This is a genomic window from Rathayibacter sp. AY1C4 (assembly GCF_002932195.1).
Lineage (GTDB): Bacteria > Actinomycetota > Actinomycetes > Actinomycetales > Microbacteriaceae > Rathayibacter.
This window is the reverse complement of record NZ_PSWE01000005.1, coordinates 1-44,255: the sequence shown is the minus strand read 5'-3', so window position 1 is coordinate 44,255 and position 44,255 is coordinate 1. Positions and strand designations below refer to the sequence as shown.

Here is a 44,255-nt window from a genome sequence, read left to right as displayed (position 1 = left end):
GGGACCGCCGCGCCCTCGTGGAGCCCGCCGACAGCGATCCGCGTGCCAGCGGATCGATGCCGGGCGACGCACCTCGCTCCGCGGAACGCACCACGTCGTGAAGCCGACCGCGCCGCGGCGGGCGGGGACCGCCGCGCCCTCGTGGAGCCCGCCGACAGCGATCCGCGTGCCAGCGGATCGATGCCGGGCGACGCACCTCGCTCCGCGGAACGCACCACGTCGTGAAGCCGACCGCGCCGTGGCGGGCAGGGACCGCCACGGAAGAGGACTCAGTCCGTCTCGATGAGGATCCCGTCGTGGATGGCGCGCTTGCGGAGCGCCACCTTCGTGCCGACGTCGATGCCGACGACGCGGTACTTCTCGCGGATCCGCTTGAGGTACGACTTCGCCGTCTCCTCCGAGATGCCCAGCTCGAACGCGACCGACTTCACCGGCTCGCCGCCGCCGTAGAGGGCCATCACTCGGCGCTCCTGCGCGCTGAGCTTCGGCGCTCCGTCGGAGTCGCCGGTGGAGAGCGCCATGTCGAGCTCGTGCGAGATGTAGGAGTGGCCGTCCTTGGCCGCGCGGATCGCCTCGACGATCATGTCCGCGTCCTCGGTCTTCACCAGGTAGCCGAGGGCTCCGGAGGCGAGCGCCTCGCGGACCACGGCGGGCTCGGAGTAGGTGCTCATCAGCACGGTCTTCACCCCGGTGGTCTTGAGGGTCGAGAGCTTCACCGAGATCGGGATGTTGTCCTTGAGGTCGAGGTCGAGGAGGACGACGTCGACGGGGAACTCGGGGTGCGTGAGCAGCTCGGGCCAGGAGGCGACCGCGGCCACCAGCTGGATGTCGGAGGCGGCTCCGCGGATCCACTCCGTGAGCGCTCCGAGGAGCATCTTGTGGTCGTCCACGACCGCGAGAGTGATCTTCGCGTCAGCGGTGGGTGTCATCGGTGTCCTTAGGTCGGCGGTCGTCGGCGGTCTCTCGGCGGCTGCTCACCGGTCGGCGGGATTCTCGACCAGGCAGTCGATCTCGATCCGGAGCTCCCCGTCGCGCGAGGTGTCGCGGAAGACGCCGACCTGAGCGATAGCCTCCCACGTCGCAGGATCGACGCCGCGCAAGGGCGCGCCTGAGGAGCGGAGCGTGATCGGCACGAGCAGTCCTCGGGCGGCCGTCCCGGCTCCGGGATCGCGGGGGCTGCCCGACTCGACGTGGAGGACCACGGCGAGCCCGGTCGCGCTGTCGGCCATCAGCCAGATCGCCGAGAGGAGCCCGTCGCGCTGCTGGTGCCCGAGGAGTCCGGCGGTGCCGTCCGGGTCGTCGAGCTCGACGAGCGGCGCGAGCAGCTCGGACTCGAGCACGGCGTGGTGCAGCCAGGTCTCGCGCCGCCCCTCGATGAGGTGGAGGCGGAGCTGGGTGGCGAGCGAGGTCGCGTGGGCGGCGCGCTGGGCGTCGAGGGGCAGGCGGACCGAGCCGTCGCCCACCTCGGCGAGGAGGCGCTCGGCGGCGAGGTCGAGCCGTGCGAGCTCTTCCGAGGCGAGCATCCCGACCGCGTAGCGCGGGCCGAGCGTGGTGCTCTGCACGAGGGCGCGGTCGATCTCGAGCTGGACCATCCGGCGGAATCCGCGCATCATCACGACCACGACGACGGCCGGCGCGATCGTCACCACGAGGGCGCTGATGCGCACCGAGAGCGCGCCCGCGCCGCCCGACTCCATCGAGAGGAACGCGATCACCTCGGCGATCGCGACGAGGGCGCTCACCGCGAGGATCTCGATCCCGCGCCGGTGGACGATCAGCGCGGCGTGCGCGACGGCGCCCGCGACCGCGGCGGTGGGGACGGTGCGGGCCGCGCCGGAGTCGGTCACGGCCACAAGGTCGAGCACGACGGCGGCTCCGAGGGCGACGAGGAAGCAGAGGTAGACCGGGAGCGGCAGGCGGCGTCCGCCGAGGTGGATCGCGAGGACGGTGGATCCGAAGGCCAGGACGACGAGGACCCAGGCGATCGCCGCGGGTGCGAGGTCGCTGTAGCGGGCGGAGGTCGAGAGGAAGATCAGCAGCTCGTAGGCGAGGATCGCGGCGGCGATGCCGTTGAGGCCGCTGCCGAGGTAGTTGGTGCCGAGCCCCTCCTGCTGTCGGCGGACCGAGCGGGCGGACCGGGAGGAGCGGCCGTGCGTCGCGGGCACGCGTCCCAGCAGCGGGGCCCGCGACTCCGGCGCGGGGCTCACTTGGGGACCTCCAGCACCACGGTCGTCCCCGATCCGGGGGCGCTGAACAGTCTGGTGCGGCCGCCGACGTCGCCGAGCCGGGCGATCACCGACTCCTTGAAGCCGAGCTTCGTGTCGGGGACGGTCGCGATGTCGAAGCCCGCGCCCGCGTCCGTGACCATCGCGCGGACGGTCGTCTCGTCCTCGGTGATCGTCACGTCGGCCGAGGCGACGCCGGAGTGGCGGCGCACGTTCTCGAGGCACTCCGCCAGGGCGAGCACGAAGGAGTCGAGGGCCGCGCCGGTGAGCGCCACCTGGCCGGAGCCGTGCCAGATCACGTCGAGCCCCATCCGGCCGAAGCGGTTGCGGACGGTCTCGAGGGTGTTGGCCGCGGGGGCGGAGGTGACGCTGGTCAGCTGGTAGGAGCCGGACGCGCTCGGGGTGGGGGTCCCGCCGAGCCGGAGCTGGCGCAGGAGCTGCGCGTCCTGCGCCGCCTGCTGCCGGAGCGCGTCGACCGACACTCCGCGGCCCGAGTGCGCGAGGAGCGTGAGGGTGGCCAGCACCGTGTCGTGCAGGAGCCGCGCACCCTGCCGGCGCTGCGCCTCCGTCTCGCTGGCGAGGCGCTCCACACGGTGCGCGTTGCCGATGCTGTCGATCCGCCGCACCACCCGTGGGACCGCTGTGCCGATCCAGAGGGCGAAGCCGCAGAGCGTGCCCCAGGGCAGCAGGCTCTGGACGACCACGGTGGGGATCATGGTGCCGCTCGAGACGAGCACCGACGGGATCAGGCTCGGGAGGAGCACCGGCAGCAGCAGGAGCAGGCGGCGCGCGGACGTCGTCACGACCACGGCGATGCTCGCGGTCACGGCGTTCGCGGTGTTGACCAGGACGAACCCGGCGAAGTCGGCGCCCGGAGCGAGCCCCAGGGCGAGGCCCCAGCCCAGCAGCAGGCCGCCGACGGCGACGGTGATCACGCGGCTGCGGCGCCCCGTCCGGGCGAGCTCGACGTGGGCGGCCATCATGCCCAGGAGCAGCGCGACGGCGAACGGCACGGCGGCGGGCTGGAGCGTTCCGGGGATGAGGGCCATGCCGAGCGCCCCCGCTTCCGTGAGCAGGCCGATCCCGCAGGCGGAGTGGCGCAGCAGCCGGTCGCGCTCGCGGGCGCTGCGGATCATCGGCACGCGCTGGCCCCCTCCGGTCGTGGCGCGGGGCTGGCCCCCGACTCACGATAGCCACTGCCCGGGCCGGTCGGAGCGGTTCGGGGCGTCGAACCGCGCCGGAGTCGACCCGGTCAGGCCGTCGCGGGATGCGCCAGCAGCCGGGCGAGGTGCGCGCCGACCGCGTCGTCCTCGATGAGGAACCCGTCGTGGCCGAACGTCGAGGTGATCACCGCGACCTCTCCGCCGTCGAGGGCGCCGGGAGCGTGCGCCGCGATGATCCGCTGGCCCTCGACCGGGAAGAGCCGGTCGCTGTCGATGCCGAGGACGAGGGTCGGGCTGGTGATCCGGGAGAGGGCGGCCGCCTCGCCGCCCCGGCCGCGGCCGACGTCGTGCGAGTTCATCGCCTCGACGAGCGTGATGTAGCTGTTCGCGTCGAAGCGGCGCGTGAACTTGTTGCCGTGGAAGTCGAGGTACGACTCCACGGCGAAGCGGCCGCCGCCGCCGAGCGGGCTCAGCCCCGACTGCCAGCTGCGCTCGAAGCGGTCGTTGAGCTCGGAGGGGCTGCGGTAGTTGAGCAGTGCCATCCGGCGGGCGAGCGCGAGGCCGTGGTACGGGCCCTGGCCGTCGCCCGCGTCGTAGTAGGAGCCGCCCGCGAAGGCCGCGTCGTTGCGGATCGCCTCGAGCTGCACGAAGTTGAGGGCGATCTGGTCGGCCGTGGCCCGCGGGGGAGCTGCGAGGACCGCGAGGCGCGCGACCCGCTCCGCGTGGTCGATCCCCCACTCCAGCGCCTGCATCCCGCCCATCGAGCCGCCGATGACGGTGTGCCAGCGCTCGACGCCGAGCAGGTCGCTGAACTGCACCTGCGCCCGCACCTGGTCGCGGATGCTCGTGTACGGGAACCGTGCGCCCCACTCGTGGCCGTCGGGGGCGAGGGACGCGGGACCGCTGGAGCCCTGGCAGCCGCCGAGCATGTTCGGGGCGACCACGAAGAAGCGGTCGGTGTCGATCACGAGGCCGGGGCCGACGAGTCCCGACCACCAGCCGTCCGTCGCGTGGCCGGGATCGCCGCGGCCGAGCAGGTGGGAGTCGCCGGTCAGCGCGTGCAGGACGAGGACGGCGTTGTCGCGGCGCTCGTTCAGCGCGCCCCAGCTCTCGAAGGCGATCCGGGCGTGGGGGAGTCGGCCGCCCGCCTCGAAGTCGAACGGGCCGAGGTCGACGAAGCGGCGTCCGCCCGGGTGGTCGCCGTCGCGCCAGGCTCCGGTGGCGGGCGGCTTGCCGATGACCGAGAGGAGCTGGCGCTCGGTGACGAACGCCGACGGGACCGTGTCCTCGAGTGTCTGCTGCCAGTCCATAGCGCTGTCCATCGTGTCAGAGCGCCGCGGGGCGGAGCCGTTTGTTACGCCCTGCTCCCGCGCTCCTCCGCCCGCGCGCGGAGCGCCCTGACGCGATCCCCGCGGACGGGGACCCCGTCAGGGCGCCGAGGGGCCTCAGGCGTTCGCGCGGGAGGCCTCGACGACGGCGCGCGCGGCGCGGAGGGCCTGGTCGAGGTCGGCGCGGAGGTCGTCGACGTTCTCGAGTCCCACCGACAGGCGCACCAGGCCCGGAGTGACGCCGGCGGTCAGCTGCTGCTCGGGCGAGAGCTGCGAGTGCGTGGTCGACGCGGGGTGGATGACGAGCGAGCGGACGTCGCCGATGTTGGCCAGGTGCGAGAACAGCTCCAGCGAGTCGACGAAGGCCCGGCCGGCGTCCACTCCGCCCTTGAGCTCGAACGAGAGCACCGCGCCCACGCCCTTCGGCGCGTAGCGGTTGGCCGCGGCGTACCAGGGCGAGGTCGGCAGGCCCGAGTAGTTCACCGAGGCGATGTCGGAGTGGTTCTCGAGGTACTCCGCGATCTCCTGCGCGTTCTGCACGTGGCGCTCGATCCGGAGCGAGAGGGTCTCGATGCCCTGGATGAGCTGCCAGGCGCTCGCCGGGGCGATCGAGGCGCCGAGGTCGCGCAGCAGCTGCACGCGGGCCTTGATGATGTAGGCGAGGGAGTCGCCGACCGCGGCGGTGTAGACGGCGCCGTGGTACGACTCGTCCGGCGTGGTGAGGCCGGGGAAGCGCTCGGCGTTCGCAGTCCACGAGAAGCGGCCGCCGTCGACGATCGCTCCGCCGATGACCGTGCCGTGGCCGCCGAGGAACTTCGTCGCCGAGTGCACGATGATGTCCGCGCCGTGCTCGAAGGGGCGGATCAGGTAGGGCGTCGCGATGGTGTTGTCCACGATCAGGGGCACGCCGGCGTCGTGCGCGACATCGGCCACGGTGCGGATGTCGAGGATGTTGATCTTGGGGTTGCCGACGGTCTCGGCGAAGAACAGCTTCGTGTTCGGACGGACGGCGCGGCGCCACTCCTCGCGGTCGTCCTGGTTCTCGACGAAGGTCGTCTCGATGCCGAGCTTGGCGAGGGTGTACTTGAAGAGGTTGTAGGTGCCGCCGTAGATCGAGGACGACGAGACGATGTGGTCGCCGGCCTGGGCGATGTTCAGCACGGCCGCGGTCTCGGCGGCCTGGCCCGAGGCGAGCAGCAGGGCGCCGGAGCCGCCCTCGAGGGCGGTGAGCCGCTCCTCCACGACCGCCTGGGTCGGGTTCTGGATGCGGGTGTAGATGTTCCCGAACTCGGCCAGCGCGAACAGGTTCTGGGCGTGCTCCGCGTTGTCGAAGACGTAGGACGTGGTCTGGTAGATCGGCGTCGCGCGGGCCTTGGTCACCGGGTCCGGCGCGGCGCCCGAGTGGATCTGCTTGGTCTCGAACTGCCACTTCTCGGAGTCGGTCATGGTGCTTCCCATCGGATCGTCGGGGTCGGGGACGGGGCCGTTCTCCGTCGCGACGAGCGTACGCGGGGGCCCGCCGGGCGGCCAGAACCGCCGACACACGGGGTAACGGCCGTCAGCGCCGCTCGGGCTGCCGGTCGCGCTTGGCGCCCGTGGGGTCGGCGCGGTCCGGGCGCCGGGGCCTCTCGTCGGCCACCGGGGCGAAGAGCCAGGCCGCGCGGGGCTCGACCAGCCGGTGGAAGACGGTGCGAGTCCAGCCCAGTGAGAGCGCGACCGAGACCGCGATGCAGAACACGATCATCAGCACGAGGGCGAGCGTGCTCTCCGTCCGCGAGAGGATCCCGGACTCCCGCAGCGGATAGAGGACGAAGCTGTGGAGGAGGTAGACGTACATCGTCGACTGCCCCCAGGCGGTGAGCGGGGTGCGGCGGCGCGGAACCAGCGCGAAGAGCGCGAGCGAGAGCACGACCGCTCCGGCCATCAGGGCCAGCCGCACCAGCCCGGCCCACCACTGGGTCTCGCCGAGGGCGTCGTAGGGGCGGTCGTAGAAGAACCAGTAGCGCAGGTCCGCCGCTCGGAACGCCTCGATGTTGACGGTCATGACGACCGCCGTGACCGCGAAGAGGACGACGGCGAGGATCCGGGCGAGGAGCACCCGCGACGGCGGCTGATCGAGCCAGCGCTCGACGGCGGAGCGGCCGCCGGGGGAGAAGCCGCGCAGCCGCCAGCCGAACACGAAGAACGGCAGGATCCCGATCGCGCGTGCGAGCGAGAAGGTCGAGTCGATGTTGTCGTAGTAGCTGACCCCGACCGCGAGCACCACGCTGATCAGAAGCGGCCAGCGCAGCAGCGCCAGGTAGGGGAGGACGAGGCGGAAGATGCCCAGCGCGAGCAGGAACCACAGCGTCCAGCTCGGCTTCGTCGGGTTGAACTCCTGCTTGCCCTCGACCAGGAACTGCACCAGGGTCCAGATCGTCTCCATGATCAGGTAGGGCAGGAGGATGTCGGTCAGCACCCGCCGCATCGCGCGCCCGCTCGGGGCGCCGCTCTTGGAGAAGTAGCCCGAGATGATCGCGAACGCCGGCATGTGGAAGGCGTAGATCGTCAGGTAGACGATGAGCGAGGTGTCGGAGTTGGCCGTCAGCCTCTGGACGCCGTGCCCGATCACGACGAGGGTCACGCAGACGAAGCGCGCGTTGTCCCAGAGGGGAACGCGGCGCTTCGGGGTGACGGCTGTTCCGGCGGTCGCGGGGACCGGGTCGGCGGGCGGCACGCGGCCAGACTAGCGTTGGGCTGCGACGACGGAGTCGAGGGTGTCCGAGGCTTGACGGAAGGGGACGGGCGTGGATCGACGCGTTGTCGTGACAGGAGCGAGTTCAGGGATCGGGGCGGCCACGGTCCGCCTGTTCTGCGAGCACGGCTGGGAGGTCGTCGCCGTCGCGCGCCGGCGCGACCGGCTGGAGGCGCTCGCCGCCGAGACCGGCGCCGGGTACTTCGCCGCCGACCTCACCGACGCCGCCCAGGTCGACGCTCTGCGCGACCACCTCGCCTCCTCCGGGCCCGTGCACGCCCTCGTGAACAACGCGGGCGGCGCGCTCGGACTCGACTCGGTCGAGAGGTCCGACCCCGAGGACTGGCGCCGCATGTTCGAGATCAACGTGCTCTCGGTGAAGCTCGTGACCAGCGCGCTGCTCCCGCTGCTGCGCGCCGGGATCCGGGGGAGCGGCACCTCCGCGGACATCGTGACGGTCACCTCGATCGCCGGCCACGTCGCCTACGAGGGCGGAGGCGGGTACAACGCCGCCAAGCACGCCGCGCACGCGCTGGTCGCCGTGCTGCGGCTCGAGCTGGCCGGCGAGCCGATCCGCGTGATCGAGATCGCGCCGGGGATGGTGCACACGGACGAGTTCTCGCTGGTCCGCTTCGGCGGCGACCGGGAGCGCGCCGACGCGGTCTACGCCGAGGTCCCCGACCCGCTCGTCGCGGAGGACGTCGCCGCTGCGATCGTCTCCTCGGTGGAGCTCCCCGCCCACGTCAACCTCGACCTGGTGACCATCAAGCCGGTCGCGCAGGCGGCCCCGCACAAGGTCGCGAAGGGACCCCTGGCCCCGCGCGCCTGACCGATGTGACGCGGAGGCCCGCGACGGCCTAGCCTGTCCCTCATGGTTTCCGACGCCGACGACTCCGCCGCCCTCCTCGCCGCCACGGAGAAGGAGGTGCTCGGCTGGCTCGAGTTCGGCGACGCCGCTCGGCACCTGGCCGACGACGTGGTCGCGTCGGGCTACCGGCCGGAGCTGGTCGTCGCCATCGCGCGCGGCGGTCTGCTCCTCGCGGGCGCCGTGGCCTACGCGCTCGGCATCAAGAGCTGCGGCGCGCTGAACGTCGAGTTCTACACCGGCGTCGAGGCGCGCCTGGCGGAGCCCGTGGTGCTGCCGCCGCTGCTCGACGAGGCGTCCGTGCGCGGCAAGCGCATCCTCCTGGTCGACGACGTCTCCGACTCCGGCCACACCCTCGCCCTCTCGGTGAAGCTCATCCGCGCGATGGGTGCCGAGGTGCGCACCGTGACCCTCTACACGAAGCCGCGCACGGTGCTCGAGCCCGATTTCTTCTGGCGCCGCACCCCGCGCTGGATCGTCTTCCCCTGGTCGGCTCTGCCCCCGGTGGACGGAGCCCTCGCCGAGGACGACGAGTGAGCGTCCACCTCATCGGCGGCGGAGGCGGCGTCGAGCACGACCAGCAGCTGTACGGGGCGTTCCTCGCGGAGGCGCGCGCCCACGCGGTCGACGCCGGCCGGATCGAGGGCCCGCGCATCGCGATCGTCGTCGTCCACGACGGGCTGGGCCCCGAGGCCTACGCCGGCTACGCGGCACTGCTCGCGACGGTCGGCCCACTCGACGTGTTCGCCGTGATGAAGCCGGAGGGCGGCCGGATCGATCCCGCGGTCTTCGACGACGTCGACGGGATCTTCGTCGGCGGAGGCCTGACCCCGGCCTACCGCGACGCGCTCGAGGCCTGCTTCCCGCGGCTGCGCGATCTCGTCTCCTCCGGGGTGCCGTACGCCGGCTACTCGGCGGGAGCCGCCGTCGCGGCCGATCGCGCCCTCGTCGGCGGCCACCGGATCGGCGGCGTCGCCGTCGTCCCTGAGGGTGCGGCGGAGGAGCTCGACGAGGTCACGGTGCTCGAGGGCATCGGCCTCATCGACGTGACGGTCGACGTGCATGCGGCGCAGTGGGGGACCCTCGGCCGCCTGGTCGCGGCCGTCGAGGCGGGCCTGGTCGACGGCGGCGTCGCGCTCGACGAGTCCACCTTGCTGATCGTCGGGACCGGCGCGCTCCGCGTCGGCGGCGCCGGCTCGGTGTGGCGCGTGAGCGGCAGCGACGCCGGAGTCGTCGTCGCGACGCTCGCGGCGGGCTGACCGGGTGGACCTCGCGGAGCTCGCGGCCTCGGGACTGATCGACAGGGGCTGGGCGGAGGCGCTCACCCCCGTCGCCGGGGACATCGCCGCGATGGGCGACTTCCTCCGCGGCGAGGTCGCGGCCGGTCGGCCTTACCTCCCCGCGGGCCGCGACGTGCTCCGCGCCTTCGCCGCCCCGCTCGCGGACGTGCGCGTCCTCATCGTCGGACAGGACCCGTACCCGACGCCCGGGCACCCGATCGGGCTGTCCTTCGCGGTCGAGCGCCACGTGCGCCCGCTGCCGAGGAGCCTGCAGAACATCCACCGCGAGCTCCGGGACGATCTCGGCGTCGAGCCGCCCGAGCACGGCGACCTCAGCGGCTGGACCTCGAGCGGCGTGATGCTGCTCAACCGGGTCCTCACCGTCGCCCCCGGCGCTCCCGCCTCGCACCGCGGGAAGGGCTGGGAGGTGGTCACCGAGCACGCGATCCGCACGCTGGCCGCCCGGGACGCGCCTCTCGTCGCGATCCTCTGGGGCCGCGACGCCGCGTCGCTCCGCCCGATGCTGGGGGAGGCCGGAGTGATCGAGAGCGCGCACCCCAGCCCGCTGTCGGCCTCGCGCGGCTTCTTCGGCTCCCGGCCGTTCAGCCGCGCCAACGCCCTCCTGGAGGAGCGCGGCGCGGAGCCGGTCGACTGGAGCGCTCTTGCGTGACCGGGCGCTCGCCCGCGGGGCGGCTACGCTGGCCCGGATCGATGGGCGGAGCCGAAGGGGAGCCGGATGCTTGAGGAAGAGTACGAGAGCCGGCGCGTCCTGCCGCCGCACCTGCGGAAGGCGCCGCCTCCCGAGCCCGGCTTCTCGTTCGAGATCCGCGACGCCCGCGACGCCGACCTCCCGGACATCCGCGAGATCTACAACCACTACGTGCGCAACACGGTGGTGACCTTCGACGAGGACGACTCGACGCTGAAGGAGTGGCGCACGAAGTTCTCCCGCAACCAGAAGCTCGGGCTGCCCTTCATCGTGGCCGTCTCGCCGTCGGGCCAGATCCTCGGCTACGCGATGGTGTCGCCGTGGTCCTCCAAGCGGGCGTACCGCTTCACCGTGGAGAACTCGATCTACCTGCGGGCGGCCTCCACCGGCAAGGGCCTCGGCCGGGCGCTGATGGCCGAGCTCCTCGAGCGCGCGAAGGCCGTGGGGATCCGTCAGATCATGGCCGTGATCGCCGACAAGGGCGCGGAGGCGTCGCTGGCGATGCACGCGCAGTTCGGATTCGTCGAGGTCGGCCGGATGGGCCGCGTCGGCTTCAAGTTCGAGCGCTGGCTCAGCACCGTCCTGCTGCAGAAGACCCTCAAGTAGGGCCGACCCGCCCCTGCGAATGCGCCTCATCGACAGGTGCCGGGGAGTGCACCGTCCCTACACTGGACGGCATGGAATGGCTCGTCCCGCTCATCGTCGTCGTCGCGCTCGTCGTCATCCTCGGGGTCTACCTCTGGGCGACGTACAACTCGCTGGTCACCCTCAACGTCCGCGTGGACGAGGCGTGGAGCGACATCACCGTTCAGCTGAAGCGCCGCGCGGATCTGATCCCCAACGTGATCGACTCCGTGAAGGGCTACGCCTCGCACGAGCGCCAGGTCTTCGAGTCGGTGACGCAGGCTCGCGCCGAGACGCTCCAGGCCCAGGGCCCGGCGGAGGCGTCGGTCGCCGAGGACCACATGCAGAACGCGCTGAAGTCGATCTTCGCGGTCGCGGAGGCGTACCCCCAGCTGCAGGCGAGCCAGAACTTCCTCCAGCTGCAGGGCGAGCTGGTCGACACCGAGGACAAGATCCAGTCGGCCCGGCGCTTCTACAACGGCGGTGTGCGCGAGATGAACACCAAGGTGAAGGTCTTCCCGAACACGCTCTTCTCGCGCCGGCTCGGCTTCTCGGAGCGCGAGTTCTTCGAGGTCGGCGATCTCGCCGCGATCTCGGAGCCCCCGCGCGTCCAGTTCTAGGCAGCCGCCGTGTACAGCGCGATCGCCCGCAACAAGCGCAACACGGTCCTGATCCTCGTCCTGTTCCTGGCGATCATCGGCGGCCTGGGCGCCCTGGCTGCAGCGGTCTACCGCAGCACGACGATCGTCGTGGTGGTGCTCGTGATCGCCGCCGGGTACGCGTTCGTCCAGTACTTCTTCGCCGCTCGCCAGGCGGTCGCGCTCAGCGGCGGCGTGGCGGTGGAGAAGGCGGACGAGCCGAGGCTGTACCGAATCGTCGAGAACCTCTCGATCGCGACGGGCACGCCGATGCCGAAGGTGTACCTGATCGACGACCCGGCGCCGAACGCGTTCGCGACCGGCCGTGATCCCGAGCACGCCGTCGTGGCTGCGACGACGGGCCTGCTCGCGATCATGGACGACGCCGAGCTGGAGGGCGTGATGGCCCACGAGCTGGGCCACGTCCGCAACTACGACATCCGCGTCTCGATGATCGTCTTCGGTCTCGTCGTCGCGGTGGGCTTCCTCTCGGACGCCTTCCTCCGCCTGGCCTTCTTCGGGCGGGGCGGCAACGGCAACGGCGGGGGCAACCCGGCGCTCCTGGTCGTCGGGCTGGTGTCGATGGTCCTCGCGCCGATCGTCGCCTCGGTCGTGCAGCTCTCGATCTCCCGCCAGCGCGAGTACCTCGCCGACGCCACCGGTGCGCTGACGACCCGCCACCCCGACGCCCTCGCCCGCGCCCTGCTGAAGCTCGAGTCCGCGGGCCGGCCGATGCAGCGGCAGAACAGCTCGATGGCGCACCTCTGGATCGCCGACCCGTCGAAGCCGGGAGTGGTCGCGCGCCTCTTCGCGACCCACCCGCCGATCGCGGACCGCGTCGCCCGCCTCTCCGAGATGGGCTCGCGCTTCTAGCAGGCCGATCCGGCCGACGCCCCGTCGACGATCGCCGCCCGCCCGGATCCCGCCCCTGGCAGCGGGGCACGCGCCACCGCGCCGGACGGGACGTCATCCGGTCGGAGCCGCCAGCGGACCGCCGTCGACGGTCGTCAGGTACTCGGCGAAGACCGGCGCCGGGTCGATGCCGCTCGCCGCCGCGTCGACCAGCGCCCGCCGGACCAGGGCGAGGACGACGGTGGCCAGGACGGCCGCCCGGTGCGGGGACGTGCGGCCGAGCCCCATCCGCTCCGCGAGGAACGGCGTCAGCGCCTCCTCGCCGTCGTGCAGCGACTGCGCCCAGACGGCGCGCATCGCCGAGGTCTCGGTGAGCAGGGGGATCAGCCGGAGGGTGCGGTCGAGCTGGGGACCGGAGGCCGCCGCGGCGAAGGCGTGGCCGAGCGCCGCGTTCAGCGGCTCGGCGGCCGGGCGCTCGAGGAGGGCGCGTCCCATCGCGGCGATCGCGGCGGCGAGCACCGGGCGCACGCAGTCCTCCTTCCCGCCGAGGTACCGGTGGAAGGTCCGGAGGGAGACGCCGGCCGCGTGGGCGAGCTCGCCCGTGCCGACCCCGACGACGCTCCCGCGCTCGAGCAGACGGGCGACGCAGCGCTCCGAGAGCGCCAGCGCCAGGACGCCGCCGGGCGCGCTCACGCGATCCTCCTCAGTGCTGCGGCGAGGGCGGCCGCGAGGTCGCCGCGACCGACGACCTCGACGGCGTCGAGGCCCTGCCAGGCCGCCGCCTCGACCAGCAGTGCGGCGAGCCGCTCCGGCGTGTCGGCCGGGGCCCCCGGCTCGAGCCAGGCGGCCTGCACGAGGAGGACCCGGCGCTTGCGCTCGCTCTTGAGGTCGACCCGGGCAGCGATCACGTCGTCGAGGAGCACGGGGAGGACGTAGTAGCCGTGGACCCGCTGCTCGGCCGGGGTGTAGATCTCGATCCGGTAGTGGAAGCCGAAGAACAGCTCGGCCCTCGGCCGGTGCCAGACCACGGGGTCGAACGGCGAGAGGAGCGCGTCCGCCCGGAGCGTGCGGGGGCGTCGGGCGTCGACGTGCCGCCAGAGCGGCACGGATCGCCCGCCCCGCTCCCAGCCGCGCACCTCGACGCGCTCGAGCTCGCCCGCCTCGACCAGCTCGTCGATCGCGACGCGCGTGGGGGACTGGAGCAGCCGGTGGTAGTCGGCCAGGTCGCCGAGGGTGCCGATCCCGTGGGCCCGGGCCGCCCGGCGCACGAGCTCGCGGACGGCGTCGGGGAGGGGCACGTCGGCATCGAGCACCGCGCTCGGGAGGAGCCGCTCGGCGAGACCGTAGGAGCGCTCGAAGCGCGTGCGCCCCGCCGTCACCACCTCGCCCCAGCGGAACAGGACCTCGAGGCCGCGCTTGATGTCGGACCAGCCCCACCAGGGGCCCGTGCGGACGTTGGCCTCGTGCTCGATCTCGGAGGCGCGGAGGGGACCGTCGGCGAGCGCGGCGCGGAGCCAGTCGAGGGTGGCGCGGTTCTCGTGGGCCCAGCCCTCGTGCTCGGGCAGGCGGACCCGGCGGTAGTGCTCCATCCGCCAGCGGTAGAGCGGGAGATCCTCGCGGCGGACGAGGGCGGCCTCGTGGGCCCAGTACTCGACGTAGGGGCCGTCGGGGGAGAAGGCCGCGGCGTCGAGGAGGGAGCGCTCGTAGGGGCCGAGCCGCGCGAGCAGCGGCAGGTAGTGGCTCCGCTCGAAGACGTTCACCGAGTCGAGCTGGAGCGGGCGGATCCGGTCCACGGCGGCGCGCACCCGGCGCGCGTCGACCCGGGACGGACGGGGGCCGAACCCCTGCGCCGCCAGGGCGATGCGGCGCGCCAGCGCGGGGGAGAGCTGCTCGGTCATGGTCCGCCCACGCTAGCGAACGCCCCCGACATCGCCGTCCCCGATTCGCCCCCGGCGTTCGCCCGGCATTCACCGCCGCGCTCCCTCGCCGACTCGCGGCGCTCCTACCGTGCCCGAGGCCGTCCCACCGGGGCGGCCCACCCGACTCCTGGAGGACCCTTGACCATTCAGCGCCTGTCGCGCACCGCCGCGGTCGCCGCCGCCGGCACCGCCCTCGTCTTCACACTCTCGGCCTGCTCCGGCGGCGCCACCGCCTCGTCCGACGGCGGCGGCGCGGACGCGGCGTCCGCCACGTCCGCCGCGGACCTCGGCGGGCTGGACGCCCTGGTCGAGGCCGCGAAGGCCGAGGGCGAGCTCAACGTCATCGCCCTGCCCGACACCTGGGCGAACTACGGCGAGCTGATCAGCGGCTTCGAGGACGAGTACGGCATCACCGTGAACTCCGCCGACCCCGACGTCTCCTCCGCGGAGGAGATCAGCACGGCGGAGAACCTCGCCGGGCAGGACACCGCTCCCGACGTGTTCGACCTCGGGCCGGCCGTCGCTCTGGCGAACACGGACGTGTTCGCGCCGTACAAGGTCGAGTCCTGGGACGACATCCCCGAGGGGAACAAGGAGGAGTCGGGCCTCTGGGTGAACGACTACACCGGCCTGATGTCGATCGGGTTCGACGCGGCCGCGGTGCCTGCGCCCACGTCGCTCGAGGACCTCCTCGGCGCCGACTACCGCGGCTCGGTCGCGATCAACGGCGACCCGACCCAGGCGGGAGCCGCCGCGGCCGCAGTGCAGCTCGCGGCTCTCCAGTCCGGCGGCTCCGCCGACGACGTCCAGGCGGGGATCGACTTCTTCGAGAAGCTGAACGACGCCGGCAACTTCCTGCCGCTGGACCCGACCGACGCCACCATCGCCTCGGGCGAGACCCCTGTCGTCTTCGACTGGAGCTACAACAACCTCGCCGCCGGGAAGGCGAACGAGGGCACCCGCGAGTGGACGACGACCGTCCTCCCGGGCTCCGCCGTCGGCAGCTACTACAACCAGGCGGTCAACGCCGACGCTCCGCACCCCGCGGCCGCGCGGCTCTGGCAGGAGTACCTCTACTCCGACGCCGCGCAGAACCTCTACCTCGCCGCCGGCGCCTACCCGGTGCGCCTGGCCGCGATGACCGAGGCCGGCACGGTCGACCAGGACGCGCTCGACGCCGTCGGCGCCGCTCCCTCCGACCTCGTCCAGTTCACGGAGAAGCAGACCGAGGCGGCCTCGTCGCTCCTCGCCGAGAAGTGGGCCGCGGCGATCCAGTGACCACCGCTCCCGCCGAGGCCGTCTCCGGGGCGCCCGCGCCCCGGGGACGGCGCGGCACCCCGGCCGTGCTGGGCGTCGCCCCCTTCGCGCTCTACGTCCTGCTGTTCCTGGCCGTCCCCACGGTCCTCGCCGTGGCGACCGGATTCACGGACGGAGACGGCCGCTTCACCACGGCTAACGTGCTCGCGCTCGGGGATCCCGTCGTGCTGTCCGCCTTCGGCGCGTCGCTCGGGCTCTCGGCCGTGACCGCCGTCGTCGGCGCGGTGCTGGGCGCGGTCGTGTGCCTGGCCCTGCTCGGCTCCGATCCGCGCGGGGCGCTCCGGACCGTCGTCGATGCGGCGGCGAGCGTCCTCGCGCAGTTCGGCGGTGTGATGCTCGCGTTCGCCTTCATCGCGACGATCGGCGTGCAGGGGCTGGTGACCACCCTCCTCGCGGGAGCGGGCGTCGACCTCTACGCCGACGGCGTGTGGCTCTACCAGCTTCCCGGGCTCGTCCTGCCCTACCTCTACTTCCAGGTGCCCCTGATGGTGCTCACGTTCCTGCCCGCGCTCGAGGGTCTGCGCCCGGAGTGGGCCGAGGCGAACGCGGTGCTCGGCGGGGGCCGGCTCGGCTACTGGCTGCACGTCGCCCTCCCGGTGCTGGCGCCGTCGTTCCTCGGCTGCGTGCTGCTGCTGTTCGCGAACGCGTTCTCCTCCTTCGCCACCGCGGCGGCGCTGATCAGCCAGGGCGCGCAGATCGTCCCGCTGCAGATCCGCGCCGCGCTGGTCAGCGAGACGGTGCTGGGCCGTGAGAACCTCGCGGGCGCCCTCGCGCTCGGGATGCTCGCGGTGATGGTGGTCCTGATGTCCGGGTACGCGCTGCTGCAGCGCCGGGCCCGGCGGTGGCAGCGATGAGGCCCGCGCGGCTCCTGTCCGGGGCGGTGCTCGTGATCACCGGGCTGGTGTTCGCCGTCCCGATCGTCGCGATGGCGGAGTTCACGCTCCGCGGCGCCGGCGGCCACGACCTCTCGCACTGGACGGCGATCCTCGACCCGGAGAACGAGCGCGCCTACCGCTCGCTGTTCCAGGGGATCGGAAACTCGCTGGTCCTCGCCGTCGTCACCGCCCTCATCGTCCTGGTCCTGCTGGTGCCGACGATGCTGCTCGTCGAGATCCGGCTCCCGCGCCTGCGCCGGGGTCTGGAGCTGGTCTGCCTGCTCCCGCTGACCGTGCCCGCCATCGTCCTCGTCGTCGGCCTCGCGCCGGTCTACTCCGTGGTCACCGAGCTCGCCGGCTCCGCGACGTGGACGCTCGCTCTCGCCTACGGGGTGCTGGTCCTGCCCTACGCCTACCGCGCCGTGGCGGCGGACCTCGCCGGTCTCGACGCCGTTACGCTCTCGGAGGCGGCCCGCTCACTCGGCGCGGGCCCGCTCGCGGTGCTCGGGAGGGTCCTCCTGCCGAACCTGCGCCGGGGCCTGGTCGCGGCCGCGCTGATCACCGTCGCAGTCGTTCTCGGCGAGTACACGATCGCCTCGCTCCTCAGCCGCACCACCCTCCAGACCGGCCTGGTGCAGGTGTCGAAGTCCGACGCCTACGTCGCCGTGATCTTCTCGCTGCTCTCCCTCCTCTTCGCCTTCGCCCTCCTGCTCGGGATCGGCCGCCTCGCGCGGATCGGCCTGCCGACGGGTCGGGCGCGCTCCTCGAAAGGCTCCTCGTGACCGCTCCCACCCTCCCCGGCGCCCGCGTGCGCTTCGTCGACGTGGAGCGGCACTACGGCTCCACGCGAGCGCTCGACGGCGTCTCGTTCGACGTGGCCCCGGGCGAGTTCATCGCGCTGCTCGGCCCCTCCGGCTGCGGCAAGACCACAGCCCTGCGAGCCCTCAGTGGTCTCGAGCGGATCGACGCGGGGCGGATCCTCGTCGACGAGGAGGACGTCGCCCACGTCCCCGTCGCGAAGCGCGACATGGGCATGGTCTTCCAGTCGTACTCGCTCTTCCCGCACCTGCGGGCGCGCGAGAACGTCGAGTTCGGGCTGCGCACCCGGGGAGTCGGGGCGCGCGAACGCCGGGCGGCCGCGGGGGAGGCGCTGGAGGTCGTGGGCCTCGGCGCCCTCGGCGACCGCTACGCGCACGAGCTCTCCGGCGGCCAGCAGCAGCGGGTGGCGCTCGCGCGCGCCCTCGTCACGCGGCCGCGGGTGCTGCTGCTGGACGAGCCCCTGTCGGCCCTGGACGCGAAAGTCCGCGTCCAGCTGCGCGACGAGATCAAGCGCCTGCAGTCCGAGATCGGCATCACCACGTTCTTCGTCACGCACGACCAGGAGGAGGCGCTCGCCGTCGCCGACCGCGTCGCGGTGATGAACGCCGGGCGGATCGAGCAGCTGGGTGCACCGGAGGACCTCTACGCGCGCCCGGCGACCGCCTTCACGGCCCGCTTCGTCGGCCTCTCGACGGTGGTCGCGGGGACGGTCTCGTCGGGATCGGTCCTCGCGCTCGGCGTGCGCCTGCCGCTCGTCGACGCGGCGGCGGCCGACGGTCCCGTGTCGGTGTTCCTCCGCCCCGAGGACCTCGCCGTCGTGGCCGACGGCGCTCCCGACTCCCTGCCCGGAGTCGTCCTCGCCTCGAGCTTCCTGGGGCCGGTGCGGCGCTCGACCGTCCGGCTGTCGACGGGCGAGGAGGTCACCGTCCAGCACGCGTCGGGGCACCGCCTCGAGCCGGGGGAGCGGGTCGGCGTGCTGCCCGCGCGGCGCCCGGTCGCGGTCGGTCCGGCACCGGAGCAGGCGGCGGTCGGCGCCGCCGCATGAGCACTCCCCGGGGATACCGCGCGGCGTATGCGCCGGGGCCTAGTCTGGGCAGATGAGACTCGGCAGGTCCCGCCGCACCTCCGGCCCGCGCGCCGTCCAGCCCGCCGCGCCCGTCGCCCCGGCCGCCCCCTCCCGGCCCGCTCCCGTCGCCGATTCGGCCTTCGTGAGCGACGGGATGCGCATCGCCGGCGCCTGGGCCTGGCGCGTCCTCGTCGTGGTCGCGGCGCTCGCGGTGCTGGTGCTGCTCGTCATCGAGCTGCGGCTGATCGTCATCCCGCTCCTGCTCGCGATCGTGATCGCCGCCCTGCTCGTGCCGTTCTCGAGCTTCCTCCAGCGCCACCGCTGGCCCAAGTGGGCCGCCGTCGTCCTGGCGGAGCTGGGGATCGTCGTGGTGATCGGCGGGCTCCTCTTCCTCGTCGTCACCCAGGTCTACTCCGGCTTCGACGATCTCAGCCGGCAGACGGTGCAGTCCTACGACGACTTCAAGGCCTTCCTCCTCGAGTCGCCGCTCCACCTCACCGAGACCGACATCAACCAGTACGCGCAGCAGGCGCTCACGGCCCTGCAGCAGGACTCGGGGATGCTGGTCAGCGGCGCGCTCAGCGTCGGCTCGACCGTCGGCCACCTGCTGACGGGCGTGCTGCTCACCCTCTTCTCGACGCTGTTCATCCTCATCGACGGGCCGAACATCTGGAGCTGGGTCGTCCGCCTCTTCCCGCGCCGCGCCCGCGGAGCCGTCGACGGCGCCGGTCGCGCAGGGTGGGTGACGCTGACCAACTTCGTGAAGGTGCAGATCCTGGTCGCCTTCGTCGACGCGGTCGGCATCGGCCTCGGCTCCTTCCTCCTCGGCGTCCCGCTGGCCATCCCGATCGGCGTGCTCGTCTTCCTCGGCTCCTTTGTGCCGGTCATCGGCGCCGTGGTGACCGGGGCGCTGGCCGTCTTCATCGCGCTGGTCTACAACGGACCGCTGATCGCGCTCTTCCTGCTGATCGTCGTCCTCGCGGTGCAGCAGCTCGAGGGCCACATCCTCCAGCCGCTGATCATGGGGTCGGCGGTCAAGGTCCACCCGCTGGCCGTCGTGCTCGCGGTGGCAGGAGGCTCGATCATCGGCGGCATCGCCGGCGCCTTCTTCGCGGTGCCCGTCGTGGCCACGCTCAACGTCATGGTCAAGTACGTCGCGAGCGGAGCCTGGCGCTCGCCGACCCGAACCCCCGAGAGAGTTGCCGCAGAGCATGCAGACTAGCCGCGTCGTCGGACCCGCCCTCCACGAGTTCGAGGCGGCCCGCGCCGTCCTCGCCCCCGTCATCGCCGCCACCCCCATGGAGACGAGCACCTTCCTCGCGCAGGTCCTCGGCTCGCCCGTGTTCCTCAAGTGCGAGAACCTCCAGCGCACCGGCTCCTACAAGATCCGCGGAGCGGTGTTCCGGATGTCGCGGCTCACCCCGGAGGAGCGGGCCCGCGGAGTCGTGGCGGCCTCGGCCGGCAACCACGCGCAGGGCGTCGCCTACGCGGCGCGGGAGCTGGGGATCAAGGCCACGATCTTCATGCCGATCGGCGTCGCGCTGCCCAAGCTCGCAGCCACCCGCGACTACGGCGCGGACGTGGTGCTGAGCGGCCACATCTTCAACGAGGCGCTCGCGGCGGCGGCGGAGTTCGCCGAGCGCACGGGCGCGGTCTTCGTTCCTCCCTACGACCACCCCGACGTGATCACCGGCCAGGGCACGGTCGGCCTCGAGATCCTCGAGCAGGCCCCCGCCGTCGAGACCATCGTGGTGCCCATCGGCGGCGGCGGCCTCATCGCCGGGGTCGCATCGGCGGCCAAGCAGAAGGCGGCCGAGGAGGGGCGCACGCTCCGCGTCATCGGCGTGCAGGCGGCCAACGCGGCGCCGTACCCGCTCTCGCTCGCAAGCGGCGAGCCGACCGCGATCACGATCTCTCCGACGATCGCCGACGGCATCGCCGTGGCGAAGCCGGGGCAGCTGAACTTCGCGATCGTCCGCGAGATGGTGGACGAGGTCGTCACCGTCGAGGACGACGACATCGCCCGGGCTCTGCTGGTGCTGCTGGAGCGGGCGAAGCTCGTGGTGGAGCCCGCGGGCGCGGTGGGCATCGCGGCGATCCTGACGGGGAAGATCCGCGACGCCGGAGCGACCGCGGTCATCCTGTCGGGCGGCAACATCGATCCGCTGATGATGGAGCGGGTGATCAGCCGGGGCCTGGCCGCGTCGGAGCGCTACCTCAAGATGAGCATCGGGCTGCCGGATCGTCCGGGGCAGCTGTCGCGCATCGCGGAGCTCATCTCGGAGGCGAACGCGAACGTGGTCGAGGTGCTGCACACCCGGCACGGCCGGGGCCTGCAGATCAGCGAGGTCGAGATCGAGATCAGCGTCGAGACCCGCGGCCCCGAGCACGCCGACCGCGTCATCCAGGTCCTCACCGACGCCGGCTACGCCCCCCGCATCTCCCGCAACTGACCGCTCGAGGGCGCCGCGGTGTTCTCCGCAGAGCGGAGGACAAAGCCGGTACCGGCGATCTCGCGCCCTCGCCGTCGCCGCGAAGCCTGCGCGGCGCTCCCGTTCGGAGAGGGCTGATCGTGGGTCGCGGCGTTCTCCGCAAGGCGGAGGAGGAAGCGGTACCGGCGGTATCGCGCCCGACGCTGTCGCCGCGAAGCCGGCGCCCCCCCCGTCTGGAGAGGGCTGATCGTGGGTCGCGGCGTTCTCCGCAAGGCGGAGGAGGAAGCGGTACCGGCGGTATCGCGCCCGACGCTGTCGCCGCGAAGCCGGCGCCCCCCCCGTCTGGAGAGGGCTGATCGTGNNNNAGGAGGCGGTACCGGCGGTATCGCGCCCGACGCTGTCGCCGCGAAGCCGGCGCCCCCCCCGTCTGGAGAGGGCTGATCGTGTGTCGCGGCGTTCTCCGCAAGGCGGAGGAGGAAGCCGGTACCGGCGGTATCGCGCCCGACGCTGTCGCCGCGAAGCCGGCGCCCCCCCCGTCTGGAGAGGGCTGATCGTGTGTCGCGGCGTTCTCCGCAAGGCGGAGGAGGAAGCGATACCGGCGGTATCGCGCCCGACGACAACGCCGCGGAGAGCGCCGCGACGTGCGATCAGTGGCCGGACCAGGTCTCGACGTTGGCGACGCGGACCTCGATCTCCCGCCCGTTGGGTGCCGTGAAGCGGGCGGTGTCGCCGACGTTCAGGCCCATGATCGCCGATCCGAGGGGGCTCTGGGGGCTGTAGACGTCGAGGTCGCTCTCGCCCGCCATCTCGCGGTTGCCGAGGAGGAAGCGGGACTCGTCGCCGGCGATCTCGGCGGTGATGATGGTGCCGGCCTCGACGACTCCGTGGCTCTCGGGGGGCGTGCCGATCTCGGCTTCGCGGAGGAGCGAGGTCAGCTGGCGGATGCGGGCCTCGATCTTGCCCTGCTCGTCCTTCGCGGCGTGGTAGCCGCCGTTCTCCTTCAGGTCGCCCTCCTCGCGGGCGACCTCGATGCGCTTGGCGATCTCCTCGCGTCCGTTGGTGGACAGCTCGGTGAGCTCCGCCTCGAGGCGGTCGTACGACTCCTGGGTCATCCAGGTCACCTGTGACTGGTCGGCCATGGTGGGCTCCTGCTCTGCGGGCCGCGCTCGCGGCGCCCGGCAGCACCGTGCGGAGGTGTCCGCGTCCGGCGGTGGGGACGGCCGGCGTCAGGCGGCGGTGGGAATGGCGAGGCCCCGACGAGTCCGTCAGGGCTTCGGGCAAGCCTACGGGAGCCAGCAGGAGGAGATCAAACCTGTGTTCGCGAGCTCGGTGGTGCGGACGGTCTCCGTGTAGGAGCGGAAGCGCTCCGTCGAGGCGGGGTACTCCACGACCAGCCAGCCGACCACGGCGGACTGCTCGTTGAGGGCCTGGACCGCGCAGGCGACTTCGCGGCCGACGGGCGCGGTGAGGTCGAAGGAGACGGTGACGGTGCGGTCGTCCACGACCTGGTGCGCGGTGTCCTGGACGTCCACCCCGCCGCGTGCTCCGTCGAGTCCGGCCCAGACGACCCAGGCGGCGAAGACGGCGACGAAGGCGAGCGCGACGCCGCCGAAGAGCCAGCGGTTGCCGCGGCGGGTGCGCGTCGTGCGGCCGTAGCGGGTGGCGAGGGGTCCGGCGGCGCGTACCGCGTCCGGATCGTGCGCGGGCGCGGCGGCTCCCTCGACGCTCTCGGACGTGCGGGCGGCCACGGAACTCCCTGGGTGATGCGTCTACTCTGGACGGGTGGCGCGCGTCCTTCGCGGACGGGAGCGCCGATCCCATTAAACCCCGAGGAATCGAGCGATCGTGTCCCAGGCCGTCGAGGTCTCCGTCGATTCGGAGGTGCGGGACACTCCGCGCCTCCTCGCCGTGCACGCCCATCCTGACGACGAGTCGAGCAAGGGCGCGGCTACACTGGCCGCCTACGCCTCGCGGGGCGCCGAGGTCATGGTGGTCTCCTGCACCGGAGGCGAGGCCGGCTCCGTGCTGAACGAGGGCCTCGAGGCCCGCGCGCACGCCGAGCGCGACATCGGCGGCCTCCGCCGCTACGAGATGGCGGCCGCTCGCGAGGCGCTCGGCGTCGAGCACGCCTGGCTCGGCTTCGTCGACTCCGGCATGCCCGAGGACGGGAAGGTCGACGCCGCCTCGTTCGCGGGTCTGCCGCTCGCCACGGCCGCCGCTCCGCTCGTGCGCCTGGTCCGCCGGTTCCGGCCGCACGTGATCATCAGCTACGACGAGAACGGCGGCTACCCGCACCCCGACCACATCCGCGCCCATCAGGTCGCCGTCGAGGCCTACCGCGCGGCGGGCCTCGCCGAGGAGTACCGGGACACGGGCGCTCCGTGGTCGGTCTCGAAGCTGTACTACGACCGCGTCTTCAGCGGCCAGAAGCTGCGGGCGATCGCCGAGCACCTGCGCTCGATCGACCCGGAGGACCCGCGCCTGTCGGTCTTCGAGGAGATGAAGCGCTGGAACGAGGACACCCCGTATCTCGCGACCACGCGGGTCGTGATCTCCGGCTTCCACGATCGGCGCGATGCGGCCCTGCTGGCTCACGCCAGCCAGGTCGCTCCGGACAACGCCTTCTTCTTCCTCCCGCACGAGGCGATCGACGCCGCCTGGCCGACCGACGACTTCCAGCTCGTCGAGAGCCGGGTCGACGCGCCGACGCCCGAGACGGATCTCTTCGCCGGTCTCGACCTGGCCGAGCTCGCCCCGGGCCCGACCGCGGTCGTCCCGCCGATCGCTCCCGACCCCGAGCCCTCGGGGGACGCCCCGGTGTCTCCGGAGCCCGACGGCTCCGGCGTCGTCGTCGCCGACGAGGTGCGCGCGTGATCGCCGCGCTGCTCGAGGGCGCCCAGCGCGCCGTCGTCCTCGCCTCCACGACGGTGCCGACCCCCGGCCCCGAGTTCAACGAGGACACGGTCACGCCGGGCCTCTTCGGCTTCATCACGATGCTCGTGATCGCTCTGGCGGCCGTCCTCCTCGCGCTCGACATGGTCCGGCGCGTGCGGCGCACCACCTACACCGCCCAGGTGAAGGAGCGGCTCGACGCCGAGGAGGCGGAGCGCAGCGAGGGCTGAGCCCGGCCCACAGCGGTGGGCCCGGGCCTCTCTAGGCGTTGTACGCGGGGTGGAGCGAGACGATCAGCGCCGCCGTCCAGTGGCAGAGGAACGCCACGGCCGTGAGCGCGTGGAAGATCTCGTGGAAGCCGAAGACGCCCGGGACCGGGTTGGGCTTCTTGATCCCGTAGATCACGGCTCCGGCGGAGTAGCAGAGCCCGCCGACGAGGACGAGCACCATCATCGTCGCGCTGGCCTCGAAGAGCGGACCGAGGTACATCACGGCCGCCCAGCCCAGCAGCAGGTAGAGCGGCACGTAGAGCCAGCGCGGCGCCCCGATCCAGAAGACGCGGAAGCCGATCCCGAGCAGCGCCCCCGCCCAGACCAGGACCAGCAGGAGCGTGCCCTGCGCGGGCGGCAGGGCGAGCACGGCCAGCGGCGTGTAGGTGCCGGCGATCAGCAGGAAGATGTTGGCGTGGTCGATCCGCTTGAGGATCATCTTCGTCCGCGGCTTCCAGTCGAAGCGGTGGTACAGAGCGGAGTTCCCGAAGAGCAGGAGCGACGTGGTCGCGAACACCGCGGCCGCCCACTTCGCCGCGGTCCCCTCCGCGACCACGATCAGCACCACTCCGGCGACGATCGCGAGCGGGAAGAGGCCGGCGTGGATCCAGCCGCGCCAGGTGGGCCGGACCTCCGCCGAGGAGTCGTGCTCGATCGCGTCCTCGACGAGGGGGAGGGCGGGCAGGTCCGGGCCGTCCGCTCCGACGGCGTCTCTGCCGCGGACAGTGCGGGCGCGGGGATCGGACGGGGGAGGCGTCGGCCGCTGGCTCATGCCGGACAGACTACGACGCCGTCCCGGGCCGACGCCGAGCGCCGCCGGGCTTCGAGGAGCGCCCCGGGTCGACTACCGTGTCACTGTGCCGAAGCCGAGACTGCCTGTGGGAAGGGACCTCCTCTACGGCGTCTACAAGAAGCGCCTCCGCTCGAGCCTTCCCCCCGACTCCCTGCCGAACCACGTCGCGATGATCATCGACGGCAACCGGCGCTGGGCGCGGCAGCGGGCCCTCGAGACCGCCGCGCACGGCCACCGGGCCGGCGCCGCCAAGGTGCACGAGTTCCTGCAGTGGTGCGACGAGCTCGGCGTGCGCCACGTCACCCTCTACCTGCTCTCGCAGGACAACCTCGTCGGCCGCGACAGCAGCGAGCTGACCGAGCTGATCGCGATCATCGCCGACCTCGCCGAGGAGGTCTCGCAGCAGCCCGACTGGCGCGTGCAGCACGTCGGCTCCGACGAGGGCCTCCCGCCCTCGCTCGTGGCCGCGCTCGACACGGCGGAGGCGCGCACCGCCTCCCACACGGGCCTGCACGTCAACCTCGCGGTCGGCTACGGCGGGCGGCACGAGATCGCCCAGGCCGTGCGGAGCATCCTGGAGGAGCACGGCAAGCGCGGCTCCTCCATCGAGGACGTCGCGGGCCTGCTGACCCCGGAGCTCATCGGCGAGCACCTGTACACCAGCGGGCAGCCCGACCCCGATCTGGTCATCCGCACCTCGGGGGAGCAGCGCCTCTCCGACTTCATGCTCTGGCAGAGCGCGCACAGCGAGTTCTACTTCATGGAGGCGCTCGGCCCCGACATCCGCGAGGTCGACTTCCTCCGCGCGCTCCGCGACTACGCCGGACGGCACCGCCGCTTCGGCAGCTGACCTCGCGGCTCCTGCCGCACCACCGACCGGAAGGGCCGGCATGAGCTCGAACGAGGCCACCTCCACCACGACCGAGGACTACCTCGCCGGCTTCGGCGAGGAGACCGGGTACCTCGACTTCGGCCGGGTGGGCCCGCTCTCGGCGACCGTCGCCGCCGAGCAGGAGGCGGCCGTCGAGCTGCTGGCGCGCGCGCGCAGCGGCACCCTCGACGAGCTGTTCCGGCAGGACGAGCGCGTCCGGGAGGCGGCGGCGGCGCTCGTGCGCGTCCCCAGCGACCGCGTCGTCTTCCAGCCCAACACCTCGACCGGCCTCCTGCACGCGCTGTTCGGCGCCTCGGGCGCGGTGCTGCTGTCGGCCGCGGAGTTCCCGAGCCTGCCGTTCGCGGCGGTGCGCTCGGCGCAGGCTCTCGGCTCGGTGGAGCCCCGCTGGCTGCGGACCGAGCAGGGACGGGTGACGCCGGAGGCGGTCCGCGAGCAGCTCACGGACGACGTGACGACCGTCGCGGTGAGCCTGGTCGACTCCCGCACGGGCTACCTCGCGGACGTCGCGGCGATCCGTGACGTGATCAGCGACCGGATGCTCGTCCTCGACGCGATCCAGGGCTTCGGCGTCGTCGACGCGCCCTACGAGCTGGCGGACGTGGTCGTCACCGGCGGCCAGAAGTGGCTCCGCGCCGGCTGGGGGACGGGCTTCCTCGCGCTCAGCGAGCGGGCGCTGTCGCAGCTGACCCCGGTGCTCTCCGGCTGGACGGGATCGCAGCAGGCGGAGCCGTGGGACGAGGTGGCTCCGCCGCGCGGCGACGCCCGCGCCTTCAGCATCAGCAACCCGGACCCGATCGCCCAGGCCCGGCTCGCGTCGGCGCTGGAGGAGGTCGCCGCGGTCGGGCAGTCGACGATCGCCGCGCTCGTGGCGGAGCGGGTCAGCGCGATCGTCGACCTCGCGGACGAGTTCGGACTGGCGGTCGTGGGCTCCCGCGGCGAGCACGAGCGCGCCGGCATCGTGGTCGTCGAGCCGGAGCCGGAGGAGCTGGCCCCGCTGGCAGCCTCCCTCGCCGCGCACGGCGTCACCGCGCGCCTGCGTCCGAGCACCGTCCGCTTCAGCGCGCACGCCGGCACCACCGACGCGACCCTCGCGCTGCTCCGCGCCGCCCTGATCTCGTCGGCCACGAGCATCGACTACTAGGCCGGATTCCGCGCGTTCACACACTGGTTACACATTCGTAGCGGTGAGAAGCACACGGATGTCATTCGCCGGGTTAGGTTCGAGTCATCAGGTACAGCGCCTGGTCGAGACGGCCACAGAAGTACGGCTCGACATCGCGCAGACGCCGAAGGGACACTGCGCGGTGCACGACACGCACCGATGAGACCGGCTCGAGGACATGAGCCGGGGGCTCCGGCCCCCGGAGTGTGGAGAGTCGTCGTGACAGTTCCCCAGGGCATGGATCCGCAGACCGGGACGCAGGGCGGCGTCCACCGCCGTGTCCAGCACGGCTCCTCGGATCCGGCCGATCAGCTCCTCCGCACCTACGTCCTGGACACCTCGGTGCTGCTGTCGGATCCGTCCTCGATGTTCCGGTTCGCGGAGCACGCCGTCGTGCTGCCGATCGTCGTCATCAGCGAGCTCGAGGGCAAGCGCAACGATCCCGAGATCGGCTACTTCGCCCGGCAGGCCCTGCGCCGCCTCGACGAGCTGCGCGTGCAGCACGAGCGCCTCGACTTCCCCATCGCCGTCGGCCGGGGCGGCACGCTCCGCGTCGAGCTCAACCACTCGAACATGTCGGTGCTGCCGAGCGGACTCCAGATGGGCGACAACGACGCGAGGATCCTCGCCGTCGCGCTCAACCTGCAGAGCGAGGGCGCCGCGGTCACCGTCGTGTCCAAGGACATGCCGATGCGCGTGAAGGCCGCCTCCATCGGCCTCGCCGCGGAGGAGTACCTGGCCGAGCAGGCCCCCGAGTCCGGTTGGACCGGCATGGACGACGTGACGCTCGGCGGCGACGCGATGAGCGAGCTCTACGACCGCGAGCGGCTCTTCACGGACGTCGTGGCCGACATCCCGGTCAACACCGGGCTCGTCGTCCACTCCGACCGCGGCTCCGCTCTCGCGAGGGTCACCGGCAAGCGGCAGATCACGCTGGTCCGCGGCGACAAGGACGTGTTCGGCCTGCACGGGCGGTCGGCGGAGCAGCGGCTCGCGATCGACCTGCTGCTCGACCCGGAGGTCGGCATCGTCTCGCTCGGCGGCCGGGCCGGCACCGGCAAGTCGGCGCTGGCGCTCTGCGCGGGCCTGGAGGCGGTGCTGGAGAAGCGCCAGCACAAGAAGATCATGGTCTTCCGGCCGCTCTACGCGGTGGGCGGCCAGGACCTCGGCTTCCTGCCCGGCGACGCCGCCGAGAAGATGAACCCCTGGGCGCAGGCGGTCTTCGACACGCTCGGGGCGCTGGTGTCGCAGAACGTGCTCGACGAGGTGATCGAGCGCGGGATGCTCGAGGTGCTGCCGCTCACGCACATCCGCGGGCGCTCGCTGCACGACGCGTTCGTGATCGTCGACGAGGCGCAGTCGCTGGAGCGGAACGTCCTGCTCACGGTGCTCTCGCGCGTCGGGCAGAACTCCCGGGTGGTGCTGACCCACGACGTGGCGCAGCGCGACAACCTCCGGGTCGGCCGGCACGACGGGGTCGCCTCCGTGATCGAGACGCTGAAGGGCCACCCGCTGTTCGCGCACGTCACGCTGACCCGCTCCGAGCGCTCGGCGATCGCCGCTCTGGTCACCGAGATGCTGGAGTCGAACGAGCTCGCCTGACGGGCTCGCCGTGCGTCCGGCCCGTGGGATCCGAGGATCCCCGGGCCGGGCGCGTCCCTGCAGGGCACCGGGGCGTAGCGTGGACGGGTGAGCATCCTCGACGACGCGCTCCTCGAGCGCTTCCGCACCCGCGCGGCCGACTACGACGAGCGCAACGCGTTCTGCGCGGACGACCTGGAGGAGCTGCGCTCGATCGGCTACCTGGCGCTGCTCGTCCCCGAGGAGCTCGGCGGTGCCGGCCTCGGCCTGGAGCAGGCGGCCGCCGAGCAGACGCGCCTCGCGACGGCCGCGCCCGCGACCGCGCTCGCCGTCAACATGCACCTGGTCTGGACCGGGATCGCGCGACTCCTGCTCGAGCGGGGCGACGACTCCCTCCGCTCGGTCCTCGTCGACGCCGCGGCGGGTCACGTCTTCGCCTTCGGCAACAGCGAGGCGGGCAACGACCTGGTGCTCTCGGATTCGCTGACGCGGGCGGAGCCGCTCGGGGACGGCGGCTACCGCTTCACCGGAACGAAGGTCTTCACCTCCCTCGCGCCCGCCTGGACGCGGCTCGGCGTGTTCGGCCGCGACGACAGCGGGTCGGAGCCACGGCTCGTGCACGGCTTCGTGCACCGTGAGAGCCCGGAGTCTCCGGTCGCCGGGCTCGAGGTCCGCGACGACTGGGACACGCTCGGCATGCGGGCGACCCAGAGCCGCACGACGGTGCTCGACGGCGTCGTCGTCCCGGCCGAGCGGATGATCCGCTCGCTGCCCGTCGGACCGACCGCCGACCCCTTCGTCTTCGCCGTCTTCGCGGCCTTCGAGGTGCTGATCTCCTCGGTCTACCTCGGTGTCGCGCAGCGCGCGCTCGAGCTCGCCGTCGCCTCCGTCCGCCGACGGACCTCCCTCCGGGCGGGAGGGCGGCCACTGGCGGAGGACCCCGAGGTGCGGCACCGGGTGGCTGAGACCGGGATGCTGCTCGACGGGCTCGAGGCGCCCCTGCGCACGGCGGCGGCCGACGTGGACGCGCTCGTCGACCGCGGCGCGCGCTGGTTCCCCTCGCTGGTCGGGGTGAAGATCCGCACCACGGAGGGAGCGCTCCGCGTGGTCGAGAGCGCCGTCCGGATCGCGGGCGGGTCGGCGTACCAGCGCAGGTCGGAGCTCGGCCGCCTCTACCGCGACGTGCTCGCCGGGCAGTTCCACCCCTCCGACGACGCGTCGGCGCATGGCGCCTGGGCGTCGCTCCTGCTGGGACCGCTGCCGCCGCACGACTGAGGCCGGGATGGGACCCGCCGCCGCCCGAGCACGCCGGCGGGCCGCCCTGTGGAGAACTCCGACGCCCCGAGGGCGTCGCCCCCTAGTCTCGGCGGATGCTCCGCGGATCTCTGCTCGACCGGGCCGCCCTGCTCCTCGGCGCCCTGGTGCTCCTCCTGATCGGGGCCCCGCACCTCGATCGGGCGCCCGGCCTCGTCCCGGTGGCGCTCGCGAGCGTGCCGCTGGTGCTGGCGGACGTGCGCGGGCACCGGCTCCCGAACGCGGTCACGCTCCCGCTGCTGGTGGTCGGAGCCGTCCTCGCGCCCACGGCGGGGACGCTTCTCGCCGTCCTCGCGACGGTGCTGTGCCTGGGCGTGCTGCATGCGGCGGGCGGGCTGGGCCTCGGCGACGTGAAGCTCCAGGCGGCCCTCGCACCGCCGCTCGCGGCTCTCGGACCCGAGCAGGTCGTCGCCGCGCCCGCTGTCGGCTTCGCGGTGGCAGGGCTGTGGGTGCTCGTGCTGCGCGTCCGCGGACGGGTCGCGTTCGGACCGTTCCTGCTCACGGGGTTCTGGCTGGTGCTCTGACGGCCCGCCTCCGCGCCGAGCGCAGGGACGGGCCGTCGGAGGGCCGGGCTCAGCCGGGGTGGGTCATCGACATGACGTCGAGGGCGCTGTCGAGCTGCTCCTCCGTCACCTCGCCGCGCTCGACGAAGCCGAGGTCCACGACCGACTCTCGGACGGTGATCCCCTTGGCGACCGAGTTCTTCGCGACCTTGGCGGCGGCCTCGTAGCCGATCACCTTGTTGAGCGGCGTGACGATCGAGGGGGAGGACTCGGCGAGGGCGCGGGCGTGCTCGACGTCGGCCTCGAGGCCGTCGACGGTCTTGTCGGCGAGCAGCACGGCGGAGTTCGCGAGCAGGCGGATCGACTCCAGCAGCGCCGTCCCCATGACGGGGATCGCGACGTTGAGCTCGAAGGCGCCCGAGGCGCCCGCCCAGGCGATGGTGGCGTCGTTGCCGATCACGCGCGCGCAGACCATGAGGACGGCCTCCGGGATCACCGGGTTCACCTTGCCGGGCATGATCGAGGATCCGGGCTGGAGGTCGGGGATCCGCAGCTCTCCGAGGCCGGTGTTGGGGCCGGAGCCCATCCAGCGGAGGTCGTTGTTGATCTTGGTCAGGCTCACCGCGAGCACGCGCAGCGCTCCGGAGGCCTCGACCAGCGAGTCCCGCGCGCCCTGGGCCTCGAAGTGGTTGCGGGCCTCGGTGACGGGCAGGCCCGTCTCCTCCGCGAGGCGCGCGATGACCTTCTGCGGGAATCCGGCGGGGGTGTTGATCCCGGTGCCGACCGCGGTGCCGCCGAGCGGGACCTCGGCGACGCGGGGGAGCGCCGACTGCACGCGCTCGATGCCGAGGCGGATCTGCGCGGCGTAGCCGCCGAACTCCTGGCCGAGCGTGACCGGGGTGGCGTCCATCAGGTGGGTGCGGCCGGCCTTGACGACCTCGGCCCACTGCTCCGCCTTGACCTCGAGCGACTCGGCGAGCTGCTCGAGCGAGGGGATCAGCGACTCGATGAGCGCGCCGGTGACGGCGACGTGGACCGAGGTGGGGAACACGTCGTTGGAGGACTGCGAGGCGTTGACGTGGTCGTTCGGGTGCACGGTGCGTCCGAGGGCCGTGGTCGCCAGCGAGCCCAGCACCTCGTTCATGTTCATGTTCGAGGACGTGCCCGAGCCGGTCTGGTAGACGTCGATCGGGAAGTGCGCGTCGTAGCCGCCCCCGACGACGAGGTCGGCCGCGTCGGCGATCGCCGTGGCGATGTCGGCGTCGAGCACGCCCAGCTCGGCGTTGGCCAGCGCCGCCGCCTTCTTGATGCGCGCGAGGGCCGCGATCTGGGCCGGCTCGAGGCCCGCACCCGAGATCGGGAAGTTCTCGACCGCCCGCTGGGTCTGCGCGGCGTAGAGGGCGTCGCGGGGGACCCGCACCTCGCCCATCGTGTCGTGCTCGATGCGGAAGTCGCCGGAGTCGTCGGTCGGGGAGTGATCCACCACGCTGTGTTCGTCCTTGTCTGATCGGTTGGTGCTGTGCTGTCCGGAGCCGCTCACGCGGGATCCGATCCCACCGCGCTCGGAGCGGCGGCGGAGGAGGCCGAGCCGGAGTCGCGCTCCAGCTCGGAGACGTAGGGGCTGAGCTCGGGCGGATCGATGCCGAGCACGACATCGGACATCACGGTGCCGTCCGAGAGCCGGTAGTTGGCGCCGACGAGGGCGAGCCGCCCGGTCGCGACAGCGTCGGCGATCAGCGGGGAGCGCTGGAGCAGCTCGGCGACCGTGTCGCGCAGGTGCTCGCGGCCGACGGCCAGCGCATCGGTCGCCGACGGGTCGACGAGCACGCGGCCGTCCGGCTGAGCACCCACGAGGCGGCGCACCGCGGGGATGATCGGCTCGATCAGGTGCTCGATGTGCGGGGGGAGCCGCTCGGCGCCGGGCGCCTGCGACTGGATCGCCGCCCGGACCGCTCCGCACTCGTCGTGGCCGAGCACGAGCAGCACCTTCACGCCGAGAACGGCGACGCCGTACTCCAGCGAGCCGATGATGGAGTCGGCGATCACCTGGCCGGCGTTGCGGACGACGAAGAGGTCGCCGAGCCCCAGGTCGAAGATGATCTCGGCCGCGAGGCGGGAGTCGCTGCAGCCGAAGAGCGCGGCGAGCGGGGCCTGCGCGGCGGCGAGCTCGGCGCGGCGCTCGACGTCCTGGCGGGGGTGGCGGGGCTCGCCGGCGACGAAGCGCTGGTTGCCGCGGAGCATCTCCTTCCAGACCCACGCCGGCGGGCGGGACTCGCGGGGGACGGTGCTGCTGGTTCCGAGGCTCATCGAGACTTCTCCTGGCCGATCTGCGGGGTGATGGCGTCCACGACCCGGCGGATCTCGTCCGTCGGGGCCGTGCCGTAGACGAGGTAGGTGCTGGAGCCCTCCGTCGTCTCGAGTGCGTAGGGCGTGTTGCCGGTGTCGTCGCCGGAGTCGCGGTGGTCGTAGACGGTCCAGTCGCGGCCGTCGATCGTCTCGACGCCGGTCGCCGCCCGGCGGTCGAGCTGCGTCGCGACCCAGGCCGCGTCCGCGTCGAGCCCCTGGCTCAGGCCGATGTAGCCCGCCTTCGGGGTGATCAGGCCGACGTACCAGTAGTCGGTGCCGTTCTCGCGGCGGAGCTCGGCCGCGTTGGACTTCCAGCCCTCGGGCAGGGTGGGGACGGCGAGCGTCTGCTCCTCGCCCAGCTGGACCTGCGCGGCGACGCGGGGGACATCGACCGAGGAGAGCTCCACGGTGTCGCCGCGGGGGACGAGCAGGACGATGAGCGCCACGGCGCCGACGGTCGCGAGCAGCGAGAAGACGAGGTTGTTGACCGTCTTGCGCTGACGGTAGAGCCGGGAGTTCTCGGCCTTGCGTGCGGCCGTCTCGGCCGCCGTCTCCGGGCGCCCGAGCTCGGCGACGACCCGCGCGGGCTTCGCGCGGCTCATCCGGCGGCCGCCCCTCCGGAGCGGGCCGCGTCCAGCCGGGCGCGTGCTCCGATCAGCCACTCCTCGCAGCGGGCGGCGAGGGCCTCGCCGCGCTCCCACAGGGCGAGCGAGCGCTCGAGGGTGGAGCTGCCCTGCTCGAGCTCGGACACGACGCGGACGAGCTCGTCGCGCGCCTGCTCGTAGGAGAATCCCGAGACGTCGGAGTCGGTCGCCGGGGCGTCGGGGGAGTCTGGCATGGGTCTGATCCTATCGATCGGGGCTGAGGGGGACGGGTGGCGCGTCGGGCTCAGGACCGGCCGGCGGGATCGCCGGTAGGCCCCTCGGAGCGGGCGCCGACGGCCCCCTCCGCGAGCGTGAGGACGAGTGCGCCGCCGGCCGGTGCGTCGCCGGGCGCCCGGACGACGTGCCCGGCCGCGTTCTGGACGATCGCGTAGCCGCGGTCGAGGGTGTGCTGGGGGGAGAGGGCGCGCAGGTGGCCGTGCAGGCGCTCGACCTCGAGGTGCGCGCGCTCGAGGCGGCGGTCCACCAGCTCGGCGCCGCGCGCCACCCAGCGGGTCAGCTCCTCGGAGTGCCGGTCGACCAGCACGTGCGGCTGGGCGAGCACCGGCCGCGAGCGCAGCTGCGAGAGCCGGTCGATCTCGTGCGAGACGAGCCCGCTCACGCGGCCGGTCATCCGCAGTCGGGCCTGCTGCACGCGCAGCAGTTCGTCGGAGACGTCGGGCACGACCCTCTTCGCGGCGTCGGTGGGAGTGGAGGCGCGCAGGTCGGCGACGTCGTCGAGCAGCGGGCGGTCGGCCTCGTGGCCGATCGCGCTGACGACCGGAGTGGAGCAGGCGGCGACGGCGCGCACGAGCGCCTCGTCGCTGAAGCCGAGCAGGTTCTGGAAGTCACCGCCTCCGCGGGCGATCACGATCACGTCGATGCTGTCGTCGGCCTCGAGGGTCCGCAGGGCCGAGAGCACCTCCGGGACCGTCCGGTCGCCCTGCACGGCCGAGTGGACCACCCGGAAGCGCACGGCCGGCCAGCGCAGCTGCGCGTTCCGCAGCACGTCCTTCTCGGCGTCCGAGTCCTTGCCGGTGATGAGGCCCACGCCGTGCGGGAGGAACGGCAGCGGCTTCTTGCGGGAGGCGTCGAACAGCCCCTCCGACGCGAGCTGCCGGCGGAGCCGCTCGAGCTTCTCCAGCAGATCGCCCAGGCCGACGTGGCGCATCTCGAAGACCTGCATCGAGAGCGTGCCGCCCTTGACCCAGTAGTTGGGCTTCACCAGCGCGATGACCCGATCGCCCTGCTTGAGGTCGGCCGGGAGGCGGCTCCGCACCGACGACCAGACGGTGAAGCCGACCGTCGCGTCTCCGGACAGGTCCTTCAGCTTCCCGTAGACGTTGCCGCCGGACGCGCCCCACTGGGTGATCTCGCCCTCGACCCACGCGGTGCCGAGGCGCTCGATCCAGCCCTTGATCTTGCTGGCGAGCAGGCCGACCGGCCAGGGTGCGTCGGCGGTGGGTGGGGCGTCGGTCATCGCTGCCTCTGCTCGGAGGGACGGGGGGAGCGGGAGTGCCCTCCCGCGACGACAACGGTACGGGACGGGTCCGACACCGGGACGGCCCGGGCACAGGATGCACCACGTAGAATCAGGGGGTGAGCCAAGTCCCGATCAGCCTGCCCATGCCGCGCATGCCCCGCGCCACAGGGCGTCTGCGCGACGTCCCCGTCGAGGGCCGCAAGCGCGTCCTCCTCGCCGCGCCCCGCGGCTACTGCGCCGGAGTCGACCGCGCGGTCGTCGCCGTCGAGAAGGCCATCGAGCACTACGGTGCCCCGGTCTACGTGCGCAAGCAGATCGTGCACAACGTGCACGTCGTCTCCACGCTCGAGAGCCAGGGTGCCATCTTCGTCGACGAGGTCGACGAGGTGCCCGAGGGATCGCACATCGTCTTCAGCGCGCACGGCGTCTCACCGGCGGTCGTCCAGGGCGCGGCCGACCGCAGTCTCCAGGCGATCGACGCGACCTGCCCCCTGGTGACGAAGGTGCACCGCGAGGCCGTCCGCTTCGCGCGCGACGACTTCGAGATCCTCCTCATCGGCCACGAGGGCCACGAAGAGGTCGAGGGCACCGCGGGCGAGGCTCCCGATCACGTCACCCTCGTCGGCAGCCCCGACGACGTGCCGAACATCGTCGTGAAGGACCCGGACAAGGTCGTCTGGCTCTCGCAGACGACGCTCTCGGTCGACGAGACGATGGAGACGGTGCGCCGTCTCCGCGAGCGCTTCCCCAACCTGCAGGACCCGCCGAGCGACGACATCTGCTACGCCACACAGAACCGCCAGGTCGCGATCAAGAAGGTCGCCGCGGGCGCCGAGCTGGTCATCGTCGTCGGCTCCGCGAACTCCTCCAACTCCGTGCGCCTCGTCGAGGTCGCCCTCGAGTACGGCGCGAAGGCCGCCTACCGGGTCGACTACGCGAGCGAGATCAAGCAGGAGTGGCTCGAGGGCATCCGCACCGTCGGCGTCACCAGCGGCGCCTCGGTGCCCGAGGTGCTCGTCCAGGAGGTCCTCGACGACCTCGCCGCCGCCGGGTACGGCGATGTCGAGGAGGTCAAGACGGCGGAGGAGGACCTGATGTTCTCGCTCCCCAAGGAGCTGCGCAAGGACGTCGCCGGCAAGCGCGACGCCCGCGGCGTCGGTGGACGCATCAGCGCGGGAGCGGGCGCCTAGAGCGTTCCGGCCCGGACACGGAAGAGGCCGCCCTCCCTCGGGAGCGGCGGCCTCTTCCGTGTGCGGTGGAACGGGGATCGACGCTAGACGTCGGTGCCGGCGCCGCCCTGCGAGCCCGACATGCGCGTGACGTACTCCGCGAACGTCGGGTCGCCCAGGATGGCGATCGCCGCGACGATCAGGGAGAGCAGCACGGTCGCCGCGATCCCGAGGATCGGGACGAGCACGGCGCGCTTGCCGGCGCGGAGCCGCCGGATCGAGATCCACACCGCGAAGGCGACGATCAGCGACTGCGCGAGCGCCACCACGACGCCGAGGATCCGTGCGAGCTCCGGCGACGCGTAGGTGCCGATGGCCTGGGAGCGGTAGAGCTCCTGGAGGGTCGTCGCGAAGCTCGAGGGATCGAGCAGCGTCGGCACGGCGAAGAACACGCCGAGCGCGAGCAGCACGATCGTGAGCAGGCGGTCGACGGGATGCGCGACGGGCTTCGCGGCCGGAGCGGTCGCGGGCCTCGGATCGGTCTCCGACCCCCTCGGGTCGGGGACGACCACGGCGTCCTCCGGCGGCTGCCACGACCAGCCGGGCGGCGCGTACTCGCCGTACTGCGGCTCCGGACGCCTGTCGCCCGGCTGATCGTGTGCGTTCGTCACGGAGCGGTGCCCTACTTCCCGGAGTTCCCGGCCGAGCCGAGCTGACGGGTCGCCTCGGCGACGCGCGCGGCCATCGCGGTCTCGGCGATCTTGCCCCACGAGCGCGGGTCGTAGACCTTCTTGTTGCCGACCTCGCCGTCGACCTTGAGGAAGCCGTCGTAGTTCTTCAGCACGGTGTCCGCGACGGAGCGGCTGAACGCGTACTGCGTGTCGGTGTCGATGTTCATCTTGACGACGCCGTTGCGGACCGCCTCGGCGATCTCCTCGTCGGTCGAGCCCGAGCCGCCGTGGAAGACGAGATCGAGGGGGAGCGCGCCGGTGCCGTACTTCGCCTGCAGGCCGTCCTGGATCTCGCGGAGCAGCTCCGGGCGCAGTCGGACGTTGCCCGGCTTGTAGACGCCGTGGACGTTGCCGAAGGTGAGGGCGGCCATGTAGCGGCCCTGCTCGCCGAAGCCGAGGGCCTCGACGGTCGCGATCGCGTCGTCGAGCGTGGTGTAGAGGTGCTCGTTGATGTCGTGCGAGACGCCGTCCTCCTCGCCGCCGACGACGCCGATCTCGACCTCGAGGATGGCGTTGATGTTCTTGACGCGCGGGAGGATCTCCTTCGCGATGGCGAGGTTCTCGTCGAGCGGGATCGCGGAGCCGTCCCACATGTGCGACTGGAAGAGCGGCTCGCGACCGGCCTTGACCTCCTCCTCGGAGGCGGCGATCAGCGGGTAGACGAAGCCCTCGAGCGCGTTCTGCGGGCAGTGGTCGGTGTGGAGCGCGACCGTGACCGGGTAGTTCTTGGCGACCTCGGTCGCGAACCTCGCGAAGGCGATCGCGCCTGCCGCGCGGTTCTTCACGGTGTGGCCGGCGAAGTAGTCCGCGCCTCCGGTGGTGACCTGGATGATGCCGTCCGAGCCCGCCTCGGTGAGGCCCTGGAGGACCGCGTTGATCGTCTGCGACGACGAGACGTTGAACGCCGGGTAGGCGAAGCCGCCCGCCTTCGCCTTGTCGAGCATCTCTGCGTACTGGTCCGGGGTAGCGACGGGCATGGCATCTCCTTTGACGGATGAACGAAGGGGGGGTCGGGCGAGGCCCGCGTCGCGGACGAGTCTAGCGAGGCGCCCCTCCGCGGTCCCTCCGCCCGTGGAGGGCCCTGGACTAGGCTTCGGGCAGGGATGGGGATCCGCTCCGCGGGTCCTGCGACGACGTGCACGAACTCGACGACGAAGGACTCCGCTCTGTGATCGACAACGACTCGCTCTACCTCCACCCCGACCGCAACCTCGGCATGGAGCTCGTCCGCGCCACCGAGGCCGCCGCGATCCGCGCCGTGCCCTTCATCGGCAAGGGCGACAAGAACGCCGCCGACGGCGCAGCGGTCGACGCCATGCGCACCTTCCTCGGGACCGTGAACTTCGACGGAGTCGTCGTGATCGGCGAGGGCGAGAAGGACAACGCGCCCATGCTCTTCAACGGCGAGCATGTCGGCAACGGCTCGGGGCCCGCCGCCGACATCGCCGTCGACCCGATCGACGGCACCTCGCTGACCGCGGCCGGGCGCCAGAACGCGCTCTCGATGATCGCCGTCGCCGACCGCGGCGCGATGTTCGACCCCTCCGCCGTGTTCTACATGGAGAAGATCGTCACCGGGCCCGAGGGCGTCGGGATCATCGACATCCAGCGCCCGATCGGCGAGAACATCCGCGCCCTGGCCCGCGCCAAGCGCAAGCCCGTCGAGGAGATGCGCATCGCGGTGCTGGACCGCCCGCGCCACGCTCAGCTGATCGAGGACATCCGCGCGGCCGGAGCCGGCACGCGCCTCCTGCTCGACGGCGACGTCGCGGGCGGCATCAACGCCGCTCGCCACGACTCCCGACTCGACATGTGCGTCGGCACCGGAGGCACGCCCGAGGGCATCATCACGGCCTGCGCCATCCGCGCGCTCGGGGGAGTCATCCAGGGCATCCTCCGCCCGAAGGACGACGACGAGCGCCAGCGTGCCATCGACGCCGGGCACGACCTCGACCGCGTGCTCCACGCCAACGACCTCGTCCGCAGCGACAACACCTACTTCGTCGCGACCGGAGTGACGAACGGCGGGCTCGTGAAGGGCGTGCGCAAGGAGGGCCACGTCATCACGACGGAGTCCATCGTGCTGCGCTCCCGCTCGGGCACCATCCGCCGCGTGACCGCCCAGCACCTCGCGGAGAAGTGGGTCTAGGCCGTCACGCTCTCTCAGAGACGCCGCACTGCTGCCGAGGCGCCGCTCCGCTGACGGCGCACTCGTCGAGTGCGGCGGCGTCTCGGCGTGCAGGACGCGGAAGGACACCGGCCTCGGTCACCGAGGCGAGCGGGCGGGGCCGCGGCGGGTCTCGAGACGCCTCGCGGGCGCTCCTCCGCCGAGCCGCGGAGGTGGAGCGCCGTCGCGAGCTGCGGTCGTCCCGGTGTCGAGCCGGATGGACGGCGCCGGTCGCGCCCGGCCTGCACGCCCGGTGCTCGCTCAGCGGGGACCCGGGACCCTACGCGCTCCGCTCGGACTCGTCGTCCGCGGCGAGCAGCTCGACGGCGGTGAGGCGGCGCGGCGAGGAGGCGACTCCTCCGACCGGGGCGATGACGCGCGACTCGTCGAGGGAGTCGAACTGGCGCGCGGTGACCAGCACGCGGCTCTCGAGCGAGCCGGCGAAGGCGTTGTAGGAGTCGACCGTCTTCTCGAGCGAGCGGCGCAGGCCCTCGGCGTGGTCGGCGAGGGTGCCGAGACGGGCGTAGAGCGTCTTGCCGAGGTCGAGCAGGCGCTTGGCGTCGTCGGTGAGCACGTCCTGCTGCCAGGTGTAGGCGACGGTCTTCAGCACCGACCACAGGGTCACGGGCGAGGCGAGGGCGACGCGCTTGCGGAACGCGTACTCGAGCAGGCTCGGGTCGGCGTCGAGCGCGCTCGCGAGCAGCGGCTCGCTCGGCACGAACGCGATGACGAACTCGGGGCTCGCCGGGAGACCGGTCCAGTAGGAGCGGGCGGCCAGCGCGTCCACATGGCCGCGGAGGGCGCGGACGTGCGCGCGCAGGAGCCCCGCGCGCCGCGCCTCCTCCTCTCCGCCGGCGCCCGCGGGGATCGCGCTCGCCTCCAGGTACGCGTCGAACGGCACTTTGGCGTCCACCGCGATCGCCTTGCCGCCAGGCAGGCGGACCACCATGTCGGCGCGGCCGCGGCCCGCCTCGCCCTCGAGGCCGAACTGCACGTCGAAGTCGACCCGCTGGGTGAGCCCGGCGGCCTCGACGACGTTCCGCAGCTGCGTCTCGCCCCAGGCGCCGCGGCTCGTGGTGGAGCGGAGCGCGGACGCGAGGGTCTCGGTCGTCGAGCGCAGCTGCTCGCCCGCCGCGCGCTGCCCCTCGAGCTGCTCGGTGATCGCCCCGAACTGGGCGGCGCGCTCGCGTTCGAGCCGGCCGACCGCCTCCTGCATGCCGCGCAGGCTCTCGGCGACGGGGGAGAGCGTCTGCAGGATGCGCGCGTCGTGCCGCTCGCGCTCGGCGACGACGCGCAGCTGCTCCTGGAGCTCGCGGATCTGGTCGCGGGCGGAGCCGAGGTGCTCGCGGTGCTGCTCGACGACGGCCTCGTGGCGATCCTCCAGGCCCTCCGCGCGTGCGCGGGCCGTCGCGAGGTCGAGGGCGAGGGCGGCGTCGGGCGTGCGGGAGCGGGCGAGGAGGACGGCCACGACTCCCGCGAGGAGCGCGCCGACCACCAGGCCGAGGACGAAGGAGAGATCCATGCCGCCGATGACACCACGCACCTCCGACATCGAGCGATCGACGCGCCACGACCACCGAACGAGGGCCAGGACGCCCTGCGACCGCCTCGTAGACTTCGCGATCATGGGGAATCACCACCGCTCATCGCGCCTGCTCACGGTCGCGCTCGCTCTCGCCGTCGGGTTCGGCGCCGCCCTCGTCCCGATCACCTCCGCCTCGGCCGCCGAGGACGCGCCGTCGACCGTCTCGGTCGAGACCGGCGCTCTCGACGCGTCCCTCGACCGCGCCGACCTCGGCGTCCCGGACCAGTCGACGCAGTACAGCGCCGAGGAGACGAAGAGCTTCCGCGCCGGCTTCATCGTCAGCGACGCCCAGTTCTTCGACGGCGACGCGCTGAGCACCGGTCAGGTGCAGTCGCTCCTGAACGAGAAGGGCAGCCGGTGCTCCACCGCCGGCACCGCCCCCTGCCTCAAGAACTTCTCGCAGGCGACGCCGTCCAAGGCGGCGGACGCGATGTGCAGCGCCTACCAGGGCTCCGGCAGCGAGTCGTCGGCCTCGATCTTCACGCGCGTCGGCCTGGCCTGCGGCATCAACCCGCTCGCCCTGGTCGTGCTCGTGCAGAAGGAGCGGAGCCTCGTCACCGACGCGACGCCCAGCCCCGAGGACTACGCCAAGGCGACCGGCTACAACTGCCCGGACACCGCGGCGTGCGACCCCGGCTCGGCGGGCTTCTTCACGCAGGTCTACAGCGCGGCCCGCCAGTTCAAGCGCTACGCCAACCCGCCCGGCTCCGGCTCGAACTTCACCACCTACGCTCCGGGCACGACGCCGAACGTCGCCTACTACCCGAGCACCGCGTGCGGCTCCTCGCCGGTCACCATCCGCAACCAGGCCACGGCCGACCTCTACTACTACACGCCGTACCAGCCCAACGACTACGCGCTCACCGGCTCCGGCAACGCGGCCTGCGCGACCTACGGCAACATCAACTTCTGGTACCTCTTCAGCGACTGGAACCCGAACGGCACCCTGGCCAACGCCGGGATCGCCCCCGCGGGACGCGTCGACGCCCCGCGCATCTCGGGCAGCACCCTGAGCGTGTCCGGCTGGGCCGTCGATCCGACGACGCAGCAGGCCGCGCTGACCACGACGGTCACGGTGACGGGCCCCGACGGCACCCGCACGGTCCGCACGCAGACCGCGAACGGCGACCGCGGTGACATCCCGGGCGAGTACTCCGTCGCCGGCCGCGCCCACGGCTTCGGCGCCACCACGCCCGTCTCGGCACCCGGCACCTACCAGGTCTGCGTCTCCGCCGACTCCGTCGACTGGAACCGCTGGGTCGGCACGGGCGACTCCCGGGGCCCCGGCCGGAAGGATCTCGGCTGCTCGTCCGTGAGCACGTCGGCCGGGATCGACGTCTCGCGCCTGGCCGGCACGGACCGCCAGGGCACCGCCGTCGCGATCTCGAAGGCCGTCTTCCGCACGAACGTCCCGGTCGTCTACATCGCGACCGGCGCCAACTTCCCCGACGCCCTGAGCGCCGCCCCTGCCGCGGCCAAGCAGGGCGGTCCGCTGCTCCTGGTCGACCGGGACTCGATGTCGCAGCCCGTTCGCGACGAGCTCAGCCGGCTCAAGCCGGCGAGGATCGTCGTGGTCGGCTCCGCACTGAGCGTCGGCGACGGCCTGCTGAACCAGCTGAGGTCCTACTCGCCGACGGTGGACCGCATCGGAGGGAAGGACCGCTACGACACGTCCAGGCTCATCATCCAGAGCGCGTTCTCGGGCGGCTCGACGCGGGCCTGGCTCGCCACGGGCGAGAAGTTCCCCGACGCGCTCGGCGCGAGCGCCGCGGCCGGCTCCGTCGACGCGCCCGTCGTCCTCGTGAACGGCACCGGCAGCACGGCCGACGCCGTGACGAAGGGCATCCTCTCGAAGCTCAAGGTGCAGAACCTCACCATCGCGGGCAGCCCCCTGTCGGTGAGCGAGGGGATCAAGAACTCGCTTCCGGTGCCGACGATCACCCGCATCGGCGGAGTCGACCGCTACGACACCTCGGAGCAGCTGAACCGGGCAGCCTTCTCGAGGGCCGAGACCGTGTTCCTGGCGACGGGCGAGAACTTCCCCGACGCCCTCGCCGGAGCCACGGCGGCGGGCTACTCGAACAGCCCGCTGTTCGCCGTGCCGACGAACTGCGTGCCCCGCGCCGTCCTGACCGACATCGCGAAGTCGGGAGCTCAGCGGGTCGTCCTCCTCGGCGGTCCCACCACCCTCTCGGAGGACGTCGCGCGCCTCACCCCCTGCGGCTGATCGCCCGCGGCCCCGCCACTAGCGTGGAGGGATGACCCCGACCGCACCGTCCCCGACCGGCGTCCGACGCCGGCGGGGCGGTGCGGTCGTCGTCGGGGCGCTGGTGGCGCTCCTGCTTGGAGGGTCCGTCGACGGCACGCGCCTCGCCGCGGTGCCGTCCGAGCCGCAGACCGTCCGGCTGTGGACCTTCCTCCAGCCGGGCCCCGTCGCGGCCGACTTCGACCCGGGCGACCTGATCTCCGACGAGGTCTTCTTCGCCGGCGACGCGCTCGGACCGCTCACGGTGCAGGCGTTCCTCGACGCCCGCGTCCCCGACTGCGCGGGCGGGCCGGTGCCGTGCCTGCGCGACTACGCCGAGGACACCGCGGCGATCACGGCCGACGAGCAGTGCGATGCGCTGCCCGCCGGACGCGACGTCCCGGCCGCGGAGATCATCACCTCGGTCGCCGGCGCGTGCGGCGTGAATCCGGCCGTCCTCCTGGTGCTGCTGCAGAAGGAGCAGTCGCTCGTGACCGATCCGGAGCCGAGCGAGCGGCAGTTCCGCAGCGCCACGGGCTACGGCTGCCCGGACACCGCGGACTGCGACACGGACTCCTACGGCTTCGCCGCGCAGGTGTACGGAGCGGCGTGGCAGTTCCAGCGCTACCGGAATCCGGACTCGAGCTTCGACTGGTACCCGGTCGGCGCGGCCAGCGACGTCCGCTACTCCCCGGACGAGTCCTGCGGTACCGCCCCGGTGACGATCGCCAACGCGGCCACGGCGGGTCTCTACTACTACACGCCGTACCAGCCGAACGCGGCGGCGCTCGCGAATCTCTACGGCGAGGGCGACGACTGCTCGGCCTACGGGAACCGGAACTTCTGGCGCATCTTCAGCACCTGGTTCGGCGACCCCCGCGGCTGAGCCGATCGTCTCGAGCAGGCTCGGCATGACGGACGTCAGGCGGCGACGGGAGCCTTCGGGCGCAGGCGCTTCACGGAGACGCCGGCCAGCTCGCCGAGCTCGGCCATGCTCGCGGCGCCGTGCCGCCGGGCCGCGTGCACGACGATCGCGGCGCACGCCTCGGCATCGGCCGACGCGTCGTGGTGGCGGAAGTCCTCGAAGCCCGCGGCCATGGCGACGACGGGGAGGCGGTAGGAGTCGAGCTCGTACGTCTTGCGGGCGAGCTGTAGCGAGCAGAGGTAGTCGTACTCGGGGTGCTCGAGGGAGGTCGCCGCGCAGGCCGCGCGGATGACGCCCATGTCGAAGCCGGCGTTGTGCGCGACGAACACGTCCTCGCCGGCGAAGGCCGCCAGGTCGGCGAACTGGTCGACCCAGGAGGCGGCGGCGTGCACGTCGTGCTTGCGGATGCCGTGGATCCGCGTGTTCCACTCGAGGAAGTCGTCGTACCCCAACGGCGGGCGGATGAGCCAGCCGGCGCGGTCGACGACGCGGCCGTCGCGGACCTTGACGAGCCCGACGGAGCAGGCGGAGGCCCCGTGCGAGTTGGCGGTCTCGAAGTCGATGGCGGTGAAGTCGATGGGCACGCTCCAGCCTCTCACGCACCTCCGACGCCGCCGGGAGGATGCGCTCGGAGCCGAAGATCCCGGCGAGCACCTCGAGGCGGGAGTCGGGCAGGTTCACCACACCCACGTTCGGCTCGATCGTCGCGAA

At 72.6% G+C, this 44,255-nt stretch carries 43 protein-coding genes and 1 pseudogene; 24 read left to right on the top strand and 20 right to left on the bottom strand.

The features are described from left to right. Positions 1-269 precede the first annotated feature (269 nt). The 6 genes from C5C99_RS03845 to C5C99_RS03820 all read right to left on the bottom strand — a co-directional run bounded on the left by C5C99_RS03845 (position 270) and on the right by C5C99_RS03820 (position 7,432). Positions 270-929 carry a response regulator gene (locus tag C5C99_RS03845; RefSeq protein WP_104224447.1) on the bottom strand — a complete coding sequence of 220 codons (660 nt, stop codon included), beginning with the start codon at positions 927-929 and terminating at the stop codon, positions 270-272. A 45-nt stretch (positions 930-974) separates the two neighbouring features. After that, positions 975-2,165, bottom strand: coding sequence for a hypothetical protein (locus C5C99_RS03840; protein WP_146076851.1), 1,191 nt, complete (start codon positions 2,163-2,165; stop codon positions 975-977). Positions 2,166-2,203: 38 nt separating this feature from the next. Continuing rightward, positions 2,204-3,361: a sensor histidine kinase gene (locus C5C99_RS03835; RefSeq protein WP_104339645.1), complete on the bottom strand. Its 1,158-nt coding sequence runs from the start codon at positions 3,359-3,361 to the stop codon at positions 2,204-2,206. A gap of 116 nt (positions 3,362-3,477) precedes the next feature. Beyond that, complete coding sequence (locus C5C99_RS03830) at positions 3,478-4,698, bottom strand: homoserine O-acetyltransferase (RefSeq protein WP_104339619.1); 1,221 nt, start codon at positions 4,696-4,698, stop codon at positions 3,478-3,480. 135 nt (positions 4,699-4,833) lie between these two features. Continuing rightward, complete coding sequence (locus tag C5C99_RS03825) at positions 4,834-6,162, bottom strand: bifunctional o-acetylhomoserine/o-acetylserine sulfhydrylase (protein WP_104225507.1); 1,329 nt, start codon at positions 6,160-6,162, stop codon at positions 4,834-4,836. 112 nt (positions 6,163-6,274) lie between these two features. After that, positions 6,275-7,432 carry an acyltransferase family protein gene (locus C5C99_RS03820; protein WP_104224443.1) on the bottom strand — a complete coding sequence of 386 codons (1,158 nt, stop codon included), beginning with the start codon at positions 7,430-7,432 and terminating at the stop codon, positions 6,275-6,277. Positions 7,433-7,502: 70 nt separating this feature from the next. Between C5C99_RS03820 and C5C99_RS03815 the strand changes: the two genes are divergently transcribed. From C5C99_RS03815 to C5C99_RS03785, 7 genes are all read left to right on the top strand, one after another. After that, entirely contained in the window at positions 7,503-8,279 is a 777-nt protein-coding gene (locus C5C99_RS03815) for an SDR family NAD(P)-dependent oxidoreductase (RefSeq protein WP_258063624.1), read from the top strand. Between the two features lie 42 nt (positions 8,280-8,321). Continuing rightward, entirely contained in the window at positions 8,322-8,852 is a 531-nt protein-coding gene (locus C5C99_RS03810; protein ID WP_104224441.1) for a phosphoribosyltransferase, read from the top strand. Further along, complete coding sequence (locus C5C99_RS03805) at positions 8,849-9,574, top strand: peptidase S51 (protein ID WP_104339617.1); 726 nt, start codon at positions 8,849-8,851, stop codon at positions 9,572-9,574. The genes C5C99_RS03810 and C5C99_RS03805 overlap by 4 nt, the downstream gene beginning before the upstream one ends. Before the next feature lie 4 nt (positions 9,575-9,578). Then, positions 9,579-10,265 carry a uracil-DNA glycosylase gene (locus C5C99_RS03800; protein ID WP_104224439.1) on the top strand — a complete coding sequence of 229 codons (687 nt, stop codon included), beginning with the start codon at positions 9,579-9,581 and terminating at the stop codon, positions 10,263-10,265. A gap of 66 nt (positions 10,266-10,331) precedes the next feature. Next, positions 10,332-10,910 (top strand): GNAT family N-acetyltransferase, encoded by a 579-nt coding sequence (locus C5C99_RS03795; RefSeq protein WP_104224438.1) that lies wholly within the window; start codon positions 10,332-10,334, stop codon positions 10,908-10,910. Between the two features lie 71 nt (positions 10,911-10,981). Further along, entirely contained in the window at positions 10,982-11,548 is a 567-nt protein-coding gene (locus C5C99_RS03790) for a LemA family protein (protein ID WP_104224437.1), read from the top strand. A 9-nt stretch (positions 11,549-11,557) separates the two neighbouring features. After that, positions 11,558-12,439 (top strand): M48 family metalloprotease, encoded by an 882-nt coding sequence (locus C5C99_RS03785; RefSeq protein WP_104339616.1) that lies wholly within the window; start codon positions 11,558-11,560, stop codon positions 12,437-12,439. 93 nt (positions 12,440-12,532) lie between these two features. Here the strand turns inward: C5C99_RS03785 and C5C99_RS03780 are convergent, their stop codons facing one another. Together C5C99_RS03780 and C5C99_RS03775 are read right to left on the bottom strand one after the other, a co-directional pair. Continuing rightward, positions 12,533-13,111 (bottom strand): TetR/AcrR family transcriptional regulator, encoded by a 579-nt coding sequence (locus C5C99_RS03780; protein WP_104224435.1) that lies wholly within the window; start codon positions 13,109-13,111, stop codon positions 12,533-12,535. Next, positions 13,108-14,316 carry a winged helix-turn-helix domain-containing protein gene (locus tag C5C99_RS03775; protein WP_104224434.1) on the bottom strand — a complete coding sequence of 403 codons (1,209 nt, stop codon included), beginning with the start codon at positions 14,314-14,316 and terminating at the stop codon, positions 13,108-13,110. Before C5C99_RS03775 ends, C5C99_RS03780 begins: the two co-directional genes overlap by 4 nt. Before the next feature lie 159 nt (positions 14,317-14,475). Here C5C99_RS03775 and C5C99_RS03770 point away from each other — a divergent pair, with 159 nt between their 5' ends. From C5C99_RS03770 to ilvA, 6 genes are read left to right on the top strand one after another with little or no spacing between them, the layout of a single operon-like run. Further along, complete coding sequence (locus C5C99_RS03770) at positions 14,476-15,615, top strand: ABC transporter substrate-binding protein (RefSeq protein ID WP_104339615.1); 1,140 nt, start codon at positions 14,476-14,478, stop codon at positions 15,613-15,615. Next, a complete protein-coding gene (locus C5C99_RS03765) occupies positions 15,612-16,508 on the top strand; it encodes an ABC transporter permease subunit (RefSeq protein ID WP_104339644.1) in 897 nt (298 codons plus the stop codon). Before C5C99_RS03770 ends, C5C99_RS03765 begins: the two co-directional genes overlap by 4 nt. Further along, positions 16,505-17,311 carry an ABC transporter permease gene (locus C5C99_RS03760; protein WP_104249530.1) on the top strand — a complete coding sequence of 269 codons (807 nt, stop codon included), beginning with the start codon at positions 16,505-16,507 and terminating at the stop codon, positions 17,309-17,311. Before C5C99_RS03765 ends, C5C99_RS03760 begins: the two co-directional genes overlap by 4 nt. After that, complete coding sequence (locus C5C99_RS03755; RefSeq protein WP_104339614.1) at positions 17,308-18,393, top strand: ABC transporter ATP-binding protein; 1,086 nt, start codon at positions 17,308-17,310, stop codon at positions 18,391-18,393. The genes C5C99_RS03760 and C5C99_RS03755 overlap by 4 nt, the downstream gene beginning before the upstream one ends. A gap of 52 nt (positions 18,394-18,445) precedes the next feature. Continuing rightward, positions 18,446-19,636, top strand: a complete 1,191-nt coding sequence (locus C5C99_RS03750; protein ID WP_104225517.1) for an AI-2E family transporter — start codon at positions 18,446-18,448, stop codon at positions 19,634-19,636. Next, positions 19,626-20,867, top strand: a complete 1,242-nt coding sequence (ilvA, locus tag C5C99_RS03745; RefSeq protein WP_104224429.1) for a threonine ammonia-lyase — start codon at positions 19,626-19,628, stop codon at positions 20,865-20,867. Before C5C99_RS03750 ends, ilvA begins: the two co-directional genes overlap by 11 nt. A gap of 626 nt (positions 20,868-21,493) precedes the next feature. Here ilvA and greA read toward each other — a convergent pair. Beyond that, positions 21,494-21,985 carry a transcription elongation factor GreA gene (gene greA, locus C5C99_RS03740; protein ID WP_104225519.1) on the bottom strand — a complete coding sequence of 164 codons (492 nt, stop codon included), beginning with the start codon at positions 21,983-21,985 and terminating at the stop codon, positions 21,494-21,496. A gap of 144 nt (positions 21,986-22,129) precedes the next feature. Then, positions 22,130-22,594: a DUF4307 domain-containing protein gene (locus C5C99_RS03735; RefSeq protein ID WP_104319088.1), complete on the bottom strand. Its 465-nt coding sequence runs from the start codon at positions 22,592-22,594 to the stop codon at positions 22,130-22,132. 97 nt (positions 22,595-22,691) lie between these two features. Between C5C99_RS03735 and mca the strand changes: the two genes are divergently transcribed. Both mca and C5C99_RS03725 read left to right on the top strand, forming a co-directional pair. Beyond that, the gene (gene mca, locus C5C99_RS03730; RefSeq protein ID WP_258063623.1) at positions 22,692-23,720 is read left to right on the top strand and encodes a mycothiol conjugate amidase Mca; all 1,029 of its coding nucleotides are present in this window, start codon (positions 22,692-22,694) and stop codon (positions 23,718-23,720) included. Then, positions 23,717-23,968 (top strand): hypothetical protein, encoded by a 252-nt coding sequence (locus C5C99_RS03725; RefSeq protein ID WP_104224426.1) that lies wholly within the window; start codon positions 23,717-23,719, stop codon positions 23,966-23,968. The genes mca and C5C99_RS03725 overlap by 4 nt, the downstream gene beginning before the upstream one ends. Before the next feature lie 31 nt (positions 23,969-23,999). Here C5C99_RS03725 and C5C99_RS03720 read toward each other — a convergent pair whose 3' ends face one another. Beyond that, positions 24,000-24,779: a hemolysin III family protein gene (locus tag C5C99_RS03720; protein WP_104237521.1), complete on the bottom strand. Its 780-nt coding sequence runs from the start codon at positions 24,777-24,779 to the stop codon at positions 24,000-24,002. Between the two features lie 106 nt (positions 24,780-24,885). On the opposite strand from C5C99_RS03720, the gene C5C99_RS03715 reads away from it, so the two are divergent. The 5 genes from C5C99_RS03715 (at position 24,886) to C5C99_RS03695 (ending at position 30,273) form a co-directional block, all read left to right on the top strand. Continuing rightward, positions 24,886-25,650 carry an isoprenyl transferase gene (locus C5C99_RS03715; RefSeq protein ID WP_279630826.1) on the top strand — a complete coding sequence of 255 codons (765 nt, stop codon included), beginning with the start codon at positions 24,886-24,888 and terminating at the stop codon, positions 25,648-25,650. A 40-nt stretch (positions 25,651-25,690) separates the two neighbouring features. Beyond that, positions 25,691-26,833 (top strand): aminotransferase class V-fold PLP-dependent enzyme, encoded by a 1,143-nt coding sequence (locus C5C99_RS03710; RefSeq protein ID WP_104339613.1) that lies wholly within the window; start codon positions 25,691-25,693, stop codon positions 26,831-26,833. Positions 26,834-27,091: 258 nt separating this feature from the next. Then, complete coding sequence (locus tag C5C99_RS03705; RefSeq protein ID WP_104224423.1) at positions 27,092-28,456, top strand: PhoH family protein; 1,365 nt, start codon at positions 27,092-27,094, stop codon at positions 28,454-28,456. Between the two features lie 87 nt (positions 28,457-28,543). Beyond that, positions 28,544-29,710 (top strand): acyl-CoA dehydrogenase family protein, encoded by a 1,167-nt coding sequence (locus C5C99_RS03700; protein WP_104339612.1) that lies wholly within the window; start codon positions 28,544-28,546, stop codon positions 29,708-29,710. Positions 29,711-29,805: 95 nt separating this feature from the next. Continuing rightward, a complete protein-coding gene (locus C5C99_RS03695) occupies positions 29,806-30,273 on the top strand; it encodes a prepilin peptidase (RefSeq protein ID WP_104339611.1) in 468 nt (155 codons plus the stop codon). Between the two features lie 49 nt (positions 30,274-30,322). Here C5C99_RS03695 and C5C99_RS03690 read toward each other — a convergent pair whose 3' ends face one another. The 5 genes and pseudogenes from C5C99_RS03690 to xseA all read right to left on the bottom strand — a co-directional run bounded on the left by C5C99_RS03690 (position 30,323) and on the right by xseA (position 34,719). Next, positions 30,323-31,738, bottom strand: a complete 1,416-nt coding sequence (locus tag C5C99_RS03690; protein ID WP_104224420.1) for an aspartate ammonia-lyase — start codon at positions 31,736-31,738, stop codon at positions 30,323-30,325. Between the two features lie 50 nt (positions 31,739-31,788). Continuing rightward, positions 31,789-32,559, bottom strand: a complete 771-nt coding sequence (locus C5C99_RS03685) for a carbonic anhydrase (RefSeq protein ID WP_208543312.1) — start codon at positions 32,557-32,559, stop codon at positions 31,789-31,791. Next, the gene (locus C5C99_RS03680) at positions 32,556-33,200 is read right to left on the bottom strand and encodes a DUF4245 domain-containing protein (protein ID WP_104336931.1); all 645 of its coding nucleotides are present in this window, start codon (positions 33,198-33,200) and stop codon (positions 32,556-32,558) included. Before C5C99_RS03680 ends, C5C99_RS03685 begins: the two co-directional genes overlap by 4 nt. Next, positions 33,197-33,436 (bottom strand): exodeoxyribonuclease VII small subunit, encoded by a 240-nt coding sequence (locus tag C5C99_RS03675; protein ID WP_104224418.1) that lies wholly within the window; start codon positions 33,434-33,436, stop codon positions 33,197-33,199. Before C5C99_RS03675 ends, C5C99_RS03680 begins: the two co-directional genes overlap by 4 nt. Positions 33,437-33,446: 10 nt before the next feature. After that, a pseudogene (gene xseA / locus C5C99_RS03670) lies at positions 33,447-34,719 on the bottom strand (exodeoxyribonuclease VII large subunit). A gap of 146 nt (positions 34,720-34,865) precedes the next feature. Here xseA and C5C99_RS03665 point away from each other — a divergent pair. Then, entirely contained in the window at positions 34,866-35,912 is a 1,047-nt protein-coding gene (locus tag C5C99_RS03665) for a 4-hydroxy-3-methylbut-2-enyl diphosphate reductase (RefSeq protein ID WP_104232760.1), read from the top strand. Positions 35,913-35,995: 83 nt separating this feature from the next. Here C5C99_RS03665 and C5C99_RS03660 read toward each other — a convergent pair whose 3' ends face one another. After that, positions 35,996-36,562, bottom strand: a complete 567-nt coding sequence (locus C5C99_RS03660) for a DUF6264 family protein (RefSeq protein WP_104339610.1) — start codon at positions 36,560-36,562, stop codon at positions 35,996-35,998. A gap of 11 nt (positions 36,563-36,573) precedes the next feature. After that, positions 36,574-37,599, bottom strand: a complete 1,026-nt coding sequence (fbaA, locus tag C5C99_RS03655; protein WP_104224414.1) for a class II fructose-bisphosphate aldolase — start codon at positions 37,597-37,599, stop codon at positions 36,574-36,576. A gap of 239 nt (positions 37,600-37,838) precedes the next feature. Here fbaA and glpX point away from each other — a divergent pair, with 239 nt between their 5' ends. Beyond that, positions 37,839-38,771, top strand: coding sequence for a class II fructose-bisphosphatase (gene glpX / locus C5C99_RS03650; protein ID WP_097165697.1), 933 nt, complete (start codon positions 37,839-37,841; stop codon positions 38,769-38,771). 298 nt (positions 38,772-39,069) lie between these two features. Here glpX and C5C99_RS03645 read toward each other — a convergent pair whose 3' ends face one another. Next, positions 39,070-40,311, bottom strand: a complete 1,242-nt coding sequence (locus C5C99_RS03645; protein WP_219813600.1) for a DNA recombination protein RmuC — start codon at positions 40,309-40,311, stop codon at positions 39,070-39,072. Between the two features lie 103 nt (positions 40,312-40,414). Here C5C99_RS03645 and C5C99_RS03640 point away from each other — a divergent pair, with 103 nt between their 5' ends. Both C5C99_RS03640 and C5C99_RS03635 read left to right on the top strand, forming a co-directional pair. Then, positions 40,415-42,601 (top strand): cell wall-binding repeat-containing protein, encoded by a 2,187-nt coding sequence (locus C5C99_RS03640; protein WP_104339608.1) that lies wholly within the window; start codon positions 40,415-40,417, stop codon positions 42,599-42,601. Positions 42,602-42,632: 31 nt separating this feature from the next. Then, positions 42,633-43,505 carry a hemagglutinin gene (locus C5C99_RS03635; protein ID WP_104339607.1) on the top strand — a complete coding sequence of 291 codons (873 nt, stop codon included), beginning with the start codon at positions 42,633-42,635 and terminating at the stop codon, positions 43,503-43,505. A gap of 35 nt (positions 43,506-43,540) precedes the next feature. Here the strand turns inward: C5C99_RS03635 and C5C99_RS03630 are convergent, their stop codons facing one another. Next, a complete protein-coding gene (locus tag C5C99_RS03630) occupies positions 43,541-44,128 on the bottom strand; it encodes an exonuclease domain-containing protein (RefSeq protein ID WP_104224410.1) in 588 nt (195 codons plus the stop codon). Between the last annotated feature and the right edge of the window lie 127 nt (positions 44,129-44,255).

What these genes read in the sequence shown, in the direction of transcription:
- C5C99_RS03845 (WP_104224447.1), bottom strand. Translation starts at nt 929, where the DNA reads ATGACACCCACCGCTGACGCGAAGATCACTCTCGCGGTCGTGGACGAC.
- C5C99_RS03835 (WP_104339645.1), bottom strand. Translation starts at nt 3,361, where the DNA reads ATGATCCGCAGCGCCCGCGAGCGCGACCGGCTGCTGCGCCACTCCGCC.
- C5C99_RS03830 (WP_104339619.1), bottom strand. Translation starts at nt 4,698, where the DNA reads ATGGACTGGCAGCAGACACTCGAGGACACGGTCCCGTCGGCGTTCGTC.
- C5C99_RS03825 (WP_104225507.1), bottom strand. Translation starts at nt 6,162, where the DNA reads ATGACCGACTCCGAGAAGTGGCAGTTCGAGACCAAGCAGATCCACTCG.
- C5C99_RS03810 (WP_104224441.1), top strand. Translation starts at nt 8,322, where the DNA reads ATGGTTTCCGACGCCGACGACTCCGCCGCCCTCCTCGCCGCCACGGAG.
- C5C99_RS03795 (WP_104224438.1), top strand. Translation starts at nt 10,332, where the DNA reads ATGCTTGAGGAAGAGTACGAGAGCCGGCGCGTCCTGCCGCCGCACCTG.
- C5C99_RS03790 (WP_104224437.1), top strand. Translation starts at nt 10,982, where the DNA reads ATGGAATGGCTCGTCCCGCTCATCGTCGTCGTCGCGCTCGTCGTCATC.
- C5C99_RS03775 (WP_104224434.1), bottom strand. Translation starts at nt 14,316, where the DNA reads ATGACCGAGCAGCTCTCCCCCGCGCTGGCGCGCCGCATCGCCCTGGCG.
- C5C99_RS03760 (WP_104249530.1), top strand. Translation starts at nt 16,505, where the DNA reads ATGAGGCCCGCGCGGCTCCTGTCCGGGGCGGTGCTCGTGATCACCGGG.
- C5C99_RS03750 (WP_104225517.1), top strand. Translation starts at nt 18,446, where the DNA reads ATGAGACTCGGCAGGTCCCGCCGCACCTCCGGCCCGCGCGCCGTCCAG.
- ilvA (WP_104224429.1), top strand. Translation starts at nt 19,626, where the DNA reads ATGCAGACTAGCCGCGTCGTCGGACCCGCCCTCCACGAGTTCGAGGCG.
- greA (WP_104225519.1), bottom strand. Translation starts at nt 21,985, where the DNA reads ATGGCCGACCAGTCACAGGTGACCTGGATGACCCAGGAGTCGTACGAC.
- C5C99_RS03720 (WP_104237521.1), bottom strand. Translation starts at nt 24,779, where the DNA reads ATGAGCCAGCGGCCGACGCCTCCCCCGTCCGATCCCCGCGCCCGCACT.
- C5C99_RS03710 (WP_104339613.1), top strand. Translation starts at nt 25,691, where the DNA reads ATGAGCTCGAACGAGGCCACCTCCACCACGACCGAGGACTACCTCGCC.
- C5C99_RS03705 (WP_104224423.1), top strand. Translation starts at nt 27,092, where the DNA reads ATGGATCCGCAGACCGGGACGCAGGGCGGCGTCCACCGCCGTGTCCAG.
- C5C99_RS03695 (WP_104339611.1), top strand. Translation starts at nt 29,806, where the DNA reads ATGCTCCGCGGATCTCTGCTCGACCGGGCCGCCCTGCTCCTCGGCGCC.
- C5C99_RS03685 (WP_208543312.1), bottom strand. Translation starts at nt 32,559, where the DNA reads ATGAGCCTCGGAACCAGCAGCACCGTCCCCCGCGAGTCCCGCCCGCCG.
- C5C99_RS03680 (WP_104336931.1), bottom strand. Translation starts at nt 33,200, where the DNA reads ATGAGCCGCGCGAAGCCCGCGCGGGTCGTCGCCGAGCTCGGGCGCCCG.
- C5C99_RS03675 (WP_104224418.1), bottom strand. Translation starts at nt 33,436, where the DNA reads ATGCCAGACTCCCCCGACGCCCCGGCGACCGACTCCGACGTCTCGGGA.
- C5C99_RS03665 (WP_104232760.1), top strand. Translation starts at nt 34,866, where the DNA reads ATGCCGCGCATGCCCCGCGCCACAGGGCGTCTGCGCGACGTCCCCGTC.
- fbaA (WP_104224414.1), bottom strand. Translation starts at nt 37,599, where the DNA reads ATGCCCGTCGCTACCCCGGACCAGTACGCAGAGATGCTCGACAAGGCG.
- glpX (WP_097165697.1), top strand. Translation starts at nt 37,839, where the DNA reads ATGGAGCTCGTCCGCGCCACCGAGGCCGCCGCGATCCGCGCCGTGCCC.
- C5C99_RS03645 (WP_219813600.1), bottom strand. Translation starts at nt 40,311, where the DNA reads ATGGATCTCTCCTTCGTCCTCGGCCTGGTGGTCGGCGCGCTCCTCGCG.
- C5C99_RS03640 (WP_104339608.1), top strand. Translation starts at nt 40,415, where the DNA reads ATGGGGAATCACCACCGCTCATCGCGCCTGCTCACGGTCGCGCTCGCT.
- C5C99_RS03635 (WP_104339607.1), top strand. Translation starts at nt 42,633, where the DNA reads ATGACCCCGACCGCACCGTCCCCGACCGGCGTCCGACGCCGGCGGGGC.